The 55,686-nt window shown below is 64.3% G+C and carries 52 protein-coding genes and 1 pseudogene (2 of these 53 only partly in view); 18 read left to right on the top strand and 35 right to left on the bottom strand.

Translation table 11 applies throughout. The annotated features are described in order from the left end of the window. A protein-coding gene (locus tag AC1Q6Z_RS13820) for an AGE family epimerase/isomerase (RefSeq protein ID WP_492648235.1) crosses the window boundary here: on the top strand, nt 1–1,060 show its 3' portion. 182 nt of this gene lie to the left of the window's left edge; only the last 1,060 of its 1,242 coding nucleotides appear in the window; its start codon lies beyond the left edge, outside the window; it ends in the stop codon at nt 1,058–1,060. A 28-nt stretch (nt 1,061–1,088) separates the two neighbouring features. Then, nucleotides 1,089–1,496: a DUF3307 domain-containing protein gene (locus AC1Q6Z_RS13825; RefSeq protein ID WP_439617406.1), complete on the top strand. Its 408-nt coding sequence runs from the start codon at nt 1,089–1,091 to the stop codon at nt 1,494–1,496. Here AC1Q6Z_RS13825 and AC1Q6Z_RS13830 read toward each other — a convergent pair. After that, on the bottom strand, nt 1,493–2,389 hold the full coding sequence (locus AC1Q6Z_RS13830) for a hypothetical protein (RefSeq protein WP_439617407.1): 897 nt from the start codon (nt 2,387–2,389) through the stop codon (nt 1,493–1,495). The two genes, AC1Q6Z_RS13825 and AC1Q6Z_RS13830, sit on opposite strands and share 4 nt — an antisense overlap. Before the next feature lie 276 nt (nt 2,390–2,665). Here AC1Q6Z_RS13830 and AC1Q6Z_RS13835 point away from each other — a divergent pair, with 276 nt between their 5' ends. From AC1Q6Z_RS13835 to AC1Q6Z_RS13850, 4 genes are all read left to right on the top strand, one after another. Continuing rightward, entirely contained in the window at nt 2,666–3,715 is a 1,050-nt protein-coding gene (locus tag AC1Q6Z_RS13835) for a helix-turn-helix domain-containing protein (RefSeq protein ID WP_492648236.1), read from the top strand. Between the two features lie 68 nt (nt 3,716–3,783). Beyond that, the gene (locus tag AC1Q6Z_RS13840; RefSeq protein WP_492648237.1) at nt 3,784–5,157 is read left to right on the top strand and encodes a transaminase; all 1,374 of its coding nucleotides are present in this window, start codon (nt 3,784–3,786) and stop codon (nt 5,155–5,157) included. Beyond that, nucleotides 5,154–6,542: a glutamine synthetase family protein gene (locus tag AC1Q6Z_RS13845; RefSeq protein ID WP_492648238.1), complete on the top strand. Its 1,389-nt coding sequence runs from the start codon at nt 5,154–5,156 to the stop codon at nt 6,540–6,542. The genes AC1Q6Z_RS13840 and AC1Q6Z_RS13845 overlap by 4 nt, the downstream gene beginning before the upstream one ends. After that, a complete protein-coding gene (locus AC1Q6Z_RS13850) occupies nt 6,542–7,576 on the top strand; it encodes a histone deacetylase family protein (RefSeq protein ID WP_492648239.1) in 1,035 nt (344 codons plus the stop codon). Before AC1Q6Z_RS13845 ends, AC1Q6Z_RS13850 begins: the two co-directional genes overlap by 1 nt. 7 nt (nt 7,577–7,583) lie before the next feature. Here AC1Q6Z_RS13850 and AC1Q6Z_RS13855 read toward each other — a convergent pair whose 3' ends face one another. The 10 genes from AC1Q6Z_RS13855 to AC1Q6Z_RS13900 form a co-directional block, all read right to left on the bottom strand. Then, nucleotides 7,584–8,726 (bottom strand): alpha-hydroxy acid oxidase, encoded by a 1,143-nt coding sequence (locus AC1Q6Z_RS13855; RefSeq protein WP_369431635.1) that lies wholly within the window; start codon nt 8,724–8,726, stop codon nt 7,584–7,586. A 222-nt stretch (nt 8,727–8,948) separates the two neighbouring features. Then, entirely contained in the window at nt 8,949–9,992 is a 1,044-nt protein-coding gene (gene fba / locus AC1Q6Z_RS13860) for a class II fructose-bisphosphate aldolase (protein ID WP_492648240.1), read from the bottom strand. A gap of 210 nt (nt 9,993–10,202) precedes the next feature. Beyond that, nucleotides 10,203–12,758 carry a DNA translocase FtsK gene (locus AC1Q6Z_RS13865; RefSeq protein ID WP_492648354.1) on the bottom strand — a complete coding sequence of 852 codons (2,556 nt, stop codon included), beginning with the start codon at nt 12,756–12,758 and terminating at the stop codon, nt 10,203–10,205. A gap of 212 nt (nt 12,759–12,970) precedes the next feature. Beyond that, on the bottom strand, nt 12,971–14,038 hold the full coding sequence (locus tag AC1Q6Z_RS13870; protein WP_492648241.1) for an ABC transporter ATP-binding protein: 1,068 nt from the start codon (nt 14,036–14,038) through the stop codon (nt 12,971–12,973). An 11-nt stretch (nt 14,039–14,049) separates the two neighbouring features. Beyond that, nucleotides 14,050–14,883: a carbohydrate ABC transporter permease gene (locus AC1Q6Z_RS13875; protein WP_256116799.1), complete on the bottom strand. Its 834-nt coding sequence runs from the start codon at nt 14,881–14,883 to the stop codon at nt 14,050–14,052. Between the two features lie 4 nt (nt 14,884–14,887). Next, entirely contained in the window at nt 14,888–15,811 is a 924-nt protein-coding gene (locus tag AC1Q6Z_RS13880) for a carbohydrate ABC transporter permease (protein ID WP_492648242.1), read from the bottom strand. A gap of 87 nt (nt 15,812–15,898) precedes the next feature. Continuing rightward, the gene (locus tag AC1Q6Z_RS13885) at nt 15,899–17,158 is read right to left on the bottom strand and encodes an ABC transporter substrate-binding protein (RefSeq protein ID WP_492648243.1); all 1,260 of its coding nucleotides are present in this window, start codon (nt 17,156–17,158) and stop codon (nt 15,899–15,901) included. A 40-nt stretch (nt 17,159–17,198) separates the two neighbouring features. Further along, the gene (locus tag AC1Q6Z_RS13890; RefSeq protein WP_492648244.1) at nt 17,199–18,371 is read right to left on the bottom strand and encodes a PLP-dependent transferase; all 1,173 of its coding nucleotides are present in this window, start codon (nt 18,369–18,371) and stop codon (nt 17,199–17,201) included. Further along, nucleotides 18,368–19,090: a FadR/GntR family transcriptional regulator gene (locus AC1Q6Z_RS13895; protein ID WP_435266033.1), complete on the bottom strand. Its 723-nt coding sequence runs from the start codon at nt 19,088–19,090 to the stop codon at nt 18,368–18,370. The genes AC1Q6Z_RS13890 and AC1Q6Z_RS13895 overlap by 4 nt, the downstream gene beginning before the upstream one ends. Before the next feature lie 95 nt (nt 19,091–19,185). Further along, nucleotides 19,186–19,761, bottom strand: coding sequence for a TetR/AcrR family transcriptional regulator (locus tag AC1Q6Z_RS13900; RefSeq protein WP_492648245.1), 576 nt, complete (start codon nt 19,759–19,761; stop codon nt 19,186–19,188). 48 nt (nt 19,762–19,809) lie between these two features. Here AC1Q6Z_RS13900 and AC1Q6Z_RS13905 point away from each other — a divergent pair, with 48 nt between their 5' ends. Both AC1Q6Z_RS13905 and AC1Q6Z_RS13910 read left to right on the top strand, forming a co-directional pair. Continuing rightward, the gene (locus AC1Q6Z_RS13905; RefSeq protein ID WP_492648246.1) at nt 19,810–20,334 is read left to right on the top strand and encodes a dihydrofolate reductase family protein; all 525 of its coding nucleotides are present in this window, start codon (nt 19,810–19,812) and stop codon (nt 20,332–20,334) included. An 89-nt stretch (nt 20,335–20,423) separates the two neighbouring features. Beyond that, nucleotides 20,424–21,758 carry an APC family permease gene (locus AC1Q6Z_RS13910; protein ID WP_492648247.1) on the top strand — a complete coding sequence of 445 codons (1,335 nt, stop codon included), beginning with the start codon at nt 20,424–20,426 and terminating at the stop codon, nt 21,756–21,758. Here the strand turns inward: AC1Q6Z_RS13910 and AC1Q6Z_RS13915 are convergent, their stop codons facing one another. Further along, a complete protein-coding gene (locus AC1Q6Z_RS13915) occupies nt 21,759–22,532 on the bottom strand; it encodes a helix-turn-helix transcriptional regulator (protein WP_492648248.1) in 774 nt (257 codons plus the stop codon). Nucleotides 22,533–22,581: 49 nt separating this feature from the next. Here AC1Q6Z_RS13915 and AC1Q6Z_RS13920 point away from each other — a divergent pair, with 49 nt between their 5' ends. Next, complete coding sequence (locus AC1Q6Z_RS13920) at nt 22,582–24,021, top strand: amidase (protein WP_492648249.1); 1,440 nt, start codon at nt 22,582–22,584, stop codon at nt 24,019–24,021. 303 nt (nt 24,022–24,324) lie between these two features. On the opposite strand, the gene AC1Q6Z_RS13925 is transcribed toward AC1Q6Z_RS13920, so the two are convergent. The 3 genes and pseudogenes from AC1Q6Z_RS13925 to AC1Q6Z_RS13935 all read right to left on the bottom strand — a co-directional run. After that, nucleotides 24,325–24,864, bottom strand: coding sequence for a hypothetical protein (locus tag AC1Q6Z_RS13925; RefSeq protein ID WP_492648250.1), 540 nt, complete (start codon nt 24,862–24,864; stop codon nt 24,325–24,327). Nucleotides 24,865–24,985: 121 nt separating this feature from the next. After that, complete coding sequence (locus tag AC1Q6Z_RS13930; RefSeq protein WP_492648355.1) at nt 24,986–26,983, bottom strand: hybrid sensor histidine kinase/response regulator; 1,998 nt, start codon at nt 26,981–26,983, stop codon at nt 24,986–24,988. Continuing rightward, nucleotides 26,963–28,681: pseudogene (locus tag AC1Q6Z_RS13935) on the bottom strand (PAS domain-containing protein); the annotation flags it as partial. The pseudogene AC1Q6Z_RS13935 and the gene AC1Q6Z_RS13930, both read right to left, overlap by 21 nt. A gap of 279 nt (nt 28,682–28,960) precedes the next feature. On the opposite strand from AC1Q6Z_RS13935, the gene AC1Q6Z_RS13940 reads away from it, so the two are divergent. Further along, nucleotides 28,961–29,461: a YciE/YciF ferroxidase family protein gene (locus AC1Q6Z_RS13940; protein WP_256116811.1), complete on the top strand. Its 501-nt coding sequence runs from the start codon at nt 28,961–28,963 to the stop codon at nt 29,459–29,461. Nucleotides 29,462–29,560: 99 nt separating this feature from the next. Then, a complete protein-coding gene (locus AC1Q6Z_RS13945) occupies nt 29,561–29,836 on the top strand; it encodes a hypothetical protein (RefSeq protein WP_492648251.1) in 276 nt (91 codons plus the stop codon). On the opposite strand, the gene AC1Q6Z_RS13950 is transcribed toward AC1Q6Z_RS13945, so the two are convergent. Beyond that, nucleotides 29,833–30,042, bottom strand: a complete 210-nt coding sequence (locus AC1Q6Z_RS13950) for a hypothetical protein (protein ID WP_439617426.1) — start codon at nt 30,040–30,042, stop codon at nt 29,833–29,835. The genes AC1Q6Z_RS13945 and AC1Q6Z_RS13950 overlap by 4 nt on opposite strands. A gap of 85 nt (nt 30,043–30,127) precedes the next feature. Beyond that, nucleotides 30,128–30,853, bottom strand: a complete 726-nt coding sequence (locus tag AC1Q6Z_RS13955; RefSeq protein WP_492648252.1) for an endonuclease/exonuclease/phosphatase family protein — start codon at nt 30,851–30,853, stop codon at nt 30,128–30,130. Between the two features lie 87 nt (nt 30,854–30,940). On the opposite strand from AC1Q6Z_RS13955, the gene AC1Q6Z_RS13960 reads away from it, so the two are divergent. Further along, on the top strand, nt 30,941–31,873 hold the full coding sequence (locus tag AC1Q6Z_RS13960) for a UPF0104 family protein (RefSeq protein ID WP_492648356.1): 933 nt from the start codon (nt 30,941–30,943) through the stop codon (nt 31,871–31,873). Here the strand turns inward: AC1Q6Z_RS13960 and AC1Q6Z_RS13965 are convergent. Further along, the gene (locus tag AC1Q6Z_RS13965; protein WP_492648253.1) at nt 31,771–33,312 is read right to left on the bottom strand and encodes a phospholipase D-like domain-containing protein; all 1,542 of its coding nucleotides are present in this window, start codon (nt 33,310–33,312) and stop codon (nt 31,771–31,773) included. The two genes, AC1Q6Z_RS13960 and AC1Q6Z_RS13965, sit on opposite strands and share 103 nt — an antisense overlap. A gap of 162 nt (nt 33,313–33,474) precedes the next feature. On the opposite strand from AC1Q6Z_RS13965, the gene ku (AC1Q6Z_RS13970) reads away from it, so the two are divergent. Continuing rightward, nucleotides 33,475–34,323: a non-homologous end joining protein Ku gene (gene ku / locus AC1Q6Z_RS13970; protein WP_492648254.1), complete on the top strand. Its 849-nt coding sequence runs from the start codon at nt 33,475–33,477 to the stop codon at nt 34,321–34,323. Nucleotides 34,324–34,325: 2 nt separating this feature from the next. Then, the gene (gene ligD / locus AC1Q6Z_RS13975; protein WP_492648255.1) at nt 34,326–36,875 is read left to right on the top strand and encodes a DNA ligase D; all 2,550 of its coding nucleotides are present in this window, start codon (nt 34,326–34,328) and stop codon (nt 36,873–36,875) included. A gap of 3 nt (nt 36,876–36,878) precedes the next feature. Here the strand turns inward: ligD and ku (AC1Q6Z_RS13980) are convergent, their stop codons facing one another. After that, nucleotides 36,879–37,676: a non-homologous end joining protein Ku gene (gene ku / locus AC1Q6Z_RS13980; RefSeq protein ID WP_492648256.1), complete on the bottom strand. Its 798-nt coding sequence runs from the start codon at nt 37,674–37,676 to the stop codon at nt 36,879–36,881. Continuing rightward, nucleotides 37,676–37,897: a hypothetical protein gene (locus AC1Q6Z_RS13985; protein WP_256116824.1), complete on the bottom strand. Its 222-nt coding sequence runs from the start codon at nt 37,895–37,897 to the stop codon at nt 37,676–37,678. Before AC1Q6Z_RS13985 ends, ku (AC1Q6Z_RS13980) begins: the two co-directional genes overlap by 1 nt. 117 nt (nt 37,898–38,014) lie before the next feature. On the opposite strand from AC1Q6Z_RS13985, the gene AC1Q6Z_RS13990 reads away from it, so the two are divergent. Continuing rightward, nucleotides 38,015–38,536: a cupin domain-containing protein gene (locus AC1Q6Z_RS13990; RefSeq protein WP_492648257.1), complete on the top strand. Its 522-nt coding sequence runs from the start codon at nt 38,015–38,017 to the stop codon at nt 38,534–38,536. Here the strand turns inward: AC1Q6Z_RS13990 and AC1Q6Z_RS13995 are convergent. Together AC1Q6Z_RS13995 and otsB are read right to left on the bottom strand one after the other, a co-directional pair. After that, nucleotides 38,533–38,973, bottom strand: a complete 441-nt coding sequence (locus tag AC1Q6Z_RS13995; RefSeq protein ID WP_492648258.1) for a PPC domain-containing DNA-binding protein — start codon at nt 38,971–38,973, stop codon at nt 38,533–38,535. The two genes, AC1Q6Z_RS13990 and AC1Q6Z_RS13995, sit on opposite strands and share 4 nt — an antisense overlap. A 56-nt stretch (nt 38,974–39,029) precedes the next feature. Continuing rightward, nucleotides 39,030–39,842: a trehalose-phosphatase gene (otsB, locus tag AC1Q6Z_RS14000; protein WP_492648259.1), complete on the bottom strand. Its 813-nt coding sequence runs from the start codon at nt 39,840–39,842 to the stop codon at nt 39,030–39,032. A 112-nt stretch (nt 39,843–39,954) separates the two neighbouring features. Here otsB and AC1Q6Z_RS14005 point away from each other — a divergent pair, with 112 nt between their 5' ends. Then, nucleotides 39,955–41,028, top strand: coding sequence for an ROK family protein (locus AC1Q6Z_RS14005; protein ID WP_492648260.1), 1,074 nt, complete (start codon nt 39,955–39,957; stop codon nt 41,026–41,028). Here AC1Q6Z_RS14005 and AC1Q6Z_RS14010 read toward each other — a convergent pair. The 6 genes from AC1Q6Z_RS14010 to cyoA all read right to left on the bottom strand — a co-directional run bounded on the left by AC1Q6Z_RS14010 (nt 41,025) and on the right by cyoA (nt 46,908). Then, nucleotides 41,025–41,843 carry an ATP-binding cassette domain-containing protein gene (locus AC1Q6Z_RS14010; RefSeq protein WP_492648261.1) on the bottom strand — a complete coding sequence of 273 codons (819 nt, stop codon included), beginning with the start codon at nt 41,841–41,843 and terminating at the stop codon, nt 41,025–41,027. The two genes, AC1Q6Z_RS14005 and AC1Q6Z_RS14010, sit on opposite strands and share 4 nt — an antisense overlap. 83 nt (nt 41,844–41,926) lie before the next feature. Next, nucleotides 41,927–42,673 carry an SURF1 family protein gene (locus tag AC1Q6Z_RS14015; protein WP_492648262.1) on the bottom strand — a complete coding sequence of 249 codons (747 nt, stop codon included), beginning with the start codon at nt 42,671–42,673 and terminating at the stop codon, nt 41,927–41,929. Between the two features lie 10 nt (nt 42,674–42,683). Next, complete coding sequence (gene cyoD / locus AC1Q6Z_RS14020; protein WP_256116834.1) at nt 42,684–43,076, bottom strand: cytochrome o ubiquinol oxidase subunit IV; 393 nt, start codon at nt 43,074–43,076, stop codon at nt 42,684–42,686. Further along, entirely contained in the window at nt 43,073–43,696 is a 624-nt protein-coding gene (cyoC, locus tag AC1Q6Z_RS14025) for a cytochrome o ubiquinol oxidase subunit III (protein WP_256116835.1), read from the bottom strand. The genes cyoD and cyoC overlap by 4 nt, the downstream gene beginning before the upstream one ends. A gap of 3 nt (nt 43,697–43,699) precedes the next feature. Continuing rightward, a complete protein-coding gene (cyoB, locus tag AC1Q6Z_RS14030; RefSeq protein WP_492648263.1) occupies nt 43,700–45,703 on the bottom strand; it encodes a cytochrome o ubiquinol oxidase subunit I in 2,004 nt (667 codons plus the stop codon). 101 nt (nt 45,704–45,804) lie between these two features. Further along, entirely contained in the window at nt 45,805–46,908 is a 1,104-nt protein-coding gene (gene cyoA / locus AC1Q6Z_RS14035; protein WP_492648264.1) for a ubiquinol oxidase subunit II, read from the bottom strand. 265 nt (nt 46,909–47,173) lie between these two features. Here cyoA and AC1Q6Z_RS14040 point away from each other — a divergent pair, with 265 nt between their 5' ends. Further along, entirely contained in the window at nt 47,174–48,499 is a 1,326-nt protein-coding gene (locus AC1Q6Z_RS14040; protein ID WP_256116838.1) for an MFS transporter, read from the top strand. A 21-nt stretch (nt 48,500–48,520) separates the two neighbouring features. On the opposite strand, the gene mnhG is transcribed toward AC1Q6Z_RS14040, so the two are convergent. The 7 genes from mnhG to AC1Q6Z_RS14075 form a co-directional block, all read right to left on the bottom strand. After that, nucleotides 48,521–48,919: a monovalent cation/H(+) antiporter subunit G gene (gene mnhG / locus AC1Q6Z_RS14045; protein ID WP_492648265.1), complete on the bottom strand. Its 399-nt coding sequence runs from the start codon at nt 48,917–48,919 to the stop codon at nt 48,521–48,523. After that, entirely contained in the window at nt 48,916–49,197 is a 282-nt protein-coding gene (locus AC1Q6Z_RS14050; protein ID WP_256116839.1) for a K+/H+ antiporter subunit F, read from the bottom strand. Before AC1Q6Z_RS14050 ends, mnhG begins: the two co-directional genes overlap by 4 nt. Further along, the gene (locus AC1Q6Z_RS14055) at nt 49,194–49,670 is read right to left on the bottom strand and encodes a Na+/H+ antiporter subunit E (protein ID WP_492648266.1); all 477 of its coding nucleotides are present in this window, start codon (nt 49,668–49,670) and stop codon (nt 49,194–49,196) included. Before AC1Q6Z_RS14055 ends, AC1Q6Z_RS14050 begins: the two co-directional genes overlap by 4 nt. 1 nt (nt 49,671) lies before the next feature. Then, complete coding sequence (locus AC1Q6Z_RS14060) at nt 49,672–51,312, bottom strand: monovalent cation/H+ antiporter subunit D (RefSeq protein ID WP_492648267.1); 1,641 nt, start codon at nt 51,310–51,312, stop codon at nt 49,672–49,674. Further along, nucleotides 51,309–51,647 (bottom strand): Na+/H+ antiporter subunit C, encoded by a 339-nt coding sequence (locus tag AC1Q6Z_RS14065; protein ID WP_435266005.1) that lies wholly within the window; start codon nt 51,645–51,647, stop codon nt 51,309–51,311. Before AC1Q6Z_RS14065 ends, AC1Q6Z_RS14060 begins: the two co-directional genes overlap by 4 nt. Beyond that, the gene (locus tag AC1Q6Z_RS14070) at nt 51,647–54,553 is read right to left on the bottom strand and encodes a monovalent cation/H+ antiporter subunit A (protein WP_439624965.1); all 2,907 of its coding nucleotides are present in this window, start codon (nt 54,551–54,553) and stop codon (nt 51,647–51,649) included. Before AC1Q6Z_RS14070 ends, AC1Q6Z_RS14065 begins: the two co-directional genes overlap by 1 nt. 109 nt (nt 54,554–54,662) lie before the next feature. Next, complete coding sequence (locus AC1Q6Z_RS14075; RefSeq protein ID WP_439617444.1) at nt 54,663–55,043, bottom strand: hypothetical protein; 381 nt, start codon at nt 55,041–55,043, stop codon at nt 54,663–54,665. Nucleotides 55,044–55,466: 423 nt separating this feature from the next. Between AC1Q6Z_RS14075 and AC1Q6Z_RS14080 the strand changes: the two genes are divergently transcribed. Next, nucleotides 55,467–55,686, top strand: partial view of a DUF2934 domain-containing protein gene (locus AC1Q6Z_RS14080; protein ID WP_492648268.1) — the 5' portion only. 125 nt of this gene lie beyond the right edge of the window; only the first 220 of its 345 coding nucleotides appear in the window; the start codon lies at nt 55,467–55,469; its stop codon lies beyond the right edge, outside the window.

Raw genomic sequence — 55,686 nt, forward strand, 5'->3', positions numbered from 1 at the left:
CATCCATTCGACCGCGCGCATGGTGCATTGCTTCGCCATCGGCAGCCTGCTCGGCCGCCCCGGCTCCGACGATATCGTCGACCACGGCATGAAATATCTTTGGGAGAAGCACCGCGACCAGGAGCGCGGTGGCTACCATTGGTCGCTCGACAATTCCGGCCTGCTGGATGCCAGCAAGCAGGGTTACGGCCACGCCTTCGTGCTGCTGGCGTCGTCCAGCGCCAAGCTCGCCGGCCACCCGGATGCCGACCGCATGATCGCGGATGTTACCGAAATCCTGGAGCGGCGCTTCTGGGAAGGCAAACACGGTGCGATCGCGGAAGAATTCGATGCCGACTGGACGCCGGTCCCCGGCTATCGCGGCCAGAACTCCAACATGCACCTGACGGAAGCCCTGATGGCCGCCTTCGAGGCCACCGGCGAGAAGAGCTATCTCGACAAGGCGGAAAGCATCGCCGACCTCGTTATCCGCCGCCGCGCCGGCGAAAATGGTTTTCGCGTGCCGGAACATTTCGACGAGAACTGGGTGCTCAACAAGGAGTATCGCGGTAACGAGATGTTCCGCCCCTCCGGCACCACGCCCGGCCACTGGCTGGAATGGGCCCGCCTCATCCTCCAGCTCTATGCGCTGGGCGGCAAGAAGCACGGCTGGATGCCGGAAGCGGCCAAGGCGCTCTTCGCACAGTCCATCGCGCTCGGCTGGGACAAGGAAAAGGGCGGCTTCTTCTACACGCTCGACTGGAACGACGAGCCGGCAAAGCGCAACAAGCTCTGGTGGCCGATGGCCGAGGGCGTGGGGGCCGCGGCCTTCCTGGCGGAACACCTGCCGAGCGATTTCCACGAGACCTGGTATCGGAAGATCTGGGATTCGATTGCTCGCCATTTCCTCGATCAGGACCGCGGCGGCTGGCATGAGGAGCTCACCGAGGATCTTCTGCCAAGTTACACTCTGTTCGCCGGCAAGGGCGACATCTATCATGCGCTCCAGGCCTGCCTCATTCCGCTCTATCCGGCGACGGGCAGCCTGACCAAGGGCATCATCGAGGCAGGCGGCCGATAAGGCCGTCTGTCGATCGGACGGGAGCGGAATGATCGATATACCCGACCAGATCTCGACTGTGTGGATCGCCGCCGCCTCGGTGGCGTTCCTCGTCAAACATTTTTTGGCGGATTTCGTCTTCCAGACGAGCCGGATGGTGGTGGGTAAGGACCGGCCGGTGGGCTGGTTCAAGCCGCTGGCGATCCATGCCAGCGTGCACGGCGTGATCACCGCCATGCTCTTCCTCGTCGTGTCGCCGCCGCTTGCCTGGCTCGGCCTCGCCGATGCCCTGGTGCATGGAACCATCGACCGGCTGAAAAGCATCGCGACGCGGCGCCAGAAACTGACGCCGGGCCAGACGACATTCTGGTGGTTCTTCGGCGCAGACCAGACGCTGCACCACCTGACGCATGTGCTGCTGGCGATCCTTCTCGCCGCCGCAGGCTCCGCGGGCTAGGCGGCCGCGGCGGGCTGCACCTGCGTTCCCGCCTCGCGTAAAAGCAGGTCCGTCAAAGCGAACTTGTCGGCAAACCAGCGGTCTGCGGCATGCCACATCGTCGGCGTCAGGCGGATATCGTGGCCGCCGCGGGCCGTGGTGGTCAAAAGGCCGGCATCGCGCGCGGCTTCGACGATACGGCGGACATGGGTGCGCGAAACGCCGGTCTGCGTGGCAAGGCGCTGGTAGCCGGTGGAAATGGTGTTGTCGCCGCTTTCCCGGCCGCCGCGCAGCAGAAGAAGCAGGATCATGTAGCCGCAATCATGGGCGAAGAACGGCGCCAGCGGCAGATGCCGGCGAATGATGCGGCTGAGGCCCGGCAGAAGCGGCAGCGTGGCGCGCCGCATGCCGCGATGCAGTTCCGCGGGCAGCGGTCCCCTGCGTCCATCCGTCGGCGAGAGCCCGAAATCCGACAATCCGTCGACGAGAAGCCCGAGGATGCCCGCATCGCGCGCCAGAAGGGCAGCACTTGGCACAAGCAGGCGCACCCGCCGATCCGAGGCGTGTGGCTGCTGCGTGAGAAAGCCGTATTTGCGCAGGCACGAGACCTGCGCCTCCACCCGGTTCCGGCTGGCGACGCCGAGCTCTGTGACCTCGCGCTGGAGACGCCCGAGCGTCAGCCAGGTGGAGGGCTGCGCCATGTCCTGACTGGCATGGAGCGACAGTGCAGCGAGATAACAGAGGAACCGGCCCTCTTCGAGGATGAGCCGGTTGAACAGGTGGTTGCCTTCATAGAGCGCGAGCTTGCCGGCAATCAGCCGGTCCCTCGTCTCCGCAAAACCGGGTGCGCTCAAGAATTCGAACGGCGGCACCTTGAATGCCACCGAGCCATCGTCAAAAGAAATCTGGTCCATGCCTGCTGTACCCCAAATACGAATCGGCACGCCTTGTTATGTTCTTGTCACGGTGCCGCAGGCCCGAATGGACCCTTTATTTTCCATGGGGTTGCAGTGCGGGGAAACTGTCAATTGTATTACTTAGCGCAACCCGCAATATGAGACGGGGGGACAAAAGAATGAGACGCCTTGCCAAGCCTTCAATTGCGGTACGCTGGTGAATTTTCGGGAACCTTCGACCGTACCCATCCTTTGATAGGCATGTTGTCCGTTGTCCCAGCATCGTGAGAGAGAATGAGTTCTGCTGCCAAGCTGCCATCCAACTCCGTGCTTGCCGAAGCCGGCGCGGATTGTCGTCGCAAAAGCCAGCTCTTCGCCGAGACGCTCGATCCCGTCTTCGGCACGACCATGGCGACACCTGAAAAGATTACGGATTTCCGCGCGGGGCTCTCGACTTATTTCATGGGGCCGGCTGTGTTCTTCGTCGCGGATCTGCTCGGCACCACCTATACCTTTTCCCGTGATTCGGAGCGCATCGCCCGCAGCGGCCTCGACCTTATCTTTGTGCAGAAGACGCTGGAGGGCAGCGATGTGCGCACCGTCAACGGCGAGACGATGCTGGTGGAGGCGGGCGACATCTCGATCTTCGACCTCTCGCGCCCGATGCATGCCGAGACACAGTATTGCCGCAACCTTACCCTCGCTTTGCCGCGCCATTTGCTGTTCAGCAAGGATGCGCAGAACGATGCCCTGCACGGCCTCCTCCTCAAGCGATCGACAAGCAGCGCCCGGTTGATCGGCAGCCACCTGCGCGCCCTTTTCGAAGACCTTGCGGATATCAGCCAGGAGGAAGCGCCGGCGATCGTCACAGCCACCGCCAATCTCGTCACCAACCTTGTCGGCCCGCAGGTCGCCGATCGCAGCCTTCCCTCGCCCACGGTGCGCGGCGCCGTCATCATGCAGATCCGCCGTTATATCGAGCAGCACATCGCGCTGCCGGATCTCGGCCCGGATCATCTGTGCAAGATGTTCGGCCTGTCGCGCGCTTCGCTGTACCGGCTGTTCGAGCCGATCGGTGGTGTCACGGACTATATTCGCACCCGCCGCCTGCGCGCCGCCTTCGACATGCTGGCGAACGAGCGGCATCGCACCGTCGGCGAGATTGCCTATGCCTGCGGTTTTGCCGATATTTCCGCCTTCTCCCGCGCCTTCCGCCACCAGTTCGGCATGAGCCCGAGCGAGGTGCGCGACATGGGCGGCAGCATACCGCATGCCCGTGGCTCCGCCGACAGACAGGCGGCCACCTCCGTGCACGACTGGCTGCGCATCGTCAGCGCTTTGTAGCCATCTTGTCGTTTGACACTTGAAATCACATCAACCAATATGTGATCACATTTCATTGGGGGTACGGCATGGAGAGGGCGAACCTGGAGGCGCGCGCCCGCGCGCTCATCGAGGCGGAAGCAGAGGTTTTTCGCGCGCGGCGGCCGCGCTGCGCAGCCGCGCATGACGAAGCGGCATCGGGCTTCTTCGACGGCGTGCCGCAGCACTGGATGCTCGACTGGCCGACCCCCTTCCCCATGGTCGTCGACCAGGCGAGCGGCGTCGAACTCGTCGACATCGACGGCAATCGCGTGGTGGATGTTTGCCTTGGCGATACCGGCGCGATGTTTGGCCACGGCCCGGCGCCTGTGCTGGAAGCGCTGAAGAATGCCGGCACACGCGGCCTCACCACCATGCTGCCCTCCTCTGACGCGCAGGCCGTTGGCCGCCTGCTCGTCGAGCGCTTCGGGCTGCCGCGCTGGCAGCTCGGCGCCACGGCGAGCGACGCCAACCGTTTCGCCATCCGCATCGCCCGCGCCGTGACCGGCCGAGCCAAACTGCTGGTTTTCGATGGCTGCTACCATGGCGCCGTGGACGATACGCTGGTCGATCTCGTCGACGGCAAGACCATCTCCCGCCGCAACCTGCTCGGACAAGTCCGCGATCTCGGCGAGTTGACTGTCTCCATCCCCTTCAACGACGAGGCGGCGCTCGAAAAGGCGCTCGCGGCCCACGATATCGCCTGTGTGCTCGCCGAACCGGTGATGACGAATTGCGGCATGATCCCGCCCGCGCCGGGTTTCCATGACGCGCTGCGTCGCCTTACGCGCGACGCCGGCACGCTGCTGCTCATCGACGAGACGCACACGATTTCCACCGGCCTTGGCGGCTACACGAAGGTGCATGGCCTCGATCCCGACCTGATCGTGATGGGCAAGCCGATCGGCGGCGGTGTTCCGGTCAGCGTCTGGGGCATGAGCCAGGCGATTTCCGATCGCCTGCACGTCATCCGCCGCGAGCAGAGCGGCCACGGCCATTCCGGCATCGGCACCACGCTTTCCGGCAGCGCCTTGCAGCTCGCCTGCCTGCGCGCCTGCCTGGAGCAGGTCATGACCCAGGAGGCCTATCGCATCATGCAATCCCGCGCGGACCGCATCGAGACAGGCTTCAAGGCGGCGATCGCCGCGGCCGGCCTCGACTGGACGGTCTCGCGTGTCGGCGCCCGGCTGGAAGTCGTCTTCTCACCCGAGCCCGTGCGCAATGCCGAGGAGGCCCGTGCGGCCGCCTCCGACACGATCGAGGCGGCCCTGCACCTCTCCATGCTGAACCTCGGCTACCTGCTGACGCCCTTCCACAACATGGTGCTGGTCAGCCCGGCGCTTTCAGAAAAACAGGCCGAGGGCCTCGTCGAGGCCTTTGCGACCGTCATCGGCCGCCTCGCAGAACGGAGGGCTGCCGCGTGAGCCGCGATCTCGCCACACGGCCGCCGGAGGCCGCGGATATTGCGGAGGCCGAAGCCATCCTCGCCGCCCATCCGGACATCACCGCCTTCGATCTCGTCCTGATCGACCTCAACGGCATTGCGCGCGGAAAAATCATTCGCCGGCACGAGTTGCTGCCGATCTTCCGCTCCGGCCGGCATCTGCCCGGCTCCATCCTCGGTCTCGACGTGACCGGCGAGGATGTCGAGGAGACCGGCCTCGTCTGGTCGGATGGTGATGCCGACCGCCGCGCCTGGCCGGTCGCCGGCTCGCTCGTGCCGCTCCCCTGGACCTCGCCGCCGCGTGGCGAACTGCGCCTCTCGTTGTTCGAACTCGACGGCGCGCCGATGGCCTGCGACCCGCGCCATGCGCTGGCGCGCCAGGTCAGCCTGCTCGAAGCCGACGGTTTCCATCCCGTTCTTGCCTACGAGCTGGAATTCTACCTGCTCGATCGCGAGCGCACCGCTGAGGGGCAATTCCAGCCGCTGCGCCTGCCGCTCTCCGGCGAGCGGCCGGACGGCATCCAGGTCTATGGCGTGACGGAACTCGACCGGCTGGAGCCCTTCATCGACGCCGTCTATCGCGGTGCGGAGGCGCAGGGCCTGCCCGTTGAGACGATGATCTCCGAATATGCCCAGGGCCAGTTTGAACTGACGCTCCGCCACGGCAATGCGCTGCGCGCCGCCGACGATATTGTCATGCTCAAGCGCCTGATCCGCGCCCTTGCCGTGCGTCACGGCATGATGGCTTGCTTCATGGCAAAACCCTTCGCCGGCCGCGCCGGCTCCGGCATGCATGTGCATGCAAGCCTCGCCGACGCCGAGGGCGATAACCGCTTCGCCGACCAGGGCGAGGCGCTCTCGCCCCTGTTGAAACACGCCGTCGCCGGCCTGCTCACGACGATGCAGGAATCCATGCTCGTCTTCGCCCCGCATTTCAATTCCTGGCGCCGTTTCGCGGCCCAAAGCTACGCGCCGACGACGCCCACCTGGGGCACCAACAACCGCAGCGTCGCCGTACGCATTCCCGCAGGCTCTCCCGCCGGCCGCCATCTCGAACAGCGCGCCGCCGGCATCGATTCCAACCCCTATCTGGTTGGCGCAACGGTGCTCGCCGGCATGCGCAAGGGCATTCTCGCAAAAACCGATCCCGGCCCCGAGACCACAGCCTATGCCGAAACCGCGGGCGACGACCTGCCGCCGGACTGGCGCAGCGCCATCGAGACGGCGACCCGCTCCGTCTTCCTGAAGGAGGCGCTGGGCGAGCGCTTGCACCACGTCTTCCTCGCCCTCAAGCGCGCCGAATACCGCCGTTTCGCAGCCGAAGTCACGGCGCTCGAACGCACGCTCTATGGTGAAACCGTCTGATGAAAACCTTCTACACGGCAGACCATCACCTGCATCACAGCGGCATGGAGCTTTCCTTCGGCCGTATCGTCGAAACCTTCGAAAAGCCGGTGCGCGCCGAAATCGTGCTCCGGCGCGTAAACGAGGTCGGCCTCGGCCCGGTCATCGAGCCGCCGTCCTACGAGCGCGCAGCAATCGAGCGCATCCACACGCGCGACTATGTCGATTTCCTCGAAACCGTCTTTGCCGAATGGCGCGCCGCCGGCCGCGACGGCGAGGTCTGGCCCTATAGCTGGCGCCATCGCTCCATGCCGATGATCGATACCCCGCCCTCCGGCCTCGACGCCCGCCTCTCCTATTATTCCTTCGACATGGCCGGCTCGATCACCGAAACGACCTGGCAAGCGGCCAAGCGTGCCGCCGACACCGCGCTCGCCGGTGCTGACGCCGTGCTTGCCGGCGACCGCGCCGCCTTCTCGCTCTGCCGCCCGCCGGGCCACCATGCCGGCCGTGATTTCTTCGGCGGCTACTGCTACCTCAACAACGCCGCCATTGCCGCCCAGCGCTTCCTCGACGAAGGCCATGCCCGCGTCGCGATCTTCGATGTCGATTACCACCACGGCAACGGCACGCAGGAGATCTTCTACGACCGCGACGACGTGCTGCTCGCCAGCCTGCACGGCGACCCGGATTTCGAATTCCCCTTCCACCTCGGCTACGCCCGCGAGCGCGGCACTGGCAAGGGCGAAGGCTACAACCTCAACTATCCGCTCCCCGCCGGCACCGCCTGGCCCGAATGGCAGGCTGCCTTCGAAGACGCCCACGAAAAGATCCGCGCCTACGCCCCGACCGCCCTCGTCATTTCGCTCGGCGTCGATACTTTCAAAGACGACCCGATCTCGAAATTCAAGCTGGAGACCGGCCACTTCCCCATCATCGGCCGCCGCATCGCCGATTTCGCCCTGCCCACCCTCTTCGTCATGGAAGGCGGCTACGCCGTCGATGCGCTCGGCGTCAACGCGGTGAATGTGTTGCAGGGGTTCGAGGGCGGCTGAGGCGCCGTCACAAATCCTTGTGAAGGTTGTTGCGCGAGAGATTCTTCACGTCCCGCTCGCCGCAGAGCGCCATGGTCACGTCGAGTTCCTTGCGGATGATTTCGAGCGTGCGGCGGACGCCGGCCTTGCCGCCGGCGCCGAGGCCGTAGAGGAAGGGGCGGCCGATATAGGTGCCCTTGGCGCCGTAGCAGAGTGCCTTCAGCACATCCTGGCCGGAGCGGATGCCGCCGTCGAGATGGACTTCCATCTTGTCGCCGACAGCGTCGACGATGCGCGGCAGCATGCTGATCGAGGAGGCGGCGCCGTCGAGCTGGCGGCCGCCATGGTTGGAGACGATGATGGCGTCCGCGCCGCTATCCAGCGACATGCGGGCATCTTCCTCGTCCAGAATGCCCTTGAGGATCAGCTTGCCGCCCCAGCGGTCGCGGATCCACGCGATATCCTTCCAGGAGAGCTGCGGATCGAACTGTTCCGAGGTCCAGGAGGACAGTGACGAGAGGTCGCCGACACCCTTGGCGTGGCCGACGATGTTGCCGAAGGTGTGGCGCTTGGTGCCGAGCATGTCGAGGCACCAGAAGGGCCGGGTCGCCATCTGCCAGAGATGTTTCGGCGTGAAGCGCGGAGGCGCGGAGAGGCCGTTGCGCAGGTCCTTGTGGCGCTGGCCGAGGATTTGCAGGTCGAGCGTCAGCACCAGCGCCGAGCAGCCGGCCGCCTTGGCGCGGTCGATGAGGTTGAGGACGAAATCCCGGTCCTGCATGACGTAGAGCTGGAACCAGAAGGGTTTTGACGTGACGGACCGCACGTCCTCGATCGAGCAGATGCTCATGGTCGAAAGCGTGAAGGGCACGCCGAATTCTTCCGCGGCCTGCGCGGCGAGCATCTCGCCGTCGGCGTGCTGCATGCCGGTGAAGCCGGTCGGAGCGAGCGCCACGGGCATGGAGACCTTCTCGCCGATCATCTCGCTTGCCAGCGACCGGTTGGTCATGTCGACAAGCACGCGCTGGCGCAGCTTGATCTTGTGGAAGTCGTCCTCGTTGGCGCGGTAGGTGCCTTCGGTCCATGCGCCGGAATCCGCATATTCGAAGAACATTTTTGGCACACGGCGGCGCGCCTGGTTCTTGAGGTCCGCGATCGTCAGGGCCTGGTTCACGCTCATGCTGTCCGTCCTCGCACCGTCCGGCTGTTCCGGGATCACATCCTTTTACGAGGCGGCACACCCGCTCGCAACGGAAACGTTAGAGCGGAGCTGCACTCGTATGAATGAGATATTCACGCATAAATGATAGGGAAGTGCTGTCAATGCGGATTCAGCGCGACGGCGGCCGCCCGCCAGGAAAATCGCCCTCCCGATGGTGCCGGGAGGGCGAAAGTCTTATGCCGTGGCGTAGAACTTGGCCATGTCGGGCAGGCGCTTGACGCGGATGCTGGAGGCCTTGCCGGCGGTGCGGAAGGCTTCGAAGCGCTCGCGGCAGACTTCCGTCATGCGGGCGGTCGCCGGCTTCAGGTAGGTGCGCGGGTCGAAATTGTCCGGCTTTTCCTTAAAATTCTTGCGGATCGTGCCGGTCATGGCGAGGCGAAGGTCGGTGTCGATATTGACCTTGCGCACGCCGAGCGGGATCGCCTTCTGGATTTCGGCGACCGGCACACCCCAGGTCTGCTTCATCTCGCCGCCATAGGTGGTGAAGAGATCCTGGAGGTCCTGCGGCACCGAAGACGAGCCGTGCATGACGAGGTGCGTGTTCGGCAGCTTCCTGTTGATGTTGGCGATCGTTTCGATCGACAGGATGTCGCCGTCCGGCGCGCGGGTGAACTTGTAGGCGCCGTGGCTGGTGCCGATGGCGACCGCCAGCGCGTCCACGCCGGTCTTGGAGACGAAGTCGAGCGCCTGGTCCGGATCGGTCAGCAGTTCCTCGCGGGTCAGCTTGCCCTCGAAGCCGTGGCCGTCTTCCTTCTCGCCGGCACCGGTTTCCAGGTTGCCGAGACAGCCGAGTTCGCCTTCGACCGACACACCGGCCGCATGCGCGATCTTCACGACTTCCGCCGTGACGTCGACATTGTAGTCGTAGCTGGCGATCGACTTGCCGTCCGCGAGCAGCGAACCGTCCATCATGACGGAGGTGAAGCCGTTGGTGATGGCAGAGATGCAGGTGGACGGCTGGTCGCCATGGTCGAGATGCAGGCAGACCGGGATATGCGGGTATTCTTCGGCGGCACCGAGAATGAGGTGGCGCAGGAAGGCGTCGCCGGCATAGGCACGCGCACCGCGGCTCGCCTGCAGGATCACCGGGGAATCCGTCGCATCCGCCGCGCGCATGACTGCCTGGATATATTCCAGGTTGTTAACGTTGAATGCGGGCAGTGCGTAGTCGTTTTCCGCTGCGTGATCGAGCAATTGCCGCATGGTGATCAATGCCATTCCTGTCCTCCTTGGATGCAGTCTTCACGGGTCGGCGGCACTATTCACACATCGTCCGCCATATGCAACAGGCCTCAAAGACGGCACTGTAAGCCAAATCGATTAAATGGCGCGCGTGGAATAAATTTCCCGTGGACATGGCAAAAATCCATCGCATTCAAATAAGTAGGACAATTGCCCGGCCGCTGGGCACATGCGGCCGGGAAAATCTCATTCCGCGTCGTCGGCTTCCGGCGGTGCCTGGAAGCTGCCCCGCTCGCCGCTGATGATCTCGCGTTTGCCGACATGGTTGGCGGGGCCGACGAGGCCTTCCTTCTCCATGCGCTCGACGAGCGAGGCGGCACGATTGTAGCCGACGGCGAGACGGCGCTGGATATAGGAGGTCGAGCACTTGCGGTCGCGCATGACGACCTTGATGGCCTTTTCGTAAAGGTCGTCGCCGTCTTCGGCACCCATGTCACTCTTGTCGAAGACCGCGCCGCCGCTGGCCGGCTTTTCGTCCTCGTCGTCCTCTTCCTCGGCGGTCACCGTTTCCAGATATTCCGGACGGCCCTGCGCCTTCAGGTGCAGCACGACCTTTTCGACTTCCTCGTCGGAGACGAAGGGACCGTGCACGCGCGAAATGCGCCCGCCGCCGGCCATGTGCAGCATGTCGCCCTGGCCGAGAAGCTGTTCGGCACCCTGCTCGCCCAGAATGGTGCGGCTGTCGATCTTCGAGGTGACCTGGAAGGAGATGCGGGTCGGGAAGTTCGCCTTGATCGTGCCGGTGATGACGTCGACCGAAGGGCGCTGCGTCGCCATGATCAGGTGGATGCCGGCGGCGCGCGCCATTTGGGCAAGCCGCTGGATCGCGCCTTCGATTTCCTTGCCGGCCACCATCATCAGGTCGGCCATCTCGTCGACGATGACGACGATATAGGGCATCGGGTCGAGGGCGAGTTCCTGCTCCTCGTTGATCGCCTCGCCGGTTCCCTTATCGAAGCCGGTCTGCACGCTGATGGTGATCGTCTCGCCCTTGTCGCGCGCGCCGGCCACACGGTTGTTGTAGCCGTCGATATTGCGCACGCCGAGGCGCGACATCTTGCGGTAGCGGTCCTCCATCTCGCGCACCGCCCATTTCAGCGCCATGACGGCCTTCTTGGGATCCGTGACGACGGGGGTCAGGAGATGCGGGATGCCGTCATAGATCGACAGTTCCAGCATCTTGGGATCGACCATGATCAGGCGGCATTCTTCCGGGCGGAACCGGTAGAGCAGCGACAGGATCATCGTGTTGATGGCGACGGACTTGCCCGAACCGGTGGTGCCGGCGACGAGCAGGTGCGGCATCTTCGCGAGCTCGGCGACCACCGGCTCCCCGCCGATCGTCTTGCCGAGGCAGATCGGCAGCTTGTAGCCGGACTTGGCGAAATCGGCCGAGTCGATCATCTCGCGGAAGTAAACCGTCTCGCGCGTCTGGTTCGGCAGTTCGATGCCGATGACGTTGCGGCCGGGCACCACGGCGACACGGGCCGACAGCGCCGACATGGAGCGGGCGATATCGTCGGCAAGGCCGATGACGCGGGAGGATTTCACACCCGGCGCCGGCTCGAATTCATAGAGCGTGACGACCGGGCCGGGGCGGACATGGATGATCTCGCCGCGAACGCCGAAATCTTCAAGAACGCTTTCGAGAAGACCCGCATTCTGCTCAAGCTGTTCCTGCGTCAGCACGAAGCCGACGGTGCGCGGCGGCTCCTGCAGTAGCTCGCGCGGCGGGTACTCGTAGGCATCGCCGGCAGGTGCCGCCAGGGTGACCTGGAAGGGCTTGGCGCGGGAGAGCACCGAGGACGGCATCTCGCGCACTGGCTCGACGACGGCGGCCGGGTTGATGACGACCGATGCGGGCTTGATCTCGGCGGCGACCGGGACGACTTCCGCCACAGCTTCGATGACGGGCGTTTTGACCGGCTCGGCCTTCACCTCGGGAACGGCGACGACAATGGTTTCAGTGACCGGCTGGCGGGCAACGGCCGGGCGGCATTCGACGACCCGGAAGAGCGCGGTGATGGAATTCGGCTCGTCCCGCTTTTTCGCCGGCACGGCCACAGGCACGGGCATGGCGACGGCGACTGGCGGCGCGGGTGTCGGCGCCGGCATGCGCACGACGGTGGCAGCCTTCCTTACCGGTATTTCGGATGCATCCTCGTCCGGAACCAGCGTTTCCCAGAAGGCGTGGTCGGAGAGATGCGCGAACCGGCTGATCGCGGCGCGCACATCCGCCTTGGCGACCGGCTTTGCGACCGCGACGGGTGTGGGCAACGGGGTGGCAGGCTTGTAGACCACGGCGGCATCGGCGGGTGTGCCGGTCGTGCCGGCGGCAACGACGGCCTGCACCAACGGCGGCACAGGCTCGGCCGGAACGGCGGCCTGCTGTTCCTCGAAACGCCGGCGACGCTCGTCGAGCGCTTCGCGCAGGCGCTGGAGCAGCTCCGATTGGGAGAGCTGTGCCGCCTCGGAAAGTTTCGTGGCAGGCGCCGCCTGTTCGATGACGGCTTCGGCCTGCTGCACCTCTTCGGCGGCCGCCTCTTCGATCTTGGCGGCGACCTTGTCCGGGGTGCGCGTGAAGCGGACGTTCGGGGCCATGTAGAAATGGCTTTCCCAGCTTCCGTCGGCATATTGGCCGGGGTCGTAGCTTCTCAGCGCCGGCGAGCGGAATCGCGGGCGGTAGTCCTCATCGTTGGCAACCGGCTCGTCTGCCGCATGCCACTCTTCAGCCTCCGGCATAAATTCCGGCAAGGCATTGTTTTCATGGGTATAATACGGCGCTTGCGCGTCGCTTTCCCCTTCGGTCTCTAGGATGGGATAGAAGTTTGTTCTGGAAATACGCATGAACCTGCAAACTCGACGATCATTGCCGATAGGGATGCGTAGATGGTTAGGAAATGAAGGTTAACATTGTCTTTGGAACGGACGGAAATCGTCTTCACGATCTCGTTTCAATCCACTCGTGTGCCCTCCGCGCCGAAGAGGTGAAGCTTGTCCTGTGGCAGGTCGACGCGGACGTTCGGCCCGGGATTGAGCATCGCCCGGTCGAGCGTAAAAATTTTCATCGGAATATCGTGGATGGTGACGTGCATGATGATTCCAAAACCGGTCGGCTCGATGAGGTCGACCTTCGCCTCCAGCGCACCGCCATCCGCGATCACGACATGTTCCGGGCGGATGCCGAGCGTCGCCACCGAACCTGATTCGATGCCGGTTCGTTTTCCGAGCGGCAGCGTCGCGCCATTCGCCAGTTGCAGCTCCGTGCCCTCGCCCGAGGCGACGTAGCGCCCCTCGAAAAAGTTCATGCCCGGCGAGCCGATGAAGCCGGCGACGAAGAGATTGGCCGGCCGGTCGTAGAGGTCGAGCGGCGTGCCGACCTGCTGAACCACGCCGGCATGCATGGCGACGATGCGGTCGGCGAGCGTCATCGCCTCGATCTGGTCGTGGGTGACGTAGATGGAGGTCGCACGAAGGTCGCCGTGCAACTTCTTGATTTCCGCGCGCATCTGCTCGCGCAGGCGGGCATCGAGGTTGGACAGAGGTTCGTCGAAGAGAAAGGCCTTCGGCTGACGCACGATGGCGCGGCCCATGGCGACGCGCTGGCGCTGGCCGCCGGAAAGCGCGCGCGGACGGCGCTCCAGCAGCGGATCGAGCCCGAGCTTCGATGCGGCATTGCCGACGGCGCTGGCGATCTTTTCCTTGGTGGAGCGGCGCAGCCGCAGGCTGTAGCTCATGTTGTCGGCGACGCTCATATGCGGGTAGAGCGCGTAGGACTGGAAGACCATGGCTATGTCGCGGTCCTTCGGCGCGAGGTCGTTGACCCGCTTGCCATCGATGCGGATTTCGCCGGCGGTGACGTCCTCCAGGCCGGCAATCATGCGCAAGAGTGTCGATTTCCCGCAGCCGGAGGGGCCGACCAGCACGATGAACTCGCCGTCGCGAATGGTGAGGTCGACGCCGTGCAGGACGGGAAAGGTGCCGAAGCTCTTGCGGATGCCGTGGATATCGATGGAAGCCATGAAAGACCCTTTCAGCCTTTGACCGCGCCGGCCGTGAGGCCCTGCACGAGGTAGCGCTGGATGAGGAGGAAGAAGAGGCAGGCCGGAATGAGCGCGAGAATGCCCGCTGCCATCATCTGCCCGAAATCGACCGAGAATTTCGAGACGAAGGTCAATAGCCCGACCGGGAAGGTCGCCGCGTCGTTGCCGGAGATCAGCATCAGCGCGAAGAGCAACTCGCTCCAGGCCGCGGTGAAGACGAAGCCGAGCGTCGCGGCGATGCCGGGAAGCGTCAGCGGCAGGATGATCTGGCGGAAGGCGACGAACTGCGTCGCCCCGTCGATCATGGCCGCTTCCTCCAGGTCCTTCGGAATGCCGTCGAAGAAGGACTGCATCAAGAAGGTGGCGAAAGGTACGTTGAAGGCGGTGTAGACGATGACGAGGCCGGTGAGGCTGTTGGTCAGCCCCAGAGGCGAGAGCATCTTGAAGATCGGTGCGACCAGCATGACGAGCGGGAACATCTGCGTGATCAGCATCAGTGCGACGATCCAGTATTTTGCCCGGAAATTGAAGCGCGACAGCGCATAGCCGGCGAGCGAGGCGAGAATGGTCACCGCGATGGCCGTGGAACCCGCGACGATCAGGCTGTTCTTGAAGAAGGTCGGGAAGGCGCTGTGGGCGATGACGAATTCATAGTGCTCGAAGGTCGCGCGCGACGGCCACATGCGCACGCCCTCGCTGTAGAGCAGGTCGTTCGGCGTCACCGAGACTTTCAGCAGCCAGAACAGCGGGAAGAGCGCCACGACGATATAGGCGAGGATGGCGAGGCGGTGCGCGACGGTGAGGAGGAGCTTGCTGGTGCGCATGGTGTCAGCCCTTGTTCAGCAGCGTCTGGCGCAGCAGCACGATCAGCATCGAATAGGCGAGCAGCAGCACCAGCAGCACCAGCGCGATGGCCGAGGCGTAGCCGAAATCGAGCCGCTTGAAGGCCTGCGTGAAGATGTAGCTCGCGACGATCTGCGTGCGGTCTGCCGGTCCGCCGTTCGTCATGACGACGATGAGGTCGGCGAAGTTGGAGATCCAGACGGTGCGCAGCAGGATGGTGATCGCGATGGTCGGCGCCAGGAACGGCAGCGTGATCGAGAGAAAGCGCTGGACCGGCCCGGCGCCATCGATGCTGGCGGCCTCATAGAGATCGCGCGGGATCGCCTGAAGCGCTGCCAGCAGCGTGATCGCGAAGAACGGAATGCCCCACCAGACATTGGCGACGATCGGCCCCCACATGGCGAGATGCGGGTTGGAGAGGATGTTGTCCGGCGCGTCCATGATGCCGAGTGCATACATCCAGTGCGGCAGCGGCCCGATCACCGGATTGAACAGCCAGGCCCAGTTGAGGCCCGCCAGAAAACTCGGCACGGCCCAGGGCAGGAAGACCAGCGCCTGCGCAATCCCACGGCCGGCAAAGGGCTTGTCGAGCAGCAGCGCGAGGATGAGGCCGAAGAGGAATTGCAGGAAAACCGAGGCGCCCGTCCACCACAGCGTGTTGCGCAGCGCGCGGAAGAAGGCCTGGTCCTCGCTCAGCGCGCGAAAATGATCGAGCCCGATGAAGCCGCCGGACAGCGGGTTCAAAAGCTGGATATCGCGGAACGCATAGGAAATGCCGAGCGCCAGCGGCACCAGCATGACGGTGATGATGAGGATCAGCGCAGGCGCACTGTAGAGATAGGGCTCCGACGCGTCGGCGATCCGCTTTTTAAGCGGTCGCACGGCTTGCGGATGGGCAGCAATGGTCATCGTCTCGCTTCCGTTCTCGGGTTGCGCGGCGTCTCATAAAGATGGCTCCGGGCGGAGCCTCGTATCTCCGCCCGGAGGTTCCCCGGCCTATTTCTTGGCGAGGAACTTCTGCTGTGCCTTGGTCAGGTAGTCCGCCCACTGGTTGGCGAGGTCTTCCGGCGTGATGTCGCCGAGAAGGGCTTCCTGCGAGGTCTTGATGACCAGCGAATCCTTGAAGAAGGCGAACTCTTCGAGATGCGTCGGCATCACGGTCGGCACGGCGTCCTTGTCCTCAAGCTCGGCGAACCAGCCCTTGAACTGCTCGCTGGCATAGAACGGGTCCTTTTCCGCCGAAGTGTGCACCGGCAGCGCGCCCGTGCGCTTGTTCCACTCGATATTGCCTTCCGGCCCTTCGAGCGTCTCGATCAGCTTCCAGGACAGGTCCTTGTTGGCGCTGGAGGAGAACATCGACCAGCCGGCGAAACCGATCGTCGGGAAGGTCTTGCCGCCCGGCCCCTTCGGCATGGTCATGATGCCGTAGTCTTCGGCCTTCATGCGCTCGGCAATGGCGATGAGCGCATCCGGGTCCTGGTCGAGGAAGGCGCAAGTGCCGGAATAGAAACCGGCGACGATCTCGTTGAAGCCCCAGTTGACGCTGTCCTTCGGCGCGTAGCCGTTCTTGTAGAGATCGACCACCCAGGTGAGGCCCTTCACCCAGCCTTCGCTGTTGAAGGTGGAGGTGCCGTCCTCGTTGAAGAACTTGTTGTCGCCGGCCATGGAGGCGCCGAACATCACCCAGCCGTTGAGGCCGCCCGGGCCGCCGCGCAGGCAATAGCCGTATTTGCCGGGAAGGGCCGCAACCTTCTTCGAGGCTTCCGCGAATTCGTCCATGGTCTTCGGCGGCTCGGAAACGCCGGCTTCCGCGAGCAGCTTCTTGTTGTAGAACATGGCGCGCAGGTAGAAGCCGTAGGGCAGCATATAGGCCGTGTCCTTGATGTCGCGGCCGAGTTCCAGCGCGCGCGGCGTCAGGCCGGCGGTGTGTTCCCACTTCGCGAGATAGGGCTCCAGGCTTTCGAGCATGCCGTTATTGGCATAGAGCGACAGCCAGGTGTCCGGCATTTCCATGACATCCGGCACTTCGCCGGCCGAGACCATGGTCGCGAACTTCTGGAAGGCCTCGCCCCAGGGCAGCGAGATGATCTCGACCTTGGTGCCGGGGTTGGCGGCCTCGAACTTGCCGACGATGGATTTCAGCGTTTCGGTGCGCTCGGGGCTGGTGATCACCTCGACGAGCTTCAGCGTGGTATCGGCCAATGCGCTCGATGCCATCAGCGTTGTGATGAGAGCGGCAGTCAAAAGTCTCTTCATGGTCGTTCCCTCTTTTCTGGTTTGCTTCTGATGTTTGACGTCAGTTTGCGGATGCGGCTGTTATCGCCGCTTCCAGATCCCTCCACAGGGCCTCGGTTCCCTCCAGGCCGACATGGAGACGCACGGACCGCGCATCGATGCCGAAGGCATGCGCGGAATTCGGTTGGGCCTTCTGCTGCAACACCACCTCGCCCGGCACGATCAGGCTCTCATGCCCGCCCCAGGAGACGCCGAGCTTGAAAAGCTGGAGGTGATCGGCAAAGGCGCGGATATCGATGCCCTCGCGGAAGGTGAAGGAGAACAGGCCGGACGTGCCGGTGAGCCCCGGCGGCAGGCGGTTGGCGAGCGCCGGATGAAACACCTTGTCGACGATGTCGAGCGCCTGCAGCCGGTTGGCGATGTCGAGCGCGGAGGCCTCATGCGCCTTCATGCGGATCGGCAATGTGCGCAGCCCGCGCACCAGCAGCCAGGCGTCGAAGGGCGAAAGTTTTCCGCCGAGATAGGGATAGGCCTCCGAGCGGATACGGCCGATCAGGTCCTTCGATCCGGCCACGACACCGGCCACGACATCGCTGTGCCCGCCAAGATATTTCGAAGCCGAATGCAGCACGAGATCGACGCCGAGCGTCAGCGGGCGCTGGAAGATCGGGCTCGCCCAGCTGTTGTCAATGACGCTGACGACACCGTGGCGCTTGGCGAGGGCTGCAAGCGCGCCGACATCATGCGCCTCCATCACCCAGCTCGTCGGGCTTTCCAGATAGAGCAGCTTTGCGCCCGGCAGCGCTTTCGCAACCGCTTCCTCGTCGCGCCCGTCGACATAGGTCACCTCGACCTTCATGCGCTTCAGATGCGTGCCGAACAGGCGGAAGGCATCCGGATAGCAATGGCGCACCGCGACGATGCGGTCGCCCGGTTCCACGAAGGTGAGCACGGTGGACGAAATCGACGCCATGCCGCTTGCAAATCCCAGCGCATCCTCGGCGCCTTCGAGCTTCGCCAGCATGTCCTCGAAGGCCCGCACCGTCGGGTTGAGGCCGCGCGTATAGATGGGGCGCACGATCTCGCCGCGATAGGCGGCCACCATCTCGTCATAGCTGCCGAAGGTGAAGAGCGAGGTCTGAACGATCGGCGGCACCACGGCCTCGAAGGCATTCGCCTCGTCATGGGCGACGATAAGGGAGGCAAAGTCGAACGGATCGGCTCCGTTGATCATCGGGACATGTCCTTGATGTCTTCCTCGACAACGGCGAGGATTTTTAAGGTTTCCGCCCGCGCAGCCTCGGGGTCTTCGGCGGCGATGGCGTTGAAGAGCGTGCGGTGGAAAGGAAAGGAGCGACGGGCGAAATCCGGCCGGTTGAACGGCTTTTCCCAGAACCGCTCGAAGGCGCCGCGCATCTGTTCGAGAAGCTGCTTGAACAGCGGATTGTGCGTGGCGTCGTAGATCGCGAGGTGGAAGGCCAGGTCTTCCGGCCCGGACGTGCCCTTGGCGAGATGCACGCGCTCCATCTCGTCGAGCTTCTCCTCGATATTGACGAGATCCTCCGCCGTGCGCCGCCGCGCCGCCACCATGCCGGCCTCGCATTCGATACCGCGGCGGACCTCCAGCGTCTGGAGCAGCACGTCGCGCAGGTGGATTGCATCGAAGGAAAGCGGCATGTGCACGGTGGCGCTCGTCACCGGCTTCAGCAGGTAGGTGCCGCTACCCTTACGGCTTTCCATCACGCCGAGCGCCTGAAAATGCCGGATCGCTTCGCGGATCGTCGAACGCCCAACGGCAAGCGCCGCCATCAACTCGCGCTCGGCCGGCAGCCGGTCGCCGGCCTGCAGGTTCGCGCGGTCGATATAGGACGCCACGGCCTCGGTCACCTGTCGCGCCCTGTCGATGGGCGGCAACGGCTCGATCTGCGGCCTGTCGCTCGGCTCGGTTGGCATGATGCCAATTCCCCTGTTCGTGTCAGCTTCTCAAATTGGTCTGACATCTTAGCATTATGCGGCGCGCTTGCTCTGTCAAGCGGCAATCAAGGGGATTAATTCGCGAGCTGTTTGGGAATGACGGAGCGGCACCAGTCTTCCAGCACGCGGCGCATCGCCGTCTCGAAGGGCTCGGCCTGCGTGAATGCCCACCAGGTATGAGCACCCTGCCAGACACATGCCATCTGCCAGCCGAGACGCTCCGCCTCCTGCGGCTCGGCGGCAAGTCGCCGCCCCAGCGCCTCGACGATCTGCCGTGACCACCGGGCACCCCGCGCCCGCAGCACGGGATCGCGCACGTCTTCCCGAAGCAACAGAAGCCCGTCGCTGGCGTTCTGGTCCGCAAGCTCCGGCGGCATCAGCCGCATCAGCAGATCGACGGCGCCTGCAACGGTCACGGGCAGCTCGGCATCTGCCGCGGTCGTATCCGCATCAAGACGATCCCAGCTGCGCAGCAGGATCGACCGGACCAGGCCCTGCCGATCGCCGTAGCGCTGAACCAGGGTTGCCGGCGCCAGCCCGCAGGCCCCCGCCGCCTTGGCGAAAGTCAGGTTGTCCGGGCCGATGGTGAGAATGAGCGACAGCAACGCATCGAGCACCGCTTCGTCGGAAATGGTCTTGTTTCTCGTCATGATTCTTTTTATAAACGTATGTTCATTTATGTAAAGGAGGAGCGTTCGATGGCGAGAATTCTGGGTTACATCGCGGCAAGTCTCGACGGCTACATCGCGACAGAGGATGACGGGCTCGACTGGCTGTTCAAATATGACAGCGACAACCTCGGCGAACACGATTACCGCCTCTTCATCAAGCGCATCCGCACCGTGGTCATGGGCCGCGGCACCTATGATTTCATTGCGAAAGAACCCTCGCCCTGGGCCTATGCAGATCAACGCGTCATCGTGGTCACGTCCAATCCTATCCCCGATCCCAAGGGCGCTCTGGAGGTCAGAGACGACGTCGACGCCCTCATCGCCGAACTCCGCGCGCTCGACAACGGCGACGTCTGGATGCTCGGCGGGGGGAAGTTGCAGATGGCGTTCCTGGAGCGCGATGCACTGGATGAAATCGAGATCTACATCATCCCGGAAATGCTGGGCGGCGGGCGTCCGCTCTTCCCTGCCACGGGGTTTCGCTCCACCCCGACGCTGGTCAGCGCGAAGGCGCTGGGCCAGGGCGTGCGCCTGCATTACAAATGGCGGTGAGGCGAGCCGGGCTGCGGTAACCCTCCAGGGTTATTGGCTTTGCCGGCAGTTTCCCCGACCCTTCGGGCCTGTCTTCTGAGGAGGGGAACATGACGCAAAATACCATCAAACTAGACCGCACCCTTGGCCTGTGGTCCGTGGTGCTGTTCGGTCTCGCCTATATGACGCCGATGATCGTCTTCGGCACGTTCGGGGCTCTCGCCTCGGCGAGCCAGGGCACCACGGCGATGGCCTATTTCATCGCCGCGCTGGCGATTTTCCTGACGGCGGCGAGCTACGGCATCATGGCGAAGGTCTATCCGGTTGCCGGATCGGCCTATACCTATGCCCGCAAGTCGCTGAATTCCGGGGCCGGCTTTCTCGTCGGCTGGGCCGTGCTGCTCGACTATTTCTTCCTGCCGATGGTCATCTGGCTGATCGGTGCGGCCTATCTGAGCTCGGCCTTTCCGGCGGTTCCGGCCTGGCTTTGGATCGTCGGTTTCATCGTGCTGACGACTGCCGTCAATGTCATCGGCATCGCCTTTGCCAACCGGGTGAACGTCGTGCTCATGCTGGTGCAGCTCGCGGTCCTGGTCGCTTTCGTGGCGCTTGCAGCCCGCTATGTCGCCGCCCTCAACGGCGCATCCGGCCTCGTCTCGGTCCGGCCGTTCTTCGAGGCCGGCGTGCCCTTCAGTGCTTCCGTCGCAGGGGCCGCGATCGCGGCCTATTCGTTCCTCGGCTTCGATGCCGTCTCCACGCTGACGGAAGAGACCCGCAATCCGACCCGCACCATGCCGAAGGCGATCATGATCATTGCCGTCATCGGCGGCATCATCTTCACCGGCTCGGCCTATATCACCCAGCTCGCCCACCCCGGCGGCGAATTCGCCTCCGTCGATTCCGCCGCATCGGAAATCGCCCTGATGATCGGCGGCGACCTGTTCGTCACGGTGTTCCTCGCCACGCTTGTCGTCGCGCAGTTCACCTCGGGCCTTGCGGCGCAGGCAAGCGTCGGCCGTCTGCTCTTCGCCATGGGGCGCGACGGCGTGCTGCCGGCGAGCATCTTCGGCAAGCTGCATGAAAAATGGCGCACGCCCGTGCTCAACCTCGTCGTCGTTGGCATCGTCGGCCTGCTCGCGCTGACGCTCGACATCACCACCTCGACGTCCTTCATCAACTTCGGCGCCTTCCTCGCCTTCACCGCCGTCAACGTCTCGGTGATCGCGCTCTACCTGAAGGAAAATCCGATCGTCCGGCCGCTCGGCCCGCTTCTCGGGCTTGCCCTTCCCGCCGTTGGCGCGGTCTGCGACCTGTTCCTGCTGTGGAACCTCGATGGGCACGCGAAGCTGCTCGGCGTGATCTGGCTGGCGATCGGCGTCTGCTACCTCGCCTATCTCACCCGCTTCTTCCAGGCCGCACCGCCCGAAGTGGAGTTCGTCGAATAGTCAGCGACGGCTCAAGAAGAGATGGAAGAGTTCCGCCTGGCTGGAAATGGTGAGTTTTGCATAGACCTGCCGGCGGTGCACTTTCACCGTATTGGGCGAAAGCCCGAGCGTCGCGGCGATGGAATAGGTCGAGTGACCCTTGAGGATAAGGGTCACGATCTCCAGCTCCCGTTTCGAAAGCAACGGATGGCTGATCGTCGCCGCGGCATTCGCCTCACCGGCCTGCGGCTGGAACCCGGCATGCCAGTGTTTTTCGGCAAGAGCGCGCACCAGCGGTGCGGCACTCTCCAGCCGCGCGATGTCCCGCTTGGAAAAAAATGGCACCTTGCCCATGCGCGAGAGCGACAGCACCGCATCGACATGCTGAAGCTTCAGGATGAACCCGATCTCGTCGACGATCCCCGTCGCCTGGTAGTGGCGCCGGTAATATTCCGTCTCGGTAAAGCGGTCCGGTGCCAGCCGCCGCATCACCAGCACGACCGGCTGCGGCGAATTGCGGACGGCATCGTAGAACGGGTCGAGAATATAGGCGCCGGCCAGATAATGCTCGACGATGGTGGTGCGGTCGCCGACGATGCGATCGTTGTCGAGATCGAAGGCCTTGCCGTTTGCGGCATAGGCAAAGCCGTTCATCATCTCGAAGGACACGAGGTGGCGCAGCGCGCCCTCGAGTGCCTCGGGGAAACCCGGCTCGCCGAGCGCCGATACCGCATCTGCGATCCCCGCGTTCCACAGGTCGGCATGGTTTCCCGTCAGGCCCGCTTTCGTTACCAAGTCCAACCCCCGTTTGTCGAAACCAAGACCTAGCACGGAGTCCGCCGCCATGCAGACTGTTTCTCGCGCCGCATCGCAGGCTCACCCGCTCGATCTTCCGGCAACGGAAATCGCGGCCGGCATTCGTGCCGGTGCTTTTTCGGCCGTCTCCGTGGTGGCCGAATCCCTGCGGCGTGCGAAGATCGTCAACCAGTCGCTAAACGCCTTCACGCTCCTGCGGGAAGAGGCCGCGCTGGCCTCGGCACGGGAGGCCGACCGGCAGGTCGCATCCGGCGCCGAAACCCCCGCGCTGATCGGTGTTCCCTTCGCCGCCAAGGACCTCACGCCCACCCGCGGCGATCTCACGACGCTCGGGTCGTGGACGCAGGAGGATTGGGTTCCCTCCGAGACGGCGTTGTGCATCGCCCGGCTCGAAGCCGCCGGCGCCATCCTCATCGGCAAGACGACGACGCCCGAATTCGCCCATTCCAGCTTCACCGCCAACCCGCGCTGGGGCATCACGCGCAATCCGTGGAATGTTTCGCGGACCTGCGGCGGCTCGTCGGGTGGCTCAGCGGTGGCGGTGGCGACGGGTGTCGTGCCCTTTGCCGAAGGCACCGACATGGGTGGCTCCGTGCGCATCCCCGCCGCCTTTTCCGGCGTCGTGGGCTTCAAGCCGAGCCTCGGGCGCATTCCCATGACGATCCTGCCGAGCGTCTTCGACAATATTTCGCATTTCGGCCCGCTGGCGCGCACCATCGAGGATGCCGTCGCCTTCATGGCAGCCGCTTCAGGCCCCGATGACGCGGACATCACCTCGCTGCCCCTGCCCTTCTCGCCGGAAAAGGCGCGCTGTGGCCATCTCGCGGGCCGCCGCTTCGCACTGTCCCTCGACTTTGGCTACTACAGCGTGGAGGCGCCGGTGCGGTCCACCATTCTCGCGGCGGTCGATGAGATCCGCGTCGCCGGCGCCATCGTCGAAACCGTGGATCTCGGCTGGTCGCGGGCGGTCAATGACGGCTGGTACGATCTGTGGTGCGTGTTCATGTCGGCGTTTTTCGGCGAGACGCTCGAAGCCTACCGCGAGCGCATGGACCCGCTCGTCGTCGAGCTGATCGAACGCGGTCGCACGATAGGAGCCACGCAATACAAGCGCGTGGAACTGCTGCGCACCGCGATGTGGAAGGACCTTTCCGCCATCCTCGCCCGCTATGACGCCCTGCTCTGCCCAACCTGCGCCGTGACCGCGCCCTCGGCCGAGGCGAACGACAACGACTATGTCGCCGATCTGCCGGACGGTCGCTTCCAGGGGCTGGATATGACCTGTCCGTTCAACCTCCTCCCGCAATGTCCCGCCCTGTCGGTGCCCGTGGGCTTGGCCGAGGACGGCCTGCCCGTCGGCCTCCAGATCGTCGGCCGGCGTTACGCCGACGAGGACGCCCTGTCGATCGGCGGCGCCATCGAGGGCACGCTTCGCCCAATCGGCCGGCCGGAAGGCTGGCGCTGGTAGATGGCTGTCAAATGACATACAATCTATAGGCGATTTTCAGGTGTATGACGGCGTTGAGCGTGTGAGTAATTGGGTAGCATTCAACTCGCCCTACGCGCGAGTTGGCTCAACCTTTGTTCTGGGTGCGCTTTAATCGCGCTATAGATGTATCTCGTTCTCAGGCTTTTGTGGATTCAGAATAAATATCAGATTTTTTTAGTGCATTGTTTCCCGACTTCTTCCGTAAGCTTTGCAAAGATCAGCTTTTATAAAACTTAATTCAATATTTACCAGTTAACCAAATATTTACGATCTGCTTAAATCTCATGGTAGCACGGTGTAAGTCACTTCAATCAGCGGGATGGTCCGTGGCAGGTATCGACAAGAGTTTCCGAAATAGCCTCGGCGAAAAAATACATCTATTGGTAGAGTTTGGTTACGGCTTCCTTCTCCACCGTCATCCGGTGAATTCACCCTGGTCTTGCGGCCGAACCACCTCGCGCCGGAGCCCTGGGAATCTTCGCGGCGGCGCAGTGCGGACATGACCAGCTTGCCGGCATAGGCGCGAAAATCCTCGTCGACCGTCCAGCTCGAAAGGTTGCAGCGGACGGCCTCGACGCCCGGATGGTGGAAGTAGAGCGTGAGCATGACGCCGACGACCCACCCCTCGCTCACGAGCGCATAGCCATAGCGCGGAAAATCGCCGACGGCCGGCCGCCGGGCCATGCGGGCAAGGGCCTCCTCCCAATGCTGCCGCGCGCGCTCGGGAAAACCCCGGGCAAGGCAATCGATGACGCCGGGCCAATCGGCGTCCTCGATCGGGCGGCAGACGAGACCTTCCGGCAGAGCACCCAGGACACCCATTTCGGCTCCAGTTCTAAATCTATGAGTGTGAATCAGTAATTGCACACTTAAAGATAGAGAGCATGGATTGGCAATCCACTTTTGCGATCAGCGTCGCAGGAACGATCGGCGCAATCTCGGTTCAGGCAGCCGCCAGGGCGGCCGCGACGGCTGCGGAATCGTAGGGTTTTTGCAGGAGGATGGCCGGGCGGTCGCCGGGAATGCTGGGCAGGCTGTTATGGCCGGTGGCGAAGACGACGCCGATGGCGGGGTTTTCCTCGCGCGCAAGGGTGGCCAGCTCCGTTCCGGGCATGGCCGGCAGGCCGATATCCGTCAGCAGGATATCGAAGGCGTGGGCCTTCAACAGCGGCAGCGCCTCTTCCGCGGTCGTCGCCTCGACGATGTCGTGGCCAAGTTCCTGCAGCAGATCGGCGGCATTGAGACGGATCAGGAAATCGTCCTCGACCAGCAGGATTTTCAGCGTCCTGGCCTTCATCGCCCCTTCCCCGGATTGGCCCTCGCCGGCCGGGCTTTCGGCATCCGCCTTCTTGCGGCCCGTCAGCGTCGCGCGCACTTTTCGCGCCAGCGCTTCCCGGCTATAGGGTTTCGACAGGAGTTCGACGCCGGCATCGAGCCGGCCTTCATGCACGATCGAATTTTCCGTGTAGCCGGAGGTGAAAAGCACCGCGAGGTTCGGCACGCGCTCGCGCGCCTTGCGGGCGAGATCGGGGCTGCGCAGTGGCCCCGGCATGACGACATCGGTAAACAGCAGGTCGATCGAAACGCCGCTTTCGATGACCGTCAGGGCGCTCGCCGCATCGCGCGCCTTCAGCACCGAATAGCCGAGGTCGCCCAGCATTTCGACGACGGTGGCGCGCACCTCGTCATCATCCTCGGCGACAAGGATCGTCTCCGTGCCGCCGGTGACCGGGCCGTAGTCGATATCGGTGAGCCGGTCTTCCTCTTCCTTCGAGCGCGGCAAATAGATGCGCACCGTCGTGCCCTCGCCCGGCTCGCTGTAGATTTTCACATGCCCGCCCGACTGCTTGACGAAACCATAGACCATGGAGAGCCCGAGCCCGCTGCCCTTGCCGACCGGCTTGGTGGAGAAGAACGGCTCGAAGGCGCGTTCCAGCACCTCGGCGGTCATGCCCTCGCCGGTATCGGTGACGGCGAGCAGCACATATTGCCCGGGCTTGATATCCGGATGGTGCCGGGCATAGGTGTCGTCGATATAGGCATTGCCCACCTCCACCGTCAGCTTGCCGATGCCGTTCATGGCGTCGCGTGCATTGATGGCGAGGTTCAGCACGGCGTTCTCGATCTGCGAGGGATCGATATAGGTGTTCCACAGGCCGCTGGAGCGGATCGTCTCGACTTCGATTGCCTCGCCGATCGTGCGGCGAAGCAGGTCCTCCAGCGCGGAGATGAAACGGCCGATATTGATGACCTTCGGCTCCAGTGCCTGCCTGCGGCCGAAGGCGAGGAGCTGGTTGGCGAGCTTGGAGCCGCGACCGACGCCGGCGACGGCATTGGCGACGCGCTGTTCCGCCCGCGCATTGCCAGCAATGTCCTTGCTCAGCAGTTGAAGATTTCCCGATATCACCTGCAAAAGATTGTTGAAATCATGCGCGACGCCGCCGGTGAGCTGGCCGATCGCCTCCATCTTCTGCGCCTGGCGCAGCTGCTCCGAGGCGTCGGCCAGCGCGCGGGCCTGTTCCCGTTCCGCCGTCACGTCGCGCCCATAGGCGAAGGTCAGCCCCTCCTCGACGAAGATGCGCCAGGAGATCCAGCGCGCCGATCCGTCGAGATGGCGGAAGCGCACGTCGAGGTCCGGTGTACGCCGGTCGCCTGTCAGGAACATTGCCGCATCGTCCGGCCAGACGAAGGTGCCGAGGCGCCGGCCGACGCTTTCGCGCGCCGGAAAACCCAGCACCGCCGACCAGGCCGGGTTGACCGAGCGGATCGTGCCGTCCTCGCCGGTTACCACCAGCAGGTCGCGCGCGTTGCGCCAGAGGCGGTTGACCTCGGCGGTACGCTCGCTGACCTGGCGCTCCAGCGAGTTGGCAAGCTGTTCGAGCTTCTGCTCGGCGCGGCGCCGTTCCACGGCAACGCGGGTTCGCGCGGCGACGTCGCGCACGAAATCCAGGTCGCCCGGCGCCCATTCGCGCGCTTCCTCATGGTTGAGGTAGAGCAGCGCGACGAGGCCTGAGGCCTCGGTGATCGGCATGTTGATGAAGGCCCGCGCCTTGATCGCCTTCAGGGCGTCTGCGGTCGTCTTCGTGCGGGGATCGGTCTCGGCATCCGTGACGACGACGGTTTCGCCGCGACGGAGGTCTTCGATATAGCTGCCATAGTCGCGGAATTTCAGCACGCCGGCAATCGTGTGGACGCCTGGCGCGTTCCAGTCACGCTCGATGGTGATGGTCTCGCCGACGAGGTCGATGGTGCCATAACCGGCGCGGCTGACATTGTGCACCTTCGCCAGCGTCTCGGCCGCTGCAAAGGCGATGTCGGCGGGCTCGGTCAGTTCGCTGAACCGGTCGGCCAGCTCGATCAGCGCATTGCGCCGCATTTCCTCAGCGCGCACCTCGGTGACGTCGACATTGACGCCGATCATGCCCATGAATTCGCCGCCCGCGCCGAAACGCGGCTGGGCCTCCGTGTGCAGCAGCCGGTAACAGCCGAGCTTGCGGCGATAGCGCGCCTCCACGGAAAACGGCACCTGCCGGCGCATGGCGTCGCCCACCGTTTCCACGAGACCTGGCAGGTCGTCGGGGTGGACGGTGTCGTTCCAGTCGAAGCCGGCGACGTCCTCCGGTGCGACGCCCCAGAATTCCCGTTTCGCGGCGTTCAGGTAGAGGCATCTGCCGTTTTCGTCGCCCATCCAGAGCATGACGGGCGCATTGTCCGCCGCCAGCCGGAACCGCGCCTCGCTCTCCCGCAACGCATCCTCGGCGCCGCGCTGCTCGGTGACGTCGTGGCCCTGCACGAAGACGCCGGTCGCCCGGCCGGCCTCGTCGAAGACCGGCTGGTAGATGAAATCGAGGTAGCGTTCGTCGGGCGCGCTGTCGTGGCGGCGGCGCAGCAGCACGCGCGAGCCCCTGCCGACATAGGGACGGCGGGTCGAGAGCACGCGGTCGAGCAGGGCGACGAAACCCTGTTCCACGACCTCGGGCAGCGCCTCGCGGATGGGCTTTCCGAGGATTTCGCGGTGGTCGACAAGCTGGAGATAGGCATTGTTGGCGATCTCGAAGACATGGTCCGGCCCGGCGAGCGTCGCCACGAAGCCGGGCGCCTGCTCGAACATCTGGCGCAGCCGCTCGCCCTCCGATTTCAGCCGCTCCTCCGCCTTCACCTTCGCGGTGGTTTCGACCACGATGGCGATGACGCCGGCGGGGCGGCCGTCCTCGCCGAGCACCGGCGAATAGTCGAGGTTCATCCAGACCTGCTCCGGCTCGCCCCGGTGCCGGTAGAGCGTCAGGTCCTGGTCCTTGTAAGCGAGCGTGCCGCCGGCTAGGCCGACCTTCATGACATTATCGTTGAAGTCGGCGACCTCGGGCCAGCCCTCCCGCACCTTGCTGCCGAAGAGTTCCGGGTGCCGCCCGCCGGCAAACACCGAATAGCCCTCGTTGTAGATCATGATGCCGTCTTCGCCCCACAGCAGCACCATGGGCACCGGCGAGCGCAGCATCAGGCTCACCGTGGTCTTGAGGCTCTGCGGCCATCCGCCGATGGGGCCGAGCGGCGTTGTGGACCAGTCGAAGGCGACGATCAGGCTTGCGGCATCGCCGCCTCCGCTCAGGAACGGATGCTGCCCATCATGTTGCGACGCCATTCATACCTCTTTCCCGATCGCCAGGTGGCAATCCTATTAGCGCAGCTTTCCCGCGAAAACCGCAATCGATCCCGTCCATCCAAACTTGTCCGGCCAAACATGTCCGGCTTGTCGATCGCGCCCGGGACCGCGACCAGAAATAGGGCGCCGCGGCACCACGTCAAATGCCGGCATCGGGCAAGCGCACGCAATTTTGCGGCATGCGCGGAACATCGCGCGGACAAGCCGGTTGTTGTCCGGTCCGGCGCTCGCCGGAGCCCAATCAAGGAGAACATCGAAATGGCTGAGAAGACACTCAACGATCTGTTCTACGATACGCTGAAGGACATCTATTACGCCGAGCGGCAAATCGTGAAGGCGCTGCCGAAGATGGCCCGTGCCGCCCAGGCGCCGGCGCTGAAGAAGGCCTTCGAAAAACACAAGGAAGAAACCGAAGGCCATATCGAGCGCCTGCAGCAGGTGTTCGAGGCGATCGGCAAGCGCGCGCAGGGCAAGACCTGCGAGGCGATCCAGGGCATCCTCTCCGAAGGTGAGGAAATCATCGAGGACTTCAAGGGCACGGCCGCCCTCGATGCCGGCCTGATTTCCTCCGCGCAGGCGGTCGAGCACTATGAGATCACCCGCTACGGCACGCTGAAGGCCTGGGCGGAACAGCTCGGCCACCGCGACGCGGCAAAACTGCTCGATGCGACGCTGAAGGAAGAATCGAAGACGGACGAAGCCTTGACCACGCTCGCCGAAAGCGCCGTCAACGCCGCCGCGCAGAAGAAGGTGGCATGATATGTTAACGGCCGGGCGCGGTTTCGCGCCCGACCTGCCAGCCTCATACAAGCTTGCTGCGTGATGCTTTTTCCGGGAGAGATTCCGGAGATACAGGACATGGAGCAGGCGCGGTTCAGGATTGTTGGCGGAACGGACATCAACCCGCGCGATCGAACGTTGCCGACGACCGAGGATGTGATGCGGGAAGCGCAACGCCGGCTTGCGGCCGGCGATAACGATCCGCATCGCCTGCGTGCGCTCGCAACCGGTCGCCCGGTGCCAAGCGCCACGCGCTACCGCATGATGCAGATCGAGTTCGTCGCCAGCACGCTTTCCGCGCTCCGGCCAATTCCGGCGGATTTCGCCGACGACCGTTACTGGCCCGGCGGTTAACGCAGCCAGATCGCGAGGTCGGAGGCTTTGTTGGCGCGGCGGCTCTTCAGCCCGAGTTTCTCCCAGGCGAACTTCTGGGCGGCGGCCTGCGCAGCCTCCTTGCTCGGATAAGTATCCGGCAGCACATAATCCTTGCCCTCGCAGGACAGCAGCGCCCGGCAACTCAGAACGTCGAAATGCAACTGGATATTCGCGTGTTGTTCCATCTTGCCCTCCCTTCAAGGCAAGGGGTGAAATGGCTTTTGCGCGCGGAAGTTCCCGACCGCACGCAATTTGTCCGGAGCCGTCCGCCTATTCGATTTCCAGATCTGCGCAGAGCGGCAGGTGATCAGAAGCGCGGCGTGCGAGCGGGCTGTTGTGCACGAAGGTCTTTCGCACCCGGATGCCCGCGCCGACGAAGATATGGTCGATGCGCAGCAGCGGCAGGCGAGAGGGAAACGTCGCCCTGGGCTTACCGCCCGACGCGATCTGCGCATCCGTGAGACGCCGCGCCAGCATGCGATAGGAGGCGGAGCGGGAGATGGCATTGAGATCGCCGACGAAAATGGTGCGCGACGTTTCCGCCATCTCCGCGCCGAGCCAGCCCGGCCCCATCAAGGCCTCCGTCTGGCGCACGCGCTCGGCGCCGAAAAGGCCGAGATGCGTGACGAAAACCTGCAACGTCACGTCCCCTACCGGCACCTCGACCCAGAGCGCGCCCCGCGGCTCGCCGCGTGACGGCAGGCCGGCGGCCTTGACGAGACGGGTCGGCAGCGCCGTCAGTAGCGCATCGCCATAACGCTCTTCTTCGAGGTGAAGGGCCGGATGGAAGTGCGAGACCATGCGGAGATGGTTGGCGATCGTCTGTGCCTGGTCAATGCCGCCGCTGCGGGCGCGCGCCACGTCGACCTCCTGCAGCGCGACGATATCCGCCTCGCATTCCGCAATCACCTCGGCGATGCGGCCGGGATCGAGCCGGCGGTCGGTGCCAAAGCAGCTATGTACATTGTAGGTCGCGATCCTGAGGCGTCTGCCCATGCCGTTCCTTTCGATATTTCGCACCCCCGGGAACACGAAAAGCCCCGTTTTCGTTCCGCCTTGACAGAGTCAGGAAAGATCATGCGAATGAAACGAGCCCATATCCTCCACGCGCTGGTCGCCTGCGCGGTCCTCGTCGCCGGCTGGCTGGTTTACCGGACCTTGAGCCAATATTCGTGGGCGGATATCACCGGCTCGATCGCCGAAATCCCTGGCACGAATTTCGCGCTCGCACTCGCCTTCGCCGCCTGTTCCTATTTCTGCCTGACGCTCTTCGACTTCCTTGCCCTGCGCTATGTCGAAAAGCCGCTCGCCTATCCGCGCGCAGCCCTCGCCTCCTTCACCAGTCTCGCGATCGGCCACAATGTCGGTGTCGCCGCGCTCAGCAGCGGTGCCGTGCGCTATCGCTTCTATTCCCGCTGGGGCCTGACTGCGGAGGAGATCGCCAAGCTGATCGTCTTCTGCGGCGTGACGGTCGGCCTTGGCCTCATCACGCTCGCCGGCCTCTGCCTGATCCTGCTTCCTGGCACGGCCGGCAAGGTGGCCGGGCTTGGCACAGTGGCCTCCGTCGCACTCGGCGCCTTCTGCCTGGCGCTCGGCGCCGGCTATCTGGCGCTTTCCGCCTTCGTGCGTGGGGAACTCAAGGTGCGGAGCTGGCGCTTCGCTTTGCCGACGCCGCGCATCGCTGCCTTGCAGATTGCCGTGGGAACATTGAACTTCGCCTTCGTGGCCGCCTCCTTGCACCAGCTCCTCGCGGGTGCCGCCGGCTATATGGAAACGACGGCGGCCTATGTGGTGGGCAACCTCACCGCGCTCGTCAGCCATGTGCCGGGCGGGCTCGGCGTGCTGGAGGCGACGATCGGCTTCCTGCTCGGCGGTTCGGCGTCGATCGGCGCGCTGATCGCCTTCCGCGTCGTCTATTTCTTCATCCCGCTTCCGCTCGGGCTCGTTTCGCTGCTGGCCAGCGAAGCCTTGCTCGGACCGAACGAGGACGCCGGCCTGCGCAACAGCCCGAGCTGAAGGCGGAGGGAATCCACTAAGGTGGAGAGCGGCCACCACGGCGCGACAGGATCGACCAGCCCCGTGCCGAAAACCGGCTCGGTGGCGCCCTCGCCCTTAGCGGCCTCGAACTGGCGCAGGCCGCGCGCACGGGTGTTGAAGGCGTCGATGGCCGTGACGAGCGAGCTTTCTGTCCGGACAGCAGCCCCAAAGGTTGCGGGGTCCGCATCGAGATGTTCCGCCAACAGCCGGTCCCTCAGCGCGACGATGCTCCGCCGTTCAGCTTCCGTGCGCGCTTCGATCGCGATATCGAGTTCGGTATCCAGTCCCTCGCTGCGCTGGTTCAGGTTGGAGGAGCCGATGCGCAGGAAGATGTCGTCGACAATCAGGGCTTTCGAGTGGATGACGATTTCCTGCTCCGTGCCATCAGGCTTCGGCACGACGGGATAGAACGCCCGCATGCGGCCGAATTTATCGCATTGGTGAAGCCGCCGGACAAAACGATCGCGGTTCGCGCCGAGCACCATGCGTTCGATCATGCCATGCGAACTCAAGGTCGAGATCACCACGACCTCCGGGCCATCCGGGTCTGCAAGCTTTTCGCACAGCACGTCGCACACCTTCTTCGAGGCGAAATACTGGCTTTCGATGTAGATATGCCGGCGCGCTGCGGACAGGGCCGCAAGCGTGAGGTCCATCGCCTCCGTGCAGCAGGCCCGGCCGCGTAGCGCCGGTTCGGTGCGGGCAAGGGCGACGGTGCTGTTCGTCATGTCGGCGACGATGCCGTCGAGGCGCACGTTAGAGTCCGTCCCGCAAGCCGCCACCGCCTCGTCCGTCGCAAACAGCCAGCGGCTGCGCGCAATGTCGCCGGCCAGCCGCGCGGCGTCGCCTTCGAGCGCCACCTGCATGTCGTGCACCGGCTCATAGCGCTCGCCGGATGGCAGCGCGCGGCGGGGGTCCTCGACGCGGTGCTCGCTGGTGTCCCAGCGTTTCGCCGTAAGATCGATGCCGCCGACGAAGGCCACGCGGTCTTCCACCACCACCATCTTCTGGTGGTGCGATCCGCGCAGCGGATGCCGGTTGTCGAAGGCGAGCACGATGCGCGGATGGGAGGACCACCGCCGCTTGCGGAACATTTTGAGTGATTTTCCCGAATAGATCGGCCCCATCGACCAGATCAGCACCCGGATCGTGAGCGACGGACGCGTTTCGGCGAGGTTCAGCAGGAAGGCGCCAAGCGTCGGCGATTGCGGGTCGTCCGGCCGAAGCCGGATATCCGGATTGAAGTCCCAGCCGATGATCCACACCTCGCGCTGCGCCTGTTCCAGCACGCTTTCCAGCGCCCGGAAATAGGCCTCGCCGTCAACGAGCACGCTCAGCCGGTCGGCTTTCGCCGTGCGCCAGACATTGCATCCGGGGCGGATGATGGCGGACGGCGTGTCTTCGGTTGGGACGCGCAACGGAAACTCTTCAATTCGCACGATCTGCTGCCTTGCCTTGGTGACGTCAATTCGTTCTGCGCGGAAAGTCTTGGAAACGACTTTGGTTCCCGACGCTGGAAAAAGCCGGAACAAATGACGCCGGCCGGCATTGCTTCCGTTTTGGAGCGGGAGTGCGGCAGCGTGGCGCCACGAGCGAACTGGAAGGGTTTTTTGAAGGTGGCCGAGCTCGTCTGCCCGGTCGCCCTCTACACGGCCGCCTCGACGAATGAGCGTATTTCCTTCCACATGCTGAACCGTGCGACGGGGCACCGGTTGCGCCGCGAATTCATCGACAGCGAGACCGGCAAGCCGGTGGAGCGCGACGACCAGGTGAAGGGCTACGAGACCGGCAAGGACGACTATATTGTGCTCGACCCGGACGAAGTCGCCGCCGCGGTGCCGGAAAGCGACAAGACGATGGATGTCGAGGCCTTCATCGCCTGCGATGAGATCGACGACCTGTTTTTCGACAAACCCTATTACCTTGCGCCCGCCGACAGGCACGCCGAGGAGGTTTTCACCCTGATCCGCGAGGGCATGAAGAGCCGGAAGGTGGCGGCGCTCGCCGAGACCGTGCTCTTCCGCCGGGTGCGCACCGTTCTGATCCGCCCGCACGGCGACGGCCTCATCGCGACCACACTCAACTACGACTACGAGGTGCGCTCCGCCGAGGAGACGTTTTCCGAAATTCCGGACATCAAGCTGAAGGGCGAGATGCTGGAACTGGCCGAACACATCATCAAGACGAAGAGCGGCCGCTTCGATCCGAAGAAGTTCGATGATCGCTACGATGCGGCGCTGGCCGAGGTGGTGAAGGCGAAGATCGAGGGCCGCAAGATCAAGCCGCAGAAACCGAAGGTCGAGGGCAAGGTCATCGACCTGATGGAAGCACTGCGGCAGAGCGCGGGCAAAGACGGCAAGACAGCAAAGCGCAGTGCGAAGAAAACCGCCACACGCAAGCCGGCCGCCAGCCGGCAGAAGGCAGGCTGAGCATGGCGACGCTGGATGTCTATCGACAGAAACGGGATTTCAAGACGACCGCCGAGCCGAAGGGCCGCAAGGGGCGCAAGAGCGGCAACAGCTTCGTCATCCAGAAACATGACGCGACCCGCCTGCACTACGATTTCCGACTCGAAATGGACGGTGTGTTGAAAAGCTGGGCGGTGACGCGCGGCCCGAGCCTGGTGCCGAGCGAAAAGCGGCTCGCCGTGCATGTCGAGGACCATCCGCTGGCCTATGGCGACTTTGAAGGCACGATCCCCAAGGGCGAATATGGCGGCGGTACGGTGATCGTCTGGGATCGCGGGACCTGGCAGCCGCTTGGCGATGCAAAGAAGGCCTATGCCAAGGGGCATCTAGAATTCGAGCTCGATGGCGAGAAGCTGCATGGCCGCTGGCATCTCGTGCGCATGCAGGGCAAGCCGGGCGAGAAACGCGAGAACTGGCTGCTGATCAAAGGCGACGACGAGTTCGCCATGCCGGACGGCGAGGACGGCCTTCTTAACGAGCGGCCGGAATCGGTGAAGACGGGACGGGAGATCGCGGACGTCGCCAGTGAGGCGCCGGGCTGGTCGTCGAAGACGGGGCGCATCCGGAAATCTGCAAAGCCGAAAGCGGCCAAGAAGGCAGCGCCGGAGGTCAAGACGCCCCCCGTGCCCGATCCCTCCGGCCTTAACGGCGCCCGCAAGGCAAAGCTTCCGGATTTTCTGCCCCCGACGCTGGCGACGCTTGCCGCCGCCCCGCCTGCCGGCGAACGGTGGCTGCACGAGATCAAGTTCGACGGTTACCGACTCCAGGCCCGCATCGAGGCCGGCCGGGTGAAACTGCTCACCCGCAGCGGTCTCGACTGGACGAAGAAATTCGGAAAGGCGGTGCCGGAGGCGTTGCGCGACCTGCCTCTCGGCACGGCGATCATCGACGGCGAACTTGTCGTCGAAACTGCCGCCGGCGCTTCCGATTTTTCCGCCCTGCAGGCCGATCTCAGCGAAGGGCGTGACGACCGCTTCGTCTTCTATGTCTTCGACCTCCTCTATCTCGACGGCTACGACCTGACGCGCCTGCCGCTGGACGAGCGAAAATCCGTGCTCAACGCGCTCGTGCCCGGCACGGAGGGCACGCTGCGTTACAGCGGCCATTTCGACGAGAACGGCGCGCTCGTGCTGCGCCATGCCTGCCGGCTGAGCCTCGAAGGGGTCGTTTCCAAACTGCGCGACGCGCCCTATCGTGGCGGGCGCAGCAAGAGCTGGATCAAATCGAAATGTTCGGCACGCCAGGAATTTGTGGTGGGCGGTTTCGTGCCCTCCTCGGTATCGCGCCAGGCCATTGGTTCCCTGGTGCTCGGCGTCTACAAGGACGGGAAGCTCGAACCGGTCGGCCGTGTCGGAACCGGCTTCAGCGCCTCGGTCGCCGCCGATCTCTTCAAGCGTTTGAACCGCATGCGGACGGACGAAAGCCCGTTCGGCCGGCAGTTGACGGCGGATGAGGCGCGGCAGGCGCGCTATGTACGGCCGGAACTGGTGGCGGAGGTCGAATTTCGCGCCTGGACGGGCGACGGGCATCTGCGGCATGCTTCCTTCCGCGGTTTGAGGGAAGACAAGCCCGCAACGGAGGTTGTCGCCGAAGTGCCCAGATCGAAAACCACCCCGAAAGACGAAAAGCCGCCGCGCCGCACCGTGCGCCTCACCCATCCGGACCGGGTCTACTGGCCCGACGAGGGCGTCACCAAGGAGGGTCTCGCGGACTATTACACCGAGGTCTGGCGCTATATTGCGCCGCATATCGTCGGCCGACCGCTCGCGCTGCTGCGCGCGCCAAGCGGCATCGACGGCCAGACCTTCTTCCAGAAACACGCCTGGAAGGGCATCAACGCGAATATCGTCGAGGTGCAGGACCCGGCGGAGAAGGATGACGAGCCCTATGTCGCGATCAACGATCTCAACGGGCTGCTCGGTCTCGTGCAGTCGGCGACGCTGGAAATCCACCCATGGGGCTCGACCCTTGTCGATTGGGAGCGGCCGGACCGCATCATCATGGACCTCGACCCCGGCGAAGGCGTCGATTGGCCCGCAATCATCGAGGCGGCCGAGGAGACCCGCAAGCGGCTGGAAGCGGCGGGGCTCAATGCCTTCGTCAAGACCTCCGGCGGTAAGGGCCTGCACGTCGTCGCGCCGCTGAAACCCTCCGCGCAATGGCCGGCGGTCAAGGCCTTCTGCAAGGGTATTGCCGACGCCATGGCGAAGGACAGCCCGGACAAATATGTCTCGACCATCACCAAGTCGAAACGCGGCGGCAAGATCCTGATCGATTACCTGCGCAACCAGCGCGGCATGACAGCGGTCGCCCCCTATTCCACCCGTGCCCGCCCCGGTGCCGCCGTCTCCATGCCGCTCGCCTGGAACGAGCTCAGCCCGGATATCGGCCCCGCCTATTTCACCGTTGAAAACACACCGACGCGACTTCAGGCGCTCGAAGCCGATCCCTGGGCGGAATTCAAGGCTGCGGCGGAGCCGCTGAAGGCTGCAAAGGGCAAGGCGAAGGGCTGAGGCCTATTTGCCCTTGCCCTCGGCCTTGATGCTCTTGCGCAGCGCATCCATGATGTTGATGACATTGCCGGAGGTTGGCGGGGGCGTCTTCGCCTTGGCCGGGCGCTTGCGGCCCTTCTTCTTCGTGGCGATGATGTCGAGAAGGTGGTCCTGCACCGGGTCGTCTGCCATTTTCGGATCCCAGGGCTTCGTGCGCTCCTTGATGAGCGTCTTGACCAAGGTCAGCGCCTTGGCCTCCGGTTTGCCCGCCTTCATTCCCGTAAAATAGTCCTTCTCCTCGCGCACCTCGTCGCCGTAGCGCAGCGTCCACAGCACGATGCCTTTGCCGCGCGGCTCCAGCATCACCGCCCGCTCGCGGCGATAGAGCACCAGCCGGGAAATGCCGACCGTGCCGGTCGCCGCCATCGCTTCACGGATCACCGAAAACGCCTCTTCGCCGACCGTATCGTTCGGCACTAGATAATGCGGCGCGTCGTACCAGATCCATTCGATCGTCTCGCGCGGCACGAAGGTCTCGATGTCGATGGTGCGGGTGCTTTCCAGTGCCACCGCTTCGATCTCCTCGTCCTCCAGCATGACGTAGTCGTCCTCGCCGCGCGGATAGCCCTTCACCTCGTCGTCCTCGCCGACCACCTTGCCGGTAACACCATCGACATAGCGGCTGACGACGGGATTGCCGGTCTTGCCGTTCAGGGTGCGGAAACGCACCTTGTCCTCCTCGGAAATTGCCGGCGTCATCGCCACCGGGCAGGTAACGAGCGAGAGCTTGAGATAACCCTTCCAGAAGGAGCGCGGCGCCATCAGCTCTTCCTCTCGATCGGCAGGTGTTTCGAAAGCGCGAACCGTTCGGCAAACGCGATGTCCTCCTGCGTGACGATCGGAATCGGGTCAGACAGGATCGCCATCAGCGTTTCGCGCGAAATGGAATCCTCCTCCAGCACCTCCAGCAGGGCGCCGCGGGTTTCGCGCTCGGCCCGCAGAAGTGCGGCCAGCGCCAGGATCAGGCGGTCCTTGTTGTCCATGGCGAGTATCTCCGTTCGAACCCCTAATGCGGCATGGCGCCGTCGGTTCCCGGAACATTCGGTCGCGTGGGCAGTTTGGCGGTATAAAGACGCCGGAACGCGGCGAACGAGGTCGAGATGACGAACCCGGAGATACACTTCTTCCCCGCCAGCGAGTGGGTGCCGAACCATCCATTCCTCCCGGTCTTGGTCTACAGGCAGGTTTTTACTGCCGCGGAGAGGGATCGCGCGCATGGCTTCGAACGCCGTTTTTCGGATGCCGGCTGGCAGGGTCTCTGGCGAAACGGCGTCTTCTCCTACCAACACTATCATGTCGGGGCGCATGAGGTGCTCGGCATCGCCGAGGGCAAGGCCGAACTGTTGATCGGCGGGCCTGACGGCGCGACGCTGGAGGTGCGCGCGGGCGATTGCCTGGTGCTTCCGGCCGGCACCGGCCATATGCGGATTTCCGCCAGCGACGATTTCCTCGTGGTCGGCGGCTATCCGCCGGGCCAGCATGCCGATATCGAGACGGCGGCGGCGACGCCCGGAGAGTTGAAGATCATCGCCACCCTGCCCGTTCCCCACAGCGATCCGCTCTATGGCGCTGCCGGGCCGCTGGTTTCCCTCTGGAAAGAGGCATCCGGCAACCCGGACTAACCAAGGTCGATGAGGGCGATGCCGAGATCGGCGCGGTGTTTGCGCCTGAGATCGGCCGGCGTTTCCCGAAGCACGACTTCCAGCGTCGGCCGAACATAGCCCTCCAGGAAATGACCGCCCTTCGTGCTGCCGTCGGAAAGGCCCAGCACGACATGCAGATGCGGGCTCGCCTTACCCTCGTCGTCGATCGCGATATCGCCGAGCATGCTCAGCACCTCCGACTGGACCGCGACGGGGATCTTCTCGTAGCTTTTCGTCTCGAAGTCGAAGAATGCGATCGTCGCCGAACGGAACGCGCCGATCGCGGTGATCGAGGCGGCCGTAACGCCCTCTCTTTCTGCGAAGTCGACGATGCAGCGGAAGGCCTCGTCCCCCTCGTCGAGAACGAGAATGAAGGTGCGTTCGCCCGCGTCGCTGGCCAGAAGTTTGTGTTTCATCTTGGTCTCCCTTTGCCGGAGGGGAAAGGCGTGAAAGCCGCTTCTGTTCCGGATGATCAGGAGGCGGATGCCGCCCTCTGCTCGTGCGCGGTGGCGATGGTGGCAAGCGCGGAGCGGATGGCCGAGGGCGACGAGGCCTTGGCGAGCGCGCAGGTGGCCGTGGAAAGCGAGCCGACCCGGATCGACTGCCCGCCACGGGCATTCGCCAGCGCGAACATGGATTCGTCCGTCAGGTCGTCGCCGATCGTGATGGGCAAGCGGCCGGCGAAGGCCGGCTGCTCCAGATAGGAGGCGACCGCGTCGCCCTTGTCGGCGCGGGCGGGACGGATTTCGAAGACCATCTTGCCGGGTTGCAGCACCCAGTCCGGCCCTGCCTCGTCCGCAAGGTGGCGCATCATCGTTTCGAGCGCGGTGTCATAGGCGGGCGCCAGCCGGTAATGCGCGGCGACGGCCGCACCCTTGTCCTCGATCAGTACACCCTCCATCCAGGCCGTCTGCTCGACAAGACGCTGTTTCAGCGCGGTAAAGGCTGGCGTTTGCGTGACGATCGAGGTCTCGCCGTCGGCGCCCCGGAATTCCGCGCCGTGCAGGCCGGCGATCGGGAAGCGGAAGGGCGCGAAGAGCCCGTCCGCATAGGGCAGGCTGCGGCCCGTCACCAGCGCCAGCGCGCCGCGCAACCGGGCGGAGACGGCATCCAGGGTGCCGGGCAGCGACAATGGCACCTGGATGGCATCCGGTGTCGTCGCGAGATCGATGAGGGTGCCGTCGATGTCGAGGAAGAGTGCCCAGCGATCGGGCTCCTCGACCAGACGGCGGATGAGATGGCGGGTTGCGGCATCGGACGGCCGCAATTTTTCCTGTTCGCTCATCGACCAGCAAGTAGATCGCGATTGCCTCCCGGCAAGGGCAGATGTTCGCGCTCCCGGCAGGAACAAGTTTTTACCGGGCGCATTGTGGTCTCGCATCAACAAAGGAACGGACATGGCCAAACAGAAATCGCGACTGGTCGAGGAGAACGAGGCGCCCGTCACCCACGGGGCGGAAGAGCTGCCGACGGTGACCGTCGCAAGCTACAATCTCGAACGGCGCGACAAGGACGGCTTCATCGGCGACCGGGCCAACAAGGGCGCCTTCCGCGACGCGATCAACGACTGGCGCAAGCGGGTCCGCGAAGGCGGCGACGATCCGCTCGGCGGCGTTCCGACCGACGATCTCTCGAAGAAGGAGGTCGATGCGCTGCTGAAGGATCCGGAATCGGAAGCGGCCGCCCTCGTGATGGCGGCGATCGGCGACTTTGCGAAGACGCTCGCGGACGTGCTTGCCCGCTACATGAAGGAGGATTCCTGGAAGGATACCGAAACGATTGCCGTGGGCGGCGGTTTTCGCGACAGCAAGGTCGGCATGATGGCGATCGCGCGCGCCCAGATCCTGCTCAAGGCGGAAGGCCTGAAGGTGGCGCTCAAGCCGATCGCCCACCATCCGGACGAGGCCGGGCTCATCGGCGCCGTGCACCTCATTCCCTCCTGGATGCTGAAGGGGCACGACGCGATCCTCGCCGTCGATATCGGCGGCACGAACATCCGTGCCGGCGTCGTCAAGCTCAACCTCGGCGAAAAGGCGGATTTCTCCAAGGCCAAGGTCTGGAAATCCGAGCTCTGGCGCCATGCCGACGACGAACCCCGCCGCACCGCGACTATCGAATATCTCGTCCGCATGATCGAGGCGCTGATCGCCAAGGCCGAGAAGGCCAAGCTGGCGCTCGCGCCGGTCATCGGCATCGGCTGCCCCGGCATCATCGCGGCTGATGGATCGATTGCCCGCGGCGGGCAGAACCTGCCGGGCGGCAACTGGGAAAGCACGCATTTCAACCTGCCGGAGGCGCTGCGTACCGCCATTCCGCGCATCACCGACCAGCCGACCTTCGTCATCATGCACAACGATGCCGTCGTCCAGGGCCTTTCGGAGGTGCCGCGCATGAAGGACGTGAAAAGCTGGGCCGCGGTGACGATCGGCACCGGGCTCGGCAATGCCAGCTTCGTCAACAAGAAAAGCTAGCGCGCGAAGGCGAGCGGGCGGCCGGAGGATTGCTGGCGCACCACGTCCATCGCGACGCCGAAGATGCGATCGAGTTCCGCCGGGGTCATGATGCTTTCCGGCGTGCCGATCGAGACCACCTCGCCGCCGCGTAAGGCGACGATGTCGTCGCAGTAGCGCGCGGCCATGTTGACGTCGTGCAGCACGGTGACGATGGTGACGTTCTTCTGCGTTGTCAGGTCGCGCACCAGCGAGAGGACCTCGATCTGATGGGCGATGTCGAGGGCGGAAATCGGCTCGTCGAGCAGCATGCAGCGGGCGTCCTGGGCCACCAGCATCGCGATCCAGGCGCGCTGGCGCTCGCCGCCCGAAAGGCTATCGACCAGTCGATCGGCGAGCGGGCCGAGATGGGTCAGTTCGATCGCTTCTTCGACCTTGCGGCGGTCCTCGGCGGAAAAGCGGCCGAGCGCGCCGTGCCAGGGATAACGGCCGAGCGCCACCAGTTCCTTCACCAGCATGCCCGGCGCCAGCGGCAGGGACTGCGGCAAGTGGGCGAGGCGGCGGGCCAGCGTGCGGCGGTCCCAGCTTTCGAGCGGCTGGCCCTCGAAGCGGATGCGGCCGGATGTCGGCGTGGCAAGCCGGCCGAGAAGTTTCAGCAGCGTCGACTTGCCCGATCCGTTATGGCCGATCAGCGCGACCGAGCGGCCTTCGACGATGTCCAGTGAGATCGAGCGCAGCAGCGCCCGCCCCTCCAGTTCCATGCCGACATCGTGCAGGGAGAACACGGAGGCCGGAGCGGTGGAAGGTCTGGTTGCGTGTGCCGCCGATGCGCTCATGGAAAGCAGGTCCTCGCAAATATGATTTCCGCCTTCATATTTTCGCGCGGGCGGCTCGGCAAGCGCCAAGTTGCGGAGGAGCGTCACGCGGCCCGCTGCTTGCGGACCAGATAGATCCCAGCCAGGCTCATCACGGCCAGCGCATACCAGGTGAGCGCGTAGACGAGATGGCTGTTGCGGAAGGCGACGACGGTGAGCCCGCCGACCGGCAGGCCGCCCGGATTGGGCGTCGCGTCAGCATCGATGAAGTAGGGCGCCACATTGCTCAGGCCTTTGGCGGAAGCGATGGCGGCGATATCGCGGGAGAACCACCGGTCGTTTGCTGGATCGTTGGCGCGCAGGAAGCCGCCGCCCGGTTCGCTGAGGCGCAGCAGGCCGGTCACGGTCACGGGGCCAGCGGCAATCTCGCTTGCCACGCGCGCGGCGGGATCGCGCTTCTCGGCGGGCACGAAGCCGCGGTTGATGACGATGGTCGATTCGTTCGGCAGGAGGAGCGGCGTCAGCACCCAGAAACCGGCGCCGCGCTCCGTCACGGCCTGCACCAGCACCGTCTTGTCGTGCTGGAAGAGGCCGGTAGCGGTGACGTGGCGGTATTCGTCCTTTTCCGGGCTGATCGCCGGCCATTCCGCCCCGCCCGGTGCCGGCACAGGATCGGCGTGGACGCGGCTTTCGACGCGCGCGATGAGGTCGAGCTTCCAGGACAGCCGCTGCACCTGCCAGGTGCCGAGCGCCAGGAACACAGCGACGAGGACGAGCAGGAAGCCCGTGATAAGCCATTTGGCGCGCGAGGAGGAGGCGCCCTCCCCTGCGGCTTGCGGGTCAGCGGTCATGGCGCCTTCGTCAGGGCATGTTCTTCATCATCTCGTGGGTCATCGGCATCATGTTCTGGTTGAGGTGATGCATGACCCAGAGGGAACCGGCGAGCGCGATGCCGACGATGATCAGCGTGAAGATCAGCGCCATCATGGTCCAGCCGCCTTCCGAGCGTGGGTTCATGTGCAGGAAATAGACCATGTGCACGACGATCTGCACGACGCCGATGCCCATGACGATGACGGCGGTCAGCAGCTTGCTGTCCAGCACGCCGGCCATGACGAGCCAGAAGGGAATGGCCGTCAGGATCACCGACAGGATGAAGCCCGTCATGTAGCCCTTGAACGAGCCGTGGCCGGCATCATGTCCGTGGCTATGGGCGTGATGGGTATCAGCGGCGCTTTCGTGGTTCGGGCTCATCCGATCACTCCCAGAAGGTAGACGAAGGAGAAGACGCCGATCCAGATGACGTCGAGGAAGTGCCAGAACATGGACAGGCACATCAGGCGGCGGCGGTTTTCCGGGATCAGGCCGTGCCTGCCGACCTGCACCATCAGCGTGATCAGCCAGATGATGCCGAAGGTGACATGCAGGCCATGCGTGCCGACCAGCGTGAAGAACGACGACAGGAAGGCCGAGCGCGTCGGGCCGGCGCCCTCGTGGATCAGGTGGTAGAATTCGTAGAGTTCCAGCGCCAGGAAGATCGCGCCGAACACGCCGGTAATGCCGAGCCAGACCAGCGTCTCCATCTTGGCGTTGCGCTCCATCTGGAGCATGGCGAAGCCGTAGGTGATGGAGGAGAGCAGCAGCATCGCGGTGTTGATTGCGACGATGTTGAGGTCGAAGAGATCGGCCGGCGACGGACCGGCCGCATAGTTGCGGCCGAGCACGCCGTGGGTGGCGAAGAGCACGGCGAAGATCAGGCAGTCGCTCATCAGGTAAAGCCAGAAACCCAGCATGGTGCTGTTTTCCGGGTGATGGTCTTCCGTCAGGTAGAACTGCGGCTTTTCGTCGGTTTGCTGGACTTGGGTCGCGCTCATGGCTCAGGTCCGTTCTTGAAGCAGCTTGGAACGCGCGTCTTCGGTCGCCGCCACCGTTTCGGCAGGGATGAAGAAATCGCGATTGTAGTTGAACGTATGGGCGATCGACACCGCGATGATGCCGATGAAGGAGAGCGCGACCAGCCACCACATGTACCAGATCATCGCGAAGGCGAGCACGACGCTGATGCCGGCGAGGATGACGCCCGTGCCGGTGTTCTTCGGCATGTGGATCGGCTTGAAGCCTTCGAGCGGACGCTCGTAGCCACGGCTCTTCATGTCGTACCAGCTGTCATGGTCGTGCACGACGGGCGTGAAGGCGAAGTTGTAGTCCGGCGGCGGTGAGGACGTCGACCATTCGAGCGTGCGGCCGTCCCATGGATCGCCAGAGATCACGCGCAGCTCGTCGCGTCGGAGGTAGCTCACCACCAGTTGGACGATGAAGGAGCCGATGCCGAGCGCGATCAGGCCGGCGCCGAAGGCGGCGATGATGAACCAGATCTGCAGCGACGGGTCCTCGAACTGGCTGACGCGGCGGGTGACGCCCATGAGCCCCAGCACGTAGAGCGGCATGAAGGCGAAGAAGAAGCCGATCTGCCAGAACCAGAAGGTCATCTTGCCCCAGAACGGATCGAGTTTGTAGCCGAAGGCCTTCGGCCACCAGTAGACGAGGCCCGCCATCAGCCCGAACAGCACGCCGCCGATGATGACGTTGTGGAAGTGGGCGATCAGGAACAGCGAATTGTGCAGCACGAAATCTGCCGGCGGGATGGCCAGCATGACGCCGGTCATGCCGCCGATGACGAAGGTGATCATGAAGCCGACCGTCCACAGCATCGGCACCTCGTAGCGGATGCGCCCGCGATACATAGTGAAGAGCCAGTTGAACATCTTCGCCCCCGTCGGGATCGAGATGATCATCGTGGTGATGCCGAAGAAGGCGTTGACCGAGGCGCCCGAGCCCATCGTGAAGAAGTGGTGCAGCCAGACGATGTAGGAGAGGATCATGATGACGCAGGTGGCGTAGACCATGGAGGCATAGCCGAAGAGGCGCTTGCCGCAGAAGGTGGCGACCACCTCGGAGAAGATGCCGAAGGCCGGCAACACGAGGATGTAGACCTCTGGATGGCCCCAGATCCAGATGAGGTTGATATACATCATCGGATTGCCGCCGAGGTCGTTGGTGAAGAAGTTCGTGCCAACGTAACGGTCGAGCGACAGCAGGGCGAGCGTCGCGGTGAGGATCGGGAAGGTCGCGACGATCAGGATGTTGGTGCAGAGCGAGGTCCAGGTGAAGACCGGCATCTTCATGAAGGTCATGCCGGGGGCGCGCATCTTCACGATGGTAGCTATCAGGTTGATGCCGGAAAGCGTCGTCCCCACGCCCGCCACCTGCAAGCCCCAGATATAATAATCGACACCGACGCCGGGACTGTAGTCCACGCCGGAGAGCGGCGGATAGGCGAGCCAGCCGGTGCGCGCGAATTCCCCGACGAAGAGCGACATCATCACGATGATCGCGCCGCCGGTCGTCATCCAGAAGGAGAAATTGTTGAGGAAGGGGAAGGAGACGTCGCGTGCGCCGATCTGGAGCGGCACGACATAGTTCATGAAGCCGGTGACGAAGGGCATCGCCACGAAGAAGATCATGATCACGCCATGCGCGGTGAAGATCTGGTCGTAGTGGTGCGGGTTGAGGTAACCCTCGTTGCCGTTGAAGGCGATGGCCTGCTGGATGCGCATCATGATCGCATCGGCAAAGCCGCGCAGAAGCATGATGATTGCCAGGATGATGTACATGATGCCGATCTTCTTGTGATCGACGCTGGTGAACCACTCGTGCCAGAGATAGCCCCAGAGCTTGAACTTCGTGATGAGGCCGAGGAGCGCGATGCCGCCGAGCGCCACGACTGCGAAGGTCACGACGAGGATGGGCTCGTGATAGGGGATCGCTTCCCAGGTAAGCCGTCCGAAGATGAATTGCGTGAGGCTGATGTCACCGAACATGGGTTGTCCAATATCTTTCGAATGCGAGCCCCAGGGCTCGTGAGGGCCGCTCGTGAGGTCTCTCAGCGCCCGCCGGAACCGGCGAGCGCGGTGAGGTCCCGTTACATCTTGTGCATGTCGTGGTTCATCGTGGCCGGCTCCTCCTGCCGTTCCTCGACGCCCTCTGCCGGCTCTTCGCTGCGTGCGGGATTGCCGGTTTCCGGGAAGGTGGCGCCGGGCGTCTCCTCCGCCGCATGGCGGTTGTCGTGCTCCAGCTTCGCCCGGTTCTCATGGCTCTCGACGCCGGCGCCGCCCATCATGTCGATATGCATCATGTCCTTCATGCACATCTGGCCGGGGCGTGCGCACATGTTGAGCACGGCCTCGTAGAGCCCGTCCTCGACGGTGGCGTAGTAGCGGACCGGCTCCTTGATGCTCGGCTTTTCGAGCTTCAGGTAGGCGTCGCGGTTGAGCATCGTGCCGTTCTGCTTCACCCGGGCGACCCACGCATCGAAGCCCGCCTGGTCGACGCCATGGAACTTGAAGCGCATGTGCGAAAAACCGTCGCCGCTGTAATTGGACGACAGGCCTTCATATTCGCCGGGCTTGTTGATGACGGCGTGCAGCCGGGTCTGCATGCCCGGCATGGTGTAGATCATGCCGGCGAGTGCCGGCACGTAGAACGAGTTCATCACCGACGAGGCGGTGAGCTTGAAATTGATCGGCACGTCGACGGGGGCCGCCATCTCGTTGACCGTGGCGATGCCATAGTCCGGATAGAAGAACAGCCACTTCCAGTCGAGCGCCACGACTTCGACATTGATCGGCTTTACCTGTTCGGTGACCGGCCGTGCGGCATCAATCCGGTCGAGCGGGCGGTAAGGGTCGAGCTTGTGGGTGCTGACCCAGGTGATCGCGCCGAGCGCGATAATGATGGCAAGCGGCGCCGACCAGATGATGACTTCGAGGCCTGTCGAGTGGTGCCATTCCGGATCGTACTTGGCCGCCGTGTTCGACTGGCGGTAATGCCAGGCGAAATAGAGCGTCAGGCAGATGACAGGGATGATGATGATCAGCATCAGGAAGGTCGAGATGACGATCAGGTCCCGCTGCTGCGCCGCGATATCGCCGGAGGGCGACATGACGACCATGTTGCACCCCGAAAGCGTCGCAAGCATCAGCGTGAACAGGATCGATCGTCTGGCTAAACTGAATGGCTTCGGCATTTCGGCCTCAACTTGTGTTCTGTCTAGTCGGCAATAGGCGGGTGCGGCCACGCTTGAAAATGAGGTCGTTCGTCGCAGCGCAGCATTCTGTCGCAGTAGGCTAGTGAAGTTGGGGCTTTCTGTCGATGCGCGTTTGTACTAGCCCAATAGAAATGTTTGTTGTCAATTGAGGCCGGCTCGCGGGCTTTCTGCGTCTTGTCCTTGATATCGGGCGCCGATTGGTCAACATTCTAACGACATGACGCAAATCCCCGTGGAGAAGTTCATGAGCTCGGCCAGCAACCCCACATCGTCCGGTCTCGAGCGAGACGCCCGCCGCATGCACGACGACGACAAGCCGCTGTCGCCGGGCAGCGTCGCCATCGGCGTGGTGATCGGCCGGACCTCGGAATTCTTCGACTTCTTCGTCTACGGGTTGGGCTCCATTCTCGTCTTCCCGAAGCTCATCTTCCCCTTCGCGCCCAATCCGGTCGCCGCGACCCTGATGTCCTTCGCGCTGTTTCCGCTGGCCTTTCTCTCGCGCCCGGTCGGCTCCTTCGTCTTCATGTGGATCGACCGCAACTACGGCCGCGGCACCAAGCTGACGGTCGCGCTGGTCATCCTCGGCGGCTCGACCGCGTCGATCGCCTTCCTGCCCGGCTACGAGACGCTCGGATACTGGGCCGTGGCGCTGCTGGCGCTGTTCCGGCTGGGCCAGGGTTTTGCGCTGGGCGGAGCGTGGGACGGCCTCGCCTCGCTGTTGAATCTCAGCGCGCCGCCGAATCGCCGCGGCTGGTACGCGATGATCCCACAGCTCGGCGCGCCGATCGGCTTCGCGCTGGCGAGCATCCTCTTCGGCTACATGGTTTCCAGCCTTTCCGAGGCCGATTTCCTCGCCTGGGGCTGGCGTTATCCGTTCTTCGTCGCCTTCGCGATCAACGTTGTGGCGCTTTTCGCGCGCCTGCGCATCGTCGCCAGCAAGGAATTCGGCGCGGCGATGGAGGCGCAGGAACTGCAGGCCCGGCCGATCTTCGAGATGCTCAGCAAACACAGCATGGACGTGGTGCTCGGCGCCTTCGTGCCGCTCGCAAGCTTCGCGATGTTCCACCTCGTCACGATCTTCCCGCTCTCTTGGATCACGCTCTTCGGCGGCCAGTCGGCGGCGCAGTTCCTCTGGGTGCAGGTTGCGGGTGCGGCACTCGGCGCCGTCGGCATCGTGCTGTCCGGCTTCATCGCCGACCGCATCGGCCGGCGCAACGAGCTGATGCTCGGCGCCATCCTGATCGCGATCTTCAGCTTTTCCGCGCCGTTCCTGCTCGATGCCGGCGGAAAGGGCCAGGATGCCTATATCCTGATCGGCTTCTTCATCCTCGGCCTCACCTTCGGCCAGTCCTCCGGCGCCGTCTCCTCGCGCTTCACGCAATATTATCGCTATACCGGTGCCGCCCTCACCTCCGACCTCGCCTGGCTTCTCGGCGCGGGCTTCGCGCCGCTCGTGGCGCTCGGCCTCGCCAGCAGCTTCGGCATCATCTTCATCGGCGGCTACCTGATCTCCGGCGCGATCTGCACCATCGCGGCGCTCACGCTCACGCGAGCACTCGACCAGCACTGAAGGCTTGAGGGCCTCCGGCTGCTACTCGGCCGGTGCGGGCTGTTCGGCTTCGTTTGCGGGGTCGACCGGCGCTTCGGCTGGCACCTCCGGATTGCCCTCCGCCCGGTCGCGGTGGAGCGCCGCTCGGGCGAGCAGCATCAGCGTCACCGGCGTGGTGACCGTCACGAAGATGCCGATCAGGATTTCATGCACGACGAGCCGCGTGGAGAGCACTGTGAAGAAGATCATCGAGGCCATAACGATGCCGCCGGTGCCCCAGCTCGTGCCGAGTGTGGGCGCATGGATGCGTTCGTAGAAGGTCGGCAGGCGGGTGAAGCCGATCGTGCCGATCAGCGTGACGCCTGCGCCCACCACGAGGAAGAAGGAGACGGCGATCGCGGCCCAGGCCGGCAGGTCGCCCGCATGTTCGATCGTGCTCATTCGACCACCTCCCCGCGCATCAGGAATTTGGCGAGCGCCACGGTGGCCACGAAGCCGAGCATGCCGATGACCAGCGACGCCTCGAAATAGATGACCTTGCCGGTGCGGATGCCGAAGACCATAAGCAGCAGCATCGAGTTGACATATAGCGTATCGAGCGCCAGCACGCGATCCTGCGCGCGCGGACCCCGCGACATGCGGATTGCCGCGAGCGCCATGGCGAGCGCGAGCATGATTTGCGCGATGGTGACGGACCAGGCGAGGATCATGTGGCTCATTCGAAAATCTCCATCAGCAGCGCCTCGTAGCGCGTCTTGATCAGCACCCGCCATTCCTCCTCGTCGACGAGGTCGAGCACGTGGATCAGCACTGTCCTGTTCAGGGAATTGTATTCGAGCCAGGCGGTGCCCGGCGTGCTTGTCACCACGACGGCGAGCACGGCGAGCGCCGTCGGGTTTTCGAGGTCGAGCGGCACAGTCATGAAGCCGGACTTGTGGTTGCGCTTTCCGCCCGTCAGCAGGATCGAGGCGACGGCGATGTTCGAGCGCAGGATATCGTAGAGCACGATGCCGACGAGTTTGGGCAGCAGATACCATTTGTTCAGGCGCGGCTTAGCGGGCCGGAGCGATGCCATGCCCCAGGAGGCGAGCACGGCGACGATGCAGCCGAGGATGAGCTGGCCGATCGTGAAGCCGTTGAGGGCCAGCCACATGAGGACGAGCGAGGCGCTGAGGAGCGGATAGGGGAGCATGTCAGAGCCCTCCCCCGCCGTCCGGCCCGCTCGCCTCCGCCACGCCGGCGCGGCGCGCGTTGATGACGGCGTCGATATAGGTGGCCGGCTGCTGGAGGTTGCGCACCGTCTCCTCCATATAGGTCATCGCCGGGCCGGCCTTGATCGTCAGCGTCAGCGTCAGGGCGATGAGCAGCATGACCGGCGCCATTTCCATGACGAGCACGCGCGGCACGGTGCCTTCCATCGACGCCCAGAAGGTGCGGATGCCGGCGCGGGTCATCGAGATGAGCGCCGCGAGGCCCGACAGGATGAGCAGGCCGACGATCCACCAGACGGAGGCGGCGATCGGTCCTTCCTGGGCGTTCATGCCGATCATGCCTGTGAGCATGGCGAATTTCGCGACGAAGCCGGAGAGCGGCGGCAGGCCGGACAGCAGGATGCCGCAGGCGGCAAAGCAGATGCCGAGCACGGCGATCGTTCCCGGCATGGTGATGCCGACCTCGACCTCCCGCTCCTCCTCGTCCGCATCGCCATAGGCCTCCATGGTGACGGCGAGAACCGAGGCGCCGGCATCCTGCCCGCGTTCCACAAGCTCGATCAGCATGAAGAAGGCGCAGATCGTCATGGTCGAACTGACCATGTAGAACAGCGCGCCCGCCGTGACCTGCCCGTTGCTGAGGCCCAGCACCGCAAGCAGCGTGCCGGAGGAGACGAGCACCGAATAGCTTGCAAGCCGCCCGAGCGCCTGTGAGGCGAGCACGCCGATCGTGCCGAAGGCGATGGTCGCCATGCCGCCATAGAGCAGCACGTTGAGGCCGAGGCCGGCGGATTCGCCTTGTCCGAAGACGAGCAGCGACAGGCGCAGGATGACGTAGATGCCGACCTTGCTCATGATGGCGAAGATGCCGGCAACGGGTGCGGTCGCGGCGCTGTAGGCGCCGGGCAGCCAGAAATTCAGCGGCCACATGCCGGCCTTGATGAGGAAGACGATGCCGAGGATGCCGGCGCCCGCTTCCAGCAGCATGCGCCGCTCGCCCTCGATCTCGCCGATGCGCACGGCGAGATCCGCCATGTTGAGCGTGCCGGCGGAGCCGTAAATGGCGCTGACGCCGATCAGGAAGCACAGCGCCGCCGCAAGATTGACCGCGATATAGTGCATGCCGGCCTTGACGCGCATGGAACCGGAGCCGTGCATCAGCAGGCCGTAGGAGGCGGCCAGCATCACCTCGAAGAAGACGAAGAGATTGAACAGGTCGCCGGTGAGGAACGCGCCGTTGAGGCCCATCAGCAGGAGCTGGAACAGCGTGTGGAAATGCGCGCCGGCCGCATGCCAGCGGGCGAGCGCGAAAACCAGCGCCGGAATGGCGAGGATCGAGGTGAGCACCAGCATCAGCGCCGAGAGGCGGTCGACCACCAGCACGATGCCGAAGGGGGCCGGCCAGTTGCCGAGCAGGTAGACGCCCTCGAAGCCGCCTTCGCCGCTGCCGCCATTTGCCAGCCGGAACAGCGTGATGGCCACGGCGGCGAGCGCCAGGCAGGAGACAACGCTGATCATCGCTTTGACGACACGCTCGCGCTCGTCGAAGAACAGGAGGAGCGCGCCGGCGACCAGCGGGATGAGGATCGGCGCGATGATGAGGTGTTGCTGCCAGCCGCTCATTTCGGCTGCTCCCTGCCGTCGACATGGTCGGTGCCGGTGAGGCCGCGGGCGGCGAGCAGCACGACTAGGAAGAGCGCCGTCGTGGCAAAGCCGATGACGATGGCGGTCAGCACCAGGGCGTGCGGCACCGGATCGGTGAGCGTCGAGATGTCGACGCCCTCGCCGAGCAGCGGTGCGGCATTGGACTTCACGCCGCCGACGCCGAAGATGAAGAGGTTGACGGCGTAGGAGAGCAGCGACAGGCCGATGATGACCTGGTAGGTGCGCGGGCGCAGGATGAGCCAGACGCCCGAGCCGGTCATGACGCCGATGCCGATTGCGAGAACGAGTTCCATCAGGCTTCCTCCGCCTTTGTGGCGTCGAGATTGCGGACCCGATGCGTGCGTATGGATTGGTGGGCGAGCGCGATGAGGATGAGCACCGTCGCGCCGACGACGAGGGAGAAGACGCCGAGATCGAACAGCAGCGCGGTCGCCGCCGGCACCTTTCCGATGAACGCCACCTCGATATATTGCGAATGGGATGTCAGGAACGGATAGCCTAGGAACCAGGCCCCGATGCCGGTCGCGGCCGCCAGCAGCAGGCCGAAGCCCATCCAGCGCAGCGGCAGTATGCGCAACCGGTCCTCCGCCCATCGCACGCCGCCCGCCAGATATTGCAGCAGGAAGGCGATCGCCATGGTGATGCCGGCGGCAAAACCGCCGCCCGGCAGGTCATGGCCGCGCAGGAAGAGATAGACCGAGAAGGTGATGACGACCGGGAACATCCACTGCATGATGACCGAGGGCACGAGCAGGTAGTCACGCACCGTGTCGCCGGCCGAGCGTTCCGGGCGTTCGGCGTCATACGCGTTCTGGATGCGCTGCTGCTCCGGCTTCTCGATGCTGTCGGCCGCCGGACGGAAACGACGCAGGAGCGCGAACACCGTCAGCGCCACGATGGCGAGCACCGCGATCTCGCCCATCGTGTCGAAGCCGCGGAAGTCGACGAGGATGACGTTAACGACGTTGCGACCGCCGCCTTCCGTATAGGCCTTTTCGAGGAAATAGCTGGCGATGGCGTCCGGAACCGGCTGTTTCATGATGGCGTAGGAGAAGATGAACATGCCGAAGCCGCAGGAGATCGCCAGCAGGAAATCGCGGAAACGGCGGCTGCGCGCGGCAAGCGACACGGAGTTGTCGACCTTTTCCGAGCGCTTGGGCAGCCAGCGCAGGCCGAGCAGCAACAGGACCGTCGTGACGATCTCGACCAGGAGCTGGGTGATGGCGAGGTCGGGCGCCGACAGCCAGACGAAGGTGATGCAGGTGGTGATGCCGGCGCCGCCGAGCAGGACGAGGGCTGCAAGCCGGTGATACTTCGCCTGGTAGGCGGCGGCGAGCGCGCAGAAGGCGCCGACGCACCAGACGGCGGCGAAGATCGGGTCGACATCGCCGAATTCCGGCGGTTTTGGTGTGAAGCCGGCGAGATAGAGCGGCACCACGCCGGCAAGCAGTCCCGCGGCTGCGACGAGGCGCAGCTGCGGCTGGAGATTGCGCGTGCCGAGGTGGCTTTCCAGCCAGCGCGCCCATTTCCACGACACCGTCACGAGCACGCGCTCGAAGATGCGCTGGCCGCCGAGATGGCGGAACAGCGGCGGCCCGTCATCGCATTTGGCGAGATAATCCTTCAGCACCGCATAGAGCGCCGCGCCGCCGATGAGCGCGATCATGCTCATGATCAGCGGCGTGTTGATGCCGTGCCAGACAGCGAGGCTGTAATCCGGCGTGCGCTCGCCCAGCACCGAGACGACGGCGGAATGCAGGAACGGGCCGATCGACAGGCTCGGGATGATGCCGACGACGAGGCAGGCGAGCACCAGGAACTCGATCGGGAAGCGCATCCAGTGCGGCGGCTCGTGCGGCTTGGGCTTCGGCAGGTCGACGGGCGGCGGGCCGAAGAACACCATGTGGATGAAGCGGAGCGAATAGGCGACGGAGAAGGCGCCGGCCAGCGTCGCGACATAGGGCAGGATGCGGTCGAGCACGGAATCTGCGTGCGTTTCAACGGCTTCCGCGAAGAACATCTCCTTGGATATGAAGCCGTTTAGGAGCGGAACCCCGGCCATGGCCGCACTCGCCACCATGGCGAGCGTGCCGGTGATCGGCAGGTATTTGAAGAGCCCGCTTAATCGTCGCATGTCGCGCGTGCCGGTTTCGTGGTCGATGATGCCGGCGGCCATGAAGAGCGAGGCCTTGAAGGTGGCGTGGTTGACCATGTGGAAGATCGCGGCGACGGCGGCAAGCGGACTGCCGAGACTGAGCAGCGTCGTGATGAGGCCGAGATGGCTGATCGTCGAATAGGCGAGCAGGCCCTTCAGGTCCTGCTGGAACATCGCGAAATAGGCGCCGAGGATCAGCGTGCTGATGCCGGCGATGCCGAGCAGCATGAACCATTCATAGGTGCCCGACAGCGGTGGCCAGAAGCGCACCAGAAGGAAGACGCCCGCCTTCACCATGGTCGCGGAATGCAGGTAGGCCGAGACCGGCGTCGGCGCGGCCATGGCATTCGGCAGCCAGAAATGGAACGGCACCTGCGCGCTCTTGGTCAGGGCGCCGATGAGGATCAGTACCAGGGCCGTCAGGTAGAGCGGATGGGCCTTGATCTTGTCGCCGGCCGCCAGCACCACGTCGAGATCGTAGCTGCCGGCGATGTGGCCGAGCACGATGAGGCCGGCGAGCAGGCAGAAGCCGCCGATGCCGGTGATCGTCAGCGCCATGCGCGCGCCGTCACGCGCGGCGGCATTGTGATGCCAGTAGCTGATCAGGAGGAAGGAGAAGATGCTAGTGAGCTCCCAGAACACCGAGAGCAGGATGATGTTGCCCGACAGAACGATGCCGAGCATGGAGCCCATGAAGGCGAGCAGGAACGAGAAGAAGCGCGGGACCGGGTCCTCTTCCGACATGTAATAACGCGCGTAGAGCACGACGAGGCAGCCGATGCCGGTGACGAGCATGGCGAAGAGCCAGGCGAAGCCGTCCATGCGCAGCGTGACGTTCAGGCCGAGCTGCGGCAGCCATTGCAGATCGACGCGGACCTTGCCGCCATCGCGCACCGCGGGGTAGAGCACCGCCGTCATGACGAAGCCGGCAAAGGCGACGACGCCCGCCATGCGCGCCGCGAGCACCCGCGAATCCGTCCGCAGCAGAATGGTCGCGGCGAGGCTTCCCGCGAAGGGAAGGCAGACCAGCAGGACCAGAATCATTTCACCTGTCATCGTTTAAATCGATCGCTTTACGTCAGAGCTTCTCACGCCGGCATGCCGGCGACATCGGGAAGACCGCGCGCGATCGACGGGACGATCGAAGCGGTCGTCAGGCGAAATGGAACGGAGGGGCACGGGCCCCGCGCGTTTCGATGCGGCCGCTACCGCAGCGGCACTGCGGAACGATGGCGACAGCGACGTCCGCGTCCGCCACGCGCAAAATGCCTTGCGCCGGCGGACAGCCGATGCCGTCGCCGCCGTCAAGCGGCGTGACCTTGCCGGCGACGGGGCGCTTGCGGCACTCCAGGTCGGCAAGTGCAGATGGATGACCAAAAGTCTTCTGCGTGCCGTAACGAAGCAGTTTCGAGCTGGCGCTGACGGCAGAAGGTGCGGACAGCGTGGATATCAACAGCAAAAGACAGGTGAACGTGGCGCAGAAAAGGCGGAAAGCCCGACGAACCGGTCGATGCTGTTGCCCTGTTGCTGCCAAACGCCCTGCCTCTCGATTTCGTCGTCCGCGTTGAATTTTCTCTCATCCGGACAATACGTTGGCGGGCTCGACACTGTCCACCCGCCAGCATGAAACTTTTCCAAAATTACGCCGATTTGCCGCAACCTGGGGCATGATTTTCTTACCATGCGGGCTGAAGGCCAGGATGCCGCGGCCGGCTCGGCTTGATGCCCTGTCGCTTTCAGCGCATTCTAGTCTTGCGAATCGCATGAAGCAGACCTGCTCCAGGAAGGGCCTTGCCCCGGAGCGTATGGTGCGTCGAATATCTGGACCTGCCGGTCGAACGCTCCCGGCCCTCCAGCGAGTTCCGTGTCCCTGTCCTGCCTGCACATCCTGCGCGGCACATCGGCGACATGGCGTCAGTCAACCCTTGAACGGGCAACTCTTGAACGGGGATTAGCGATGTCGGATGTGCGTTTGGAATGGATCAGCAAGCGAGCCTATGCGATCTGGGAAGAGGCCGGCCGGCCGCATGGCCAGGACGCCGAACATTGGGAACAGGCCGCGCGCGAGCGCGACGAGTTCGAGCGCGTGGCGCTCGCCGAGGATCCCAAGCCGGCCAGTGCGAAAAAGCCGCTGATTGAGATCTCCAAGAAGGCGCAGACGAAAAAGTCCGAGGCGC

Source organism: Shinella sp. GW835-FHT14H05, assembly GCF_058793575.1.

Bases quoted from the DNA above. Each gene is read 5' to 3' on its own strand.
- AC1Q6Z_RS13865 (WP_492648354.1), bottom strand. From the start codon at position 12,758: ATGCCGGAGGCTGAAGAGTGGCATGCGGCAGACGAGCCGGTTGCCAAC.
- AC1Q6Z_RS14060 (WP_492648267.1), bottom strand. From the start codon at position 51,312: ATGAGCGGCTGGCAGCAACACCTCATCATCGCGCCGATCCTCATCCCG.
- AC1Q6Z_RS13995 (WP_492648258.1), bottom strand. From the start codon at position 38,973: ATGAAACACAAACTTCTGGCCAGCGACGCGGGCGAACGCACCTTCATT.
- AC1Q6Z_RS13825 (WP_439617406.1), top strand. From the start codon at position 1,089: ATGATCGATATACCCGACCAGATCTCGACTGTGTGGATCGCCGCCGCC.
- cyoC (WP_256116835.1), bottom strand. From the start codon at position 43,696: ATGAGCGCGACCCAAGTCCAGCAAACCGACGAAAAGCCGCAGTTCTAC.
- cyoD (WP_256116834.1), bottom strand. From the start codon at position 43,076: ATGAGCCCGAACCACGAAAGCGCCGCTGATACCCATCACGCCCATAGC.
- AC1Q6Z_RS13890 (WP_492648244.1), bottom strand. From the start codon at position 18,371: ATGATCAACGGAGCCGATCCGTTCGACTTTGCCTCCCTTATCGTCGCC.
- AC1Q6Z_RS13920 (WP_492648249.1), top strand. From the start codon at position 22,582: ATGCAGACTGTTTCTCGCGCCGCATCGCAGGCTCACCCGCTCGATCTT.
- AC1Q6Z_RS13875 (WP_256116799.1), bottom strand. From the start codon at position 14,883: ATGCGCACCAGCAAGCTCCTCCTCACCGTCGCGCACCGCCTCGCCATC.
- AC1Q6Z_RS13840 (WP_492648237.1), top strand. From the start codon at position 3,784: ATGGAGAGGGCGAACCTGGAGGCGCGCGCCCGCGCGCTCATCGAGGCG.
- AC1Q6Z_RS13835 (WP_492648236.1), top strand. From the start codon at position 2,666: ATGAGTTCTGCTGCCAAGCTGCCATCCAACTCCGTGCTTGCCGAAGCC.
- AC1Q6Z_RS13880 (WP_492648242.1), bottom strand. From the start codon at position 15,811: ATGACCATTGCTGCCCATCCGCAAGCCGTGCGACCGCTTAAAAAGCGG.
- AC1Q6Z_RS13910 (WP_492648247.1), top strand. From the start codon at position 20,424: ATGACGCAAAATACCATCAAACTAGACCGCACCCTTGGCCTGTGGTCC.
- AC1Q6Z_RS13940 (WP_256116811.1), top strand. From the start codon at position 28,961: ATGGCTGAGAAGACACTCAACGATCTGTTCTACGATACGCTGAAGGAC.
- AC1Q6Z_RS13870 (WP_492648241.1), bottom strand. From the start codon at position 14,038: ATGGCTTCCATCGATATCCACGGCATCCGCAAGAGCTTCGGCACCTTT.
- AC1Q6Z_RS14050 (WP_256116839.1), bottom strand. From the start codon at position 49,197: ATGAGCCACATGATCCTCGCCTGGTCCGTCACCATCGCGCAAATCATG.
- AC1Q6Z_RS13900 (WP_492648245.1), bottom strand. From the start codon at position 19,761: ATGACGAGAAACAAGACCATTTCCGACGAAGCGGTGCTCGATGCGTTG.
- AC1Q6Z_RS13895 (WP_435266033.1), bottom strand. From the start codon at position 19,090: ATGCCAACCGAGCCGAGCGACAGGCCGCAGATCGAGCCGTTGCCGCCC.
- AC1Q6Z_RS14005 (WP_492648260.1), top strand. From the start codon at position 39,955: ATGGCCAAACAGAAATCGCGACTGGTCGAGGAGAACGAGGCGCCCGTC.
- AC1Q6Z_RS13905 (WP_492648246.1), top strand. From the start codon at position 19,810: ATGGCGAGAATTCTGGGTTACATCGCGGCAAGTCTCGACGGCTACATC.
- otsB (WP_492648259.1), bottom strand. From the start codon at position 39,842: ATGAGCGAACAGGAAAAATTGCGGCCGTCCGATGCCGCAACCCGCCAT.
- AC1Q6Z_RS13850 (WP_492648239.1), top strand. From the start codon at position 6,542: ATGAAAACCTTCTACACGGCAGACCATCACCTGCATCACAGCGGCATG.
- AC1Q6Z_RS14065 (WP_435266005.1), bottom strand. From the start codon at position 51,647: ATGGAACTCGTTCTCGCAATCGGCATCGGCGTCATGACCGGCTCGGGC.
- AC1Q6Z_RS13955 (WP_492648252.1), bottom strand. From the start codon at position 30,853: ATGGGCAGACGCCTCAGGATCGCGACCTACAATGTACATAGCTGCTTT.
- AC1Q6Z_RS14055 (WP_492648266.1), bottom strand. From the start codon at position 49,670: ATGCTCCCCTATCCGCTCCTCAGCGCCTCGCTCGTCCTCATGTGGCTG.
- fba (WP_492648240.1), bottom strand. From the start codon at position 9,992: ATGGCATTGATCACCATGCGGCAATTGCTCGATCACGCAGCGGAAAAC.
- AC1Q6Z_RS13830 (WP_439617407.1), bottom strand. From the start codon at position 2,389: ATGGACCAGATTTCTTTTGACGATGGCTCGGTGGCATTCAAGGTGCCG.
- ligD (WP_492648255.1), top strand. From the start codon at position 34,326: ATGGCGACGCTGGATGTCTATCGACAGAAACGGGATTTCAAGACGACC.
- AC1Q6Z_RS14010 (WP_492648261.1), bottom strand. From the start codon at position 41,843: ATGAGCGCATCGGCGGCACACGCAACCAGACCTTCCACCGCTCCGGCC.
- mnhG (WP_492648265.1), bottom strand. From the start codon at position 48,919: ATGAGCACGATCGAACATGCGGGCGACCTGCCGGCCTGGGCCGCGATC.
- AC1Q6Z_RS13885 (WP_492648243.1), bottom strand. From the start codon at position 17,158: ATGAAGAGACTTTTGACTGCCGCTCTCATCACAACGCTGATGGCATCG.
- ku (WP_492648256.1), bottom strand. From the start codon at position 37,676: ATGGCGCCGCGCTCCTTCTGGAAGGGTTATCTCAAGCTCTCGCTCGTT.
- AC1Q6Z_RS13950 (WP_439617426.1), bottom strand. From the start codon at position 30,042: ATGGAACAACACGCGAATATCCAGTTGCATTTCGACGTTCTGAGTTGC.
- AC1Q6Z_RS13945 (WP_492648251.1), top strand. From the start codon at position 29,561: ATGGAGCAGGCGCGGTTCAGGATTGTTGGCGGAACGGACATCAACCCG.
- AC1Q6Z_RS13990 (WP_492648257.1), top strand. From the start codon at position 38,015: ATGACGAACCCGGAGATACACTTCTTCCCCGCCAGCGAGTGGGTGCCG.
- cyoA (WP_492648264.1), bottom strand. From the start codon at position 46,908: ATGCCGAAGCCATTCAGTTTAGCCAGACGATCGATCCTGTTCACGCTG.
- AC1Q6Z_RS14040 (WP_256116838.1), top strand. From the start codon at position 47,174: ATGAGCTCGGCCAGCAACCCCACATCGTCCGGTCTCGAGCGAGACGCC.
- AC1Q6Z_RS14070 (WP_439624965.1), bottom strand. From the start codon at position 54,553: ATGATTCTGGTCCTGCTGGTCTGCCTTCCCTTCGCGGGAAGCCTCGCC.
- AC1Q6Z_RS13925 (WP_492648250.1), bottom strand. From the start codon at position 24,864: ATGGGTGTCCTGGGTGCTCTGCCGGAAGGTCTCGTCTGCCGCCCGATC.
- AC1Q6Z_RS13985 (WP_256116824.1), bottom strand. From the start codon at position 37,897: ATGGACAACAAGGACCGCCTGATCCTGGCGCTGGCCGCACTTCTGCGG.
- AC1Q6Z_RS13960 (WP_492648356.1), top strand. From the start codon at position 30,941: ATGAAACGAGCCCATATCCTCCACGCGCTGGTCGCCTGCGCGGTCCTC.
- AC1Q6Z_RS14015 (WP_492648262.1), bottom strand. From the start codon at position 42,673: ATGACCGCTGACCCGCAAGCCGCAGGGGAGGGCGCCTCCTCCTCGCGC.
- cyoB (WP_492648263.1), bottom strand. From the start codon at position 45,703: ATGTTCGGTGACATCAGCCTCACGCAATTCATCTTCGGACGGCTTACC.